General features: G+C 61.9%; 44 protein-coding genes and 1 pseudogene (2 of these 45 only partly in view). 23 read left to right on the forward strand and 22 right to left on the reverse strand.

Features of this window, described 5'->3' with window-relative positions; translation table 11 throughout:
• The 9 genes from hutH to C4J88_RS02200 form a co-directional block, all read right to left on the reverse strand.
• Positions 1-909 carry the 5' portion of a histidine ammonia-lyase gene (gene hutH / locus C4J88_RS02160; RefSeq protein ID WP_124406097.1) on the reverse strand. Its footprint begins 633 nt before the window's first position, so the window shows 909 of its 1,542 coding nt (coding positions 1-909); the start codon lies at positions 907-909; its stop codon lies beyond the left edge, outside the window.
• Positions 893-1,828, reverse strand: coding sequence for a glycosyl transferase (locus tag C4J88_RS02165; protein WP_124406098.1), 936 nt, complete (start codon positions 1,826-1,828; stop codon positions 893-895). Before C4J88_RS02165 ends, hutH begins: the two co-directional genes overlap by 17 nt.
• The gene (locus tag C4J88_RS02170; protein WP_124406099.1) at positions 1,825-2,559 is read right to left on the reverse strand and encodes a glycosyltransferase family 2 protein; all 735 of its coding nucleotides are present in this window, start codon (positions 2,557-2,559) and stop codon (positions 1,825-1,827) included. Before C4J88_RS02170 ends, C4J88_RS02165 begins: the two co-directional genes overlap by 4 nt.
• Positions 2,560-2,730: 171 nt before the next feature.
• The gene (locus C4J88_RS02175; RefSeq protein WP_124406100.1) at positions 2,731-4,398 is read right to left on the reverse strand and encodes an acyl-CoA synthetase family protein; all 1,668 of its coding nucleotides are present in this window, start codon (positions 4,396-4,398) and stop codon (positions 2,731-2,733) included.
• Positions 4,395-4,940 (reverse strand): hypothetical protein, encoded by a 546-nt coding sequence (locus C4J88_RS02180; RefSeq protein ID WP_124365556.1) that lies wholly within the window; start codon positions 4,938-4,940, stop codon positions 4,395-4,397. Before C4J88_RS02180 ends, C4J88_RS02175 begins: the two co-directional genes overlap by 4 nt.
• Entirely contained in the window at positions 4,937-5,191 is a 255-nt protein-coding gene (locus C4J88_RS02185) for an acyl carrier protein (RefSeq protein ID WP_003209389.1), read from the reverse strand. The genes C4J88_RS02180 and C4J88_RS02185 overlap by 4 nt, the downstream gene beginning before the upstream one ends.
• A gap of 9 nt (positions 5,192-5,200) precedes the next feature.
• Positions 5,201-5,470: a phosphopantetheine-binding protein gene (locus tag C4J88_RS02190; RefSeq protein ID WP_065886594.1), complete on the reverse strand. Its 270-nt coding sequence runs from the start codon at positions 5,468-5,470 to the stop codon at positions 5,201-5,203.
• Positions 5,448-6,260, reverse strand: coding sequence for a 1-acyl-sn-glycerol-3-phosphate acyltransferase (locus C4J88_RS02195; RefSeq protein WP_124365558.1), 813 nt, complete (start codon positions 6,258-6,260; stop codon positions 5,448-5,450). The genes C4J88_RS02190 and C4J88_RS02195 overlap by 23 nt, the downstream gene beginning before the upstream one ends.
• Positions 6,236-6,955 (reverse strand): beta-ketoacyl synthase chain length factor, encoded by a 720-nt coding sequence (locus C4J88_RS02200; protein ID WP_124406101.1) that lies wholly within the window; start codon positions 6,953-6,955, stop codon positions 6,236-6,238. The genes C4J88_RS02195 and C4J88_RS02200 overlap by 25 nt, the downstream gene beginning before the upstream one ends.
• A gap of 315 nt (positions 6,956-7,270) precedes the next feature.
• Between C4J88_RS02200 and C4J88_RS02205 the strand changes: the two genes are divergently transcribed.
• The gene (locus C4J88_RS02205) at positions 7,271-8,041 is read left to right on the forward strand and encodes a ParA family protein (protein ID WP_124406102.1); all 771 of its coding nucleotides are present in this window, start codon (positions 7,271-7,273) and stop codon (positions 8,039-8,041) included.
• A 483-nt stretch (positions 8,042-8,524) separates the two neighbouring features.
• The gene (locus tag C4J88_RS02210; protein ID WP_124406103.1) at positions 8,525-8,743 is read left to right on the forward strand and encodes a DUF6124 family protein; all 219 of its coding nucleotides are present in this window, start codon (positions 8,525-8,527) and stop codon (positions 8,741-8,743) included.
• A gap of 129 nt (positions 8,744-8,872) precedes the next feature.
• Here C4J88_RS02210 and trxC read toward each other — a convergent pair whose 3' ends face one another.
• Entirely contained in the window at positions 8,873-9,307 is a 435-nt protein-coding gene (gene trxC, locus C4J88_RS02215; RefSeq protein WP_124406104.1) for a thioredoxin TrxC, read from the reverse strand.
• Positions 9,308-9,530: 223 nt separating this feature from the next.
• Here trxC and C4J88_RS02220 point away from each other — a divergent pair, with 223 nt between their 5' ends.
• Positions 9,531-9,827 (forward strand): type II toxin-antitoxin system HigB family toxin, encoded by a 297-nt coding sequence (locus C4J88_RS02220; RefSeq protein WP_124406105.1) that lies wholly within the window; start codon positions 9,531-9,533, stop codon positions 9,825-9,827.
• The gene (locus tag C4J88_RS02225; protein ID WP_124406106.1) at positions 9,824-10,225 is read left to right on the forward strand and encodes a type II toxin-antitoxin system HigA family antitoxin; all 402 of its coding nucleotides are present in this window, start codon (positions 9,824-9,826) and stop codon (positions 10,223-10,225) included. The genes C4J88_RS02220 and C4J88_RS02225 overlap by 4 nt, the downstream gene beginning before the upstream one ends.
• 4 nt (positions 10,226-10,229) lie before the next feature.
• Here the strand turns inward: C4J88_RS02225 and selO are convergent, their stop codons facing one another.
• The 5 genes and pseudogenes from selO to C4J88_RS27980 form a co-directional block, all read right to left on the reverse strand.
• Positions 10,230-11,693 (reverse strand): protein adenylyltransferase SelO, encoded by a 1,464-nt coding sequence (gene selO, locus C4J88_RS02230; protein ID WP_124406107.1) that lies wholly within the window; start codon positions 11,691-11,693, stop codon positions 10,230-10,232.
• Between the two features lie 48 nt (positions 11,694-11,741).
• A complete protein-coding gene (gene mscK / locus C4J88_RS02235; protein ID WP_124406108.1) occupies positions 11,742-15,119 on the reverse strand; it encodes a mechanosensitive channel MscK in 3,378 nt (1,125 codons plus the stop codon).
• A gap of 49 nt (positions 15,120-15,168) precedes the next feature.
• On the reverse strand, positions 15,169-16,911 hold the full coding sequence (locus tag C4J88_RS02240; protein ID WP_124369340.1) for a potassium/proton antiporter: 1,743 nt from the start codon (positions 16,909-16,911) through the stop codon (positions 15,169-15,171).
• A 227-nt stretch (positions 16,912-17,138) separates the two neighbouring features.
• Positions 17,139-18,011, reverse strand: coding sequence for a methyl-accepting chemotaxis protein (locus C4J88_RS27975; protein ID WP_371850830.1), 873 nt, complete (start codon positions 18,009-18,011; stop codon positions 17,139-17,141).
• A pseudogene (locus C4J88_RS27980) lies at positions 17,994-18,818 on the reverse strand (MCP four helix bundle domain-containing protein); the annotation flags it as partial. The gene C4J88_RS27975 and the pseudogene C4J88_RS27980, both read right to left, overlap by 18 nt.
• A gap of 223 nt (positions 18,819-19,041) precedes the next feature.
• Here C4J88_RS27980 and C4J88_RS02250 point away from each other — a divergent pair.
• Positions 19,042-19,272: a hypothetical protein gene (locus C4J88_RS02250; protein ID WP_124360957.1), complete on the forward strand. Its 231-nt coding sequence runs from the start codon at positions 19,042-19,044 to the stop codon at positions 19,270-19,272.
• Positions 19,269-19,559 carry a cell division protein ZapA gene (locus C4J88_RS02255; protein ID WP_057724383.1) on the forward strand — a complete coding sequence of 97 codons (291 nt, stop codon included), beginning with the start codon at positions 19,269-19,271 and terminating at the stop codon, positions 19,557-19,559. Before C4J88_RS02250 ends, C4J88_RS02255 begins: the two co-directional genes overlap by 4 nt.
• Here the strand turns inward: C4J88_RS02255 and C4J88_RS02260 are convergent.
• Positions 19,556-21,358: an acyl-CoA dehydrogenase gene (locus C4J88_RS02260; protein ID WP_124406110.1), complete on the reverse strand. Its 1,803-nt coding sequence runs from the start codon at positions 21,356-21,358 to the stop codon at positions 19,556-19,558. The genes C4J88_RS02255 and C4J88_RS02260 overlap by 4 nt on opposite strands.
• A 274-nt stretch (positions 21,359-21,632) precedes the next feature.
• Positions 21,633-25,586, reverse strand: coding sequence for a trifunctional transcriptional regulator/proline dehydrogenase/L-glutamate gamma-semialdehyde dehydrogenase (gene putA, locus C4J88_RS02265; protein ID WP_124406111.1), 3,954 nt, complete (start codon positions 25,584-25,586; stop codon positions 21,633-21,635).
• A 460-nt stretch (positions 25,587-26,046) separates the two neighbouring features.
• Here putA and putP point away from each other — a divergent pair, with 460 nt between their 5' ends.
• From putP to C4J88_RS02290, 4 genes are all read left to right on the forward strand, one after another.
• The gene (gene putP, locus C4J88_RS02275) at positions 26,047-27,531 is read left to right on the forward strand and encodes a sodium/proline symporter PutP (RefSeq protein ID WP_124365571.1); all 1,485 of its coding nucleotides are present in this window, start codon (positions 26,047-26,049) and stop codon (positions 27,529-27,531) included.
• 202 nt (positions 27,532-27,733) lie between these two features.
• Positions 27,734-29,752: a type VI secretion system tip protein TssI/VgrG gene (gene tssI, locus C4J88_RS02280; RefSeq protein WP_124406113.1), complete on the forward strand. Its 2,019-nt coding sequence runs from the start codon at positions 27,734-27,736 to the stop codon at positions 29,750-29,752.
• Positions 29,752-30,477 (forward strand): DUF4123 domain-containing protein, encoded by a 726-nt coding sequence (locus C4J88_RS02285; RefSeq protein ID WP_124406114.1) that lies wholly within the window; start codon positions 29,752-29,754, stop codon positions 30,475-30,477. Before tssI ends, C4J88_RS02285 begins: the two co-directional genes overlap by 1 nt.
• Before the next feature lie 78 nt (positions 30,478-30,555).
• Positions 30,556-31,392 carry a 23S rRNA (adenine(2030)-N(6))-methyltransferase RlmJ gene (locus C4J88_RS02290; protein ID WP_124406115.1) on the forward strand — a complete coding sequence of 279 codons (837 nt, stop codon included), beginning with the start codon at positions 30,556-30,558 and terminating at the stop codon, positions 31,390-31,392.
• A 303-nt stretch (positions 31,393-31,695) separates the two neighbouring features.
• Here C4J88_RS02290 and msrA read toward each other — a convergent pair whose 3' ends face one another.
• From msrA to aceE, 4 genes are all read right to left on the reverse strand, one after another.
• On the reverse strand, positions 31,696-32,343 hold the full coding sequence (gene msrA, locus C4J88_RS02295; protein WP_124406116.1) for a peptide-methionine (S)-S-oxide reductase MsrA: 648 nt from the start codon (positions 32,341-32,343) through the stop codon (positions 31,696-31,698).
• A gap of 72 nt (positions 32,344-32,415) precedes the next feature.
• Positions 32,416-35,109, reverse strand: a complete 2,694-nt coding sequence (locus C4J88_RS02300; protein ID WP_124406117.1) for a bifunctional diguanylate cyclase/phosphodiesterase — start codon at positions 35,107-35,109, stop codon at positions 32,416-32,418.
• 303 nt (positions 35,110-35,412) lie between these two features.
• Positions 35,413-37,050, reverse strand: a complete 1,638-nt coding sequence (gene aceF, locus C4J88_RS02305; RefSeq protein ID WP_124406118.1) for a dihydrolipoyllysine-residue acetyltransferase — start codon at positions 37,048-37,050, stop codon at positions 35,413-35,415.
• Positions 37,051-37,061: 11 nt separating this feature from the next.
• The gene (gene aceE, locus C4J88_RS02310; RefSeq protein WP_124365578.1) at positions 37,062-39,707 is read right to left on the reverse strand and encodes a pyruvate dehydrogenase (acetyl-transferring), homodimeric type; all 2,646 of its coding nucleotides are present in this window, start codon (positions 39,705-39,707) and stop codon (positions 37,062-37,064) included.
• Between the two features lie 383 nt (positions 39,708-40,090).
• On the opposite strand from aceE, the gene glnE reads away from it, so the two are divergent.
• From glnE to C4J88_RS02350, 8 genes are read left to right on the forward strand one after another with little or no spacing between them, the layout of a single operon-like run.
• Complete coding sequence (glnE, locus tag C4J88_RS02315; protein WP_124406119.1) at positions 40,091-43,030, forward strand: bifunctional [glutamate--ammonia ligase]-adenylyl-L-tyrosine phosphorylase/[glutamate--ammonia-ligase] adenylyltransferase; 2,940 nt, start codon at positions 40,091-40,093, stop codon at positions 43,028-43,030.
• A gap of 54 nt (positions 43,031-43,084) precedes the next feature.
• Positions 43,085-44,119: a lipopolysaccharide heptosyltransferase II gene (gene waaF, locus C4J88_RS02320; RefSeq protein ID WP_124406120.1), complete on the forward strand. Its 1,035-nt coding sequence runs from the start codon at positions 43,085-43,087 to the stop codon at positions 44,117-44,119.
• 1 nt (position 44,120) lies between these two features.
• Positions 44,121-45,182: a lipopolysaccharide heptosyltransferase I gene (gene waaC, locus C4J88_RS02325; protein ID WP_124365581.1), complete on the forward strand. Its 1,062-nt coding sequence runs from the start codon at positions 44,121-44,123 to the stop codon at positions 45,180-45,182.
• Positions 45,182-46,306 (forward strand): glycosyltransferase family 4 protein, encoded by a 1,125-nt coding sequence (locus C4J88_RS02330; protein WP_124360971.1) that lies wholly within the window; start codon positions 45,182-45,184, stop codon positions 46,304-46,306. The genes waaC and C4J88_RS02330 overlap by 1 nt, the downstream gene beginning before the upstream one ends.
• Complete coding sequence (rfaP, locus tag C4J88_RS02335; protein WP_124406121.1) at positions 46,303-47,109, forward strand: lipopolysaccharide core heptose(I) kinase RfaP; 807 nt, start codon at positions 46,303-46,305, stop codon at positions 47,107-47,109. Before C4J88_RS02330 ends, rfaP begins: the two co-directional genes overlap by 4 nt.
• The gene (locus tag C4J88_RS02340; RefSeq protein WP_124360973.1) at positions 47,109-47,843 is read left to right on the forward strand and encodes a lipopolysaccharide kinase InaA family protein; all 735 of its coding nucleotides are present in this window, start codon (positions 47,109-47,111) and stop codon (positions 47,841-47,843) included. Before rfaP ends, C4J88_RS02340 begins: the two co-directional genes overlap by 1 nt.
• Entirely contained in the window at positions 47,840-48,592 is a 753-nt protein-coding gene (locus C4J88_RS02345) for a lipopolysaccharide kinase InaA family protein (protein WP_124402862.1), read from the forward strand. The genes C4J88_RS02340 and C4J88_RS02345 overlap by 4 nt, the downstream gene beginning before the upstream one ends.
• Positions 48,592-50,043, forward strand: coding sequence for a lipopolysaccharide kinase InaA family protein (locus C4J88_RS02350; RefSeq protein WP_124406122.1), 1,452 nt, complete (start codon positions 48,592-48,594; stop codon positions 50,041-50,043). The genes C4J88_RS02345 and C4J88_RS02350 overlap by 1 nt, the downstream gene beginning before the upstream one ends.
• A 127-nt stretch (positions 50,044-50,170) precedes the next feature.
• Here the strand turns inward: C4J88_RS02350 and C4J88_RS02355 are convergent, their stop codons facing one another.
• Positions 50,171-52,249, reverse strand: coding sequence for a TonB-dependent receptor (locus C4J88_RS02355; protein WP_124406123.1), 2,079 nt, complete (start codon positions 52,247-52,249; stop codon positions 50,171-50,173).
• Positions 52,250-52,456: 207 nt separating this feature from the next.
• Here C4J88_RS02355 and C4J88_RS02360 point away from each other — a divergent pair, with 207 nt between their 5' ends.
• The 5 genes from C4J88_RS02360 to C4J88_RS02380 form a co-directional block, all read left to right on the forward strand.
• On the forward strand, positions 52,457-52,792 hold the full coding sequence (locus C4J88_RS02360; protein ID WP_124406124.1) for a YceK/YidQ family lipoprotein: 336 nt from the start codon (positions 52,457-52,459) through the stop codon (positions 52,790-52,792).
• Positions 52,793-52,924: 132 nt separating this feature from the next.
• Positions 52,925-54,682: a carbamoyltransferase gene (locus tag C4J88_RS02365; RefSeq protein ID WP_124365589.1), complete on the forward strand. Its 1,758-nt coding sequence runs from the start codon at positions 52,925-52,927 to the stop codon at positions 54,680-54,682.
• Positions 54,683-55,579 (forward strand): GNAT family N-acetyltransferase, encoded by an 897-nt coding sequence (locus C4J88_RS02370; RefSeq protein ID WP_124365590.1) that lies wholly within the window; start codon positions 54,683-54,685, stop codon positions 55,577-55,579.
• Complete coding sequence (locus C4J88_RS02375) at positions 55,576-56,982, forward strand: PIG-L family deacetylase (RefSeq protein WP_124406125.1); 1,407 nt, start codon at positions 55,576-55,578, stop codon at positions 56,980-56,982. Before C4J88_RS02370 ends, C4J88_RS02375 begins: the two co-directional genes overlap by 4 nt.
• An 86-nt stretch (positions 56,983-57,068) precedes the next feature.
• Positions 57,069-57,671, forward strand: the 5' portion of a protein-coding gene (locus tag C4J88_RS02380) for a glycosyltransferase family 4 protein (RefSeq protein WP_124406126.1). It continues 546 nt past the right edge of the window; 603 of the gene's 1,149 nt are visible here — the first part of the coding sequence; the start codon lies at positions 57,069-57,071; its stop codon lies off the right edge, out of view.

Genomic DNA, 57,671 nt, shown 5'->3' on the forward strand with positions numbered 1-57,671 from the left:
GCGCAACCAATTCAGGCTGTCGGCCAGCACGCCGAGCACATGGGGCGCGCAGCGCAGCGAATAGCGATCCTGCAGGCGGTGCAGCGGTGCAGTCGGTGCATCGATAGCCAGGTCCTGGCGCAGCCAGGCGGCGACTTGCATCTGCCCGGGGTGAGGCTTGGCGGCGAACAGGCGTTCGTCGAAGTGTTCCGGGTTGCCTTGCAGCGCCACCACATTGAGCGCGGTGATGCGCGTGGCCAGGTGCAGCAGGTAGTCGGCACGGGCGAAGGCCAGGCAGGCAATACCCGTCATCACCGCCGTGCCGTTCATCAACGCCAGGGCTTCCTTGGGCCGCAGTACCAGCGGCTCCCAGCCCAGTTCGCGGTGCACGTCGGCGGCTTGGCGCCGTTCGCCACGAAACAGCACTTCACGCTCGCCGGACAAGGTCGCCGCCACATACGACAGCGGCGTCAAGTCGCCGCTGGCGCCCACGGAGCCTTCTTCTGGAATCAGCGGCAGCACATCGTGTTCGAGGAAACCCTGCAGGCGCTCCAGCAGTTCCACGCGCACGCCCGACACGCCATGGCACAGCGACTGCAAGCGCGCCGCCAGCACGGCGCGGGTGGCTTGGGCGTCGAGCAATTTGCCCAGGCCGCAACCGTGGAAGGTGTAGAGATGACGCGGCAGCGCTTCGACATGGTGCAACGGCACCGCGACCACGCACGAGTCGCCGTAACCGGTGGTCACGCCGTAGATCACGCCTTCCTTGTCCAGCAGCGAGTCAAGAAACTGCGCGCCCTTGGCGATACGCTGGCGATACGCGGCATCGTTCTGCAAGCGGGTAGGCACCTGACGGTTGGCCAGGGCCAGTACGTCTTCGATGCGCAGGGGGCGTTCGCCAAAGGTGATTGGCTCAAGAGGCGTCGTCATCGGTCTTCCAGAAAGGGTAAAAGTTGAACCACTGTTGAGGCGCCTGCAGGCAGAACTCGCCCAGGCGCGCGGCGTAGCGGGCGGTCCACAGGGCGATGACCTGCTCGCGGGTGCTGCGCTTCCATTCAATCGATTGCGCGAAGGGCTCGATGGTCAGGCGATAGCGGCCCTGGTGCTTGAGGCACATCAGCAGGTTGACCGGGGATTTGAGCAGGCCGGCCAGCAGCCACGGGCCTTGGGGGAACGCGGCTGCATGCCCGAGGAAATCCACGCGCACCGTGCGCCCGCCGTGCAGCGGGATGCGGTCGCCGGCAATCGCCAGCCATTCGCCGTCGTCCAGGCGCTGGCTGAGCAGCAGCATGGTGGCCGGGTCCAGCTCGCTGACCTGGATCAGGCGCAAATGGGTCGCGCCCGCTTCGCCCAGCAGGCGATTGAAACGCTCGGCATGCTTGGTGTGCACCAGCACATTCATGGTGACGCGTTCGCCGATTTCCGCCAGGGCGCGGCACACTTCCAGGTTGCCCAGGTGCGCGCCCACCAGCATCTGCCCGCGCTCGCCTCGCAATTGGCCGCGTAATTGCGCCGGGTCGTTGATGTCGATCTGCTCCAGGCGCAGCTTGCCGTTCCACACGTCCAGCTTGTCGAGCAGTGAGTCGGCGAAGGCCATGAACTGGGCAAAGACCGTCCTGTGGCTCGGCAGCAGGTCATCACGCCCGCTCCACTGCGCCAGGCGCTGCTGGTAGTGCCAGGCGCTCTGGCGCGCGGTGCGGCCGAACAGGAAAAAGTACAACACGATGCTGTAGAGCAACGGGCTCAACAGGCGCCGGCCGAGGACTTTTGCCGCGATCGCCGTGAGTTTCATCAACCAGAAGCTGCCGCGCTCCTCGCGATCGGCCCAGTGTTTGCCGCTGTCGCTCATGCCTGCCACCGACGCCACAAAATGGCCGGCACGCGCACCAGCATGCCGAAGAACAAGCGCGTATGCATGGCGCTGATGCGCACGTTGTCGCGGAACAGGCGGAAGTGCGACAGGCCGTCGGCGGGGTAATGCACCTGGGTCGGCAACCAGCGCATGGGCTGGTTGCGCCAGGCCAGGCGCACGAGGATGTCCGAGTCGAAATCCATGTGCGTGCCGATGTAGGCCGAGTCCATCAGCGCCAGCGTGAGGGCCAGCGGGTACACGCGAAAGCCGCACATCGAGTCGCGAATCTGCAGCGACAGGGTGTTGATCCACACCCACACGTGGGTCAGGTAGCGTGCATAAAGGCGGCCTTTGGGCACGCTGTCGTCGTATTCGGGGTAGCCGCAGATGACGGCGTCGGGGTGCCGGCGGGAGGTGTCGATAAAGGTCTCGACTTCGCGAAGATCATGCTGGCCGTCGGCATCCACCTGCAGGGCATGGGTGTACCCCAGCCGCGCGGCTTCGCGAAAGCCCGCCATGACCGCGCCGCCCTTGCCCTGGTTGCTCGGCAGGGTCAGCAGGGTGACATTCTCCAGCAGCGCCAATTGCGCGAGCACTGCCGCGCAGGCCGCGCTGCTGCCATCGTCCACCAGCAGGCAGGGCAGGCCGCTGTCCAGCAGGCTCTGGACCACAGCGGGCACGGCGGCTTCGTGGTTGTAGACCGGGATCAGGGCGCAGGGGTTATGCATGGTGGACCTTCTCAAGGTTGTCGCTCATCTTGTGGCGAGGGAGCTTGCTCCCGCTGGGCTGCGAAGCAGCCCCAATGCAGGCGAACGAATTCATCCGGGCAAATGGCGGTGCCTGAGTCGGGAGTGCTGCGCACTCCAGCGGGAGCAAGCTCCCTCGCCACAAAAGCCTATTCACTTGGCAGGCTCCAGCACGATTCGGCCACTGGAGCAGGCGGCGGCGCCATTGCGGTAGGCGAAGTACAACTTGCTGCGTTCGCGGTCAAAGCGCAGGTGCAATTCGATATGATCGCCGGGGCGCACCAGTTGCTGGAACTTGAGCACTTCCATACCCGCGAACGTCGCCGGCAGGTCGAGCAATTGCTGGCCCAGGTTGAAGGCCCATTCCACCTGCACCACCCCCGGCAGCACCGGCGTCACCGGGAAATGCCCGCTGAAATAGGCCAGGTCCGGCGGAACGCTCAGTTGCAACGTCCATTCGCCGTCGGTTTCCACCTGCGCCAGCACCTCCGGCGCCTTGGGGCGCGGCGCCAGCAACAGCGCCTCGGTATCGGCCTGGGGCAGCTTGCCCTGGCTGTTGAGCGGCAATTGGCGCAGCAAACGCCAGCGGCGCGGCAAGGCCAGGGCTTCGCAATGCTGGCTCAGGTGCTGGCGCAGGGTTTGGGTCAGCGTGCGCCGGCCCTGGTTGCGCAGGGCATGCAGGCCTTCGGCACTCAGCACCACCAGGGCGCCGAGTGAGGCGCGGTTTTCCTGCACCACGCCCAGGCGGGTTTCAGCGACCCATGGATGGTTCATCAAGGCCTGTTCGAGCATCGGCAAGGCGATGCGTTTTTCTTCCAGCTTGACGATGCGGTCCAGGCGCCCGAGCAGCTCAAAACGGCCATCGGCATGGATGCGCGCGGCGTCGGCGGTCTGTTCGATATGCCCCTCGGGCAAGTAAGGCGAGGCAATGCGCAGGGCACCATCGGCATCCTGGCTCAGTTGTACATCGGTAAACGGCTGCCACGGCTGGGCACCCTGGCGCCAGGCGATACCGCCGGTTTCCGAGCTGCCGAGGATTTCCGTCGGCCATTGCTGCAAGCGGTCGTAGAGGCTGGCGGCGGCGTCGACAGGTAAGGCACCGCCGGAGGAAAACACCCGTGAGACCTGGCTCAGCGCCGGCCAGTCGAGGTTATCGCCCATGCGCTTGAGCAATGCCGGGCTGGCCACCCAGGCGAAGTGCGGATGCTCGCGACTGGCACGCTGCATGTCTTCCGGGAATGCCAGCTGCCTGCGCCCAAAGGGGCGCCCGGCGCACAGCGGCCACAGCACACGGAACAGCAAGCCGTAGATATGTTGGGTGGCGACGCTGCCGATGATGCAGGCGTCTTTCAGGTCGGCGCCCCACAGCGCTTCCAGCGCCTGGACCTCATTGGCCAGCTGGCGCAGCGACTTGTCGATGCGTTTGGGTTCACCGCTGGAGCCGGAGGTGCACAGGCTCAGTTGGCAGCTATCCAGGTCGAGTGCGGCTGGGCTAAGTGGCGTGTGATACAGCGCCTCCAGCTCCGATGCCTGCGTCAGCCAGGCATCCACGGCGGCGGCCCAGCGTTGGCGGGTCTGGGGTTGCAGGTCGGCCGGCAGCAGCACGCTGACCCCGGCACGCCAGGCGCCGAGCAGGGCAGTCGCCAGCACGCCCGCGTCTTCCAGGTGCACCGCCAGGCGCTGTATGCCACGCGCTTGCAGGCCCGCCGCCAGGCGCAGGGATTGTTCCACCAGTTGTGCATGATTCAGCGCAGGCTCAATGGTGACCTGGCGGTTTTCCTGCGGCTCGAGCAGCAGATGCTCAAGTTTCAAACCTTTCATACGCGGCCTCGAACCCTTTGTCGTACCAGCCATTCCACGGCAAACAACAGCCCCATCAGCCCGTAGGCGATCAAGCCGTTGTACAACGTCCACCAGCTCAGCGGCGCCCACAGGGTGAGGGCGGCGGCGAGCAGGCCATTACCCAGGAAAAACACACTCCACACGACGGTGACCCGGCGCGTATACACAATCGCATGCGGCGGCAACTGCGGGTCGCTCATGCGCGCCAGGCGCTCGACCATCGGCGGCCCGTATTTAAGGCTCAGGCCGAACAGTGCCAGCATGAACGCGCTGACCAGGCTGGGGTACCAGCGCAGCCACTGCGGGTTATCGAACCAGGCCAGCGCCAGGCAAAACACAATCACCACCACCGCCATCCAGCGACTGCCGGGGCGGCGTGCAGCGGTGAGCGCGCGCAGCAGCCACAGGCTGCCCAGCAGCAGGCCGAATTGCCATGGCGCAAAATGCTCGGTGCCGTAATACACCGCAAAGGGGTACAGCAGCCCCGCCAGCAACAGGCCAAGGCCGATCAGCCGGCTCATGCGGCGGGCTGGACCAGACGGTACACCGCCTCAACCACGTCATTCACGGTGCGCACCGCCTTGAATTCTTCGGCGGCGATCTTCTTGCCGGTCTGGCGCTTGATATGGTCGATCAGGTCCACCGCATCGATGCTGTCGATTTCCAGGTCCTGGTACAGGTTGGCATCGAGGGTGACGCGTTCAGGTTCCAGTTCAAACAGTTCCACCAAGGCGTCGCGCAGGGTGTTGAAAATATCGTCACGAGTTTGCATGGTCCGGTCTCAAGCTGCCTGTCTGGCCGTGACGAATGCCGCAAGGCTGGCCACGTTGGTGAAGTGATTGCGCGTGTCCTTGGCGTCGGCGTCGATCTTGATGCCGTACGTTTTCTGGATGGCCAGGCCCAGTTCCAGGGCGTCGACCGAATCCAGGCCCAGGCCTTCGCCGAACAGCGTCTGGTCGCTGCCGATGTCGTCGGCACTGATGTCCTCCAGGCCCAGGGCCTCGATGATCAGCGTCTTTATGTCGTGCTCAAGGCGGTGTTGGTCGCTCATCTTCGGCGAGCTCCTTAATGAAATAGTGATGCAGGTAATCGTTGAGCTTGCGTGACGCCTGGGGCGCGGGGCCCAGTGCGGCGAACGCCTGTGGTTCTATATCGGCACCCACGCGCAAACTGAAGTGGAATCGGCATCTGGGAATGCGATACCAGGGCTCGGCCTTGGTCAGGGTGGTGGGGCTGACCTTGATCACCACCGGGGTGATGATTGTCGCACCGCGCAGCGCAATGGCCGCGCCGCCGCGATGAAAGGCAGGTGGCGCGCCGGGTGTGGTGCGGGTGCCTTCGGGAAAGATGATCAGGGTCTGGCCTGCGCGCAGGGCGTCGGCGGCCGCGTCCAGCATGTCGGCGCTGCCGTCGTTACTGATATAGCCGGCATCGCGCACCGGGCCGCGGGTGAACGGGTTCTGAAACAGGCTCTGCTTGACCACACAATTGGTCTGACGCATCAGGCCGATCAGGAACACGACGTCAATCAGCGACGGGTGGTTGGCGACGATCATCTGGCCGGGGCGGCCGAGTTTGTCCGCACCCTCGACGCTGTAGGTGAGGATGCCCAGAAACTTCATCATCCGGATAAAAAACCAGAACAGGCAACTGATGGTGTGACGTGCGCGTCGTTGATGCTGCCTGGCGTCGCCCGGCAGACAACTGAGCAGCGGGAATACCAGCAGGCGCAGGCACAGCCCGCCGACACCGAACATAAAGAAGCTGGTGGCCGTGGCGAACAGGCGCCAGTAATAGGCCTGCCGTGGTTTGTCGGTCAGGATTTGCGTCGCCAGTTCCATACTCGGTTCTTCCAGGCATGTTGGCAGGCGCCCTGTTCGGTCAGCAGGGTGCGCAGCAGGTTCAGGGCGTGGGGCCACTGGGTTTGAGTGAGTTGGACAGCGCTGCTGTTTAGTTCCAGTTGCCACTCGTCGCCGGGCGTGAGCAAAAGACCGAGGGCGTAGGGGAAGGGCACGTCGGCGATCCAGCTGGCATACGCCTCGGGCGGTTGTTCCTCGGTAATCACCAGCAATACCGCCGGGGCGCCTTCGTTGAGCAACGCGGCGGCTTCGAGCAGGCCGTGTTCGAGGCCATCGCCGGCGGCGGCGAGGGCGGTCATTTCGCTGGTTTCATTGCGCAGGATCGACCACAGGCCAATCACCGCATTGTGCACCGACAGGCTGAACTGGGTCGGCGACAGCGGCTGTTCGTTGGCCAGGTCACTGAGGATGTCGAGGGTGCGCGGGGTCTCGCCGTGGCGCGAAACAAACACCAGCGGCAGCGCTTCACGGCCTTCGGCCAGCGGCCAGCCCACACTGAATGCCATGCGCGCCAGACGGCTCAAGCGCCGGCGCTGCATGGCTGGCAAAAATGACACATCCGGAGAGGCATCGCTGGCGGGCAGCAACACCGGGTCCCGGCACCAGGCCAGCCAGTCGTCCGCACGCTCCAGGCCAGGGGCCCAGGCGCGCCATTGGGCGATGTTGAAGTTGATCACTGAGAAGTTATCCCGCCCCTGCGGGCTTCCATGTGCGGCCAATGGCCCCGGATTCCGGGACAGAGGGCAATGGCCGAATGGCGCGCATTATCCCGGTGCCGTGGGCTTCTAGCAAATATTGGTAAAAATTTGTTCACGACGGATCACAAATAAATTGGACGGATTCACAAATTGTGCGTGATAGAGGGCCGAACTGGATTGTCGGAGCGTTCCCATTCATTTGTGGGCCAGGCACAGCGAATGGATGAACGAGGTAGCTAACCGGCGCTTTTGCGCTCTACACTCGGTCATTCATTGATACACGGAGGTTTTCCCATGCGGCGCGTGGTGTTCAATCAGAAAGGCGGCGTGGGCAAGTCCAGCATCGCCTGCAACCTGGCGGCGGTCAGCGCCAGCGAAGGTTATCGAACCCTGTTGGTGGACCTCGATGCACAGGCCAACTCCACCCAGTACCTTACGGGGCTGACCGGCGCCGACATCCCTATGGGGATCGCCGACTTTTTCAAGCAAACCCTGTCTTCCGGGCCGTTTTCGAAGAAAAACAAGGTGGATATCTACGAAACGCCGTTCGACAATCTGCACGTCATCACCGCCACCCCCGAACTGGCGGACCTGCAGCCCAAGCTTGAGGCCAAGCACAAGATCAATAAGCTGCGAAAGCTGTTGGACGAGTTGAGCGAGGATTACGACCGTATTTACCTGGATACGCCGCCGGCGTTGAATTTCTACGCGGTGTCGGCGCTGATTGCCGCTGATCGTGTGCTCATTCCCTTTGATTGCGACAGCTTCTCGCGCCAGGCCTTGTATGGCCTGTTGGCTGAAATCGAAGAATTGAAGGAAGACCACAACGAAGGCCTGGAAGTCGAAGGCATTGTGGTCAACCAGTTCCAGGCCCGGGCGAGCCTGCCGCAGCAGATCCTCGACGAATTGATTGCCGAAGGCTTGCCGGTATTGCCGGTGTACCTGGCCAGCTCCGTGCGCATGCGCGAGTCGCACCAGGAGAACAAGCCGCTGATTCATCTGGACCCACGGCATAAGCTGACGCTGCAGTTTGTGGAACTGCACAACTTGCTGGAAAACAACTGATCTCAAGCACTACACAGACCCAATGTGGGAGGGGGCTTGCTCCCGATAGCGGTGTGCCAGCCAGCTTATCTGTAGCTGACCCACCGCCATCGGGGGCAAGCCCCCTCCCATTTGGATTGCATTCCAGTTGGGTTTCTGGGACTTATCCTACGAACGCTGTAGGAGCGGTCTGGCAGCAGGGGATGGGCCTTGTAACCTTGCCTACAGCTACGCCAGAATCCGCCGGCTTGTGCGTCTGGATGGGCATCTCTAAGGTTTGCCGGTCGCTGAATGTTCAGTGATCGGGTTTAGTAGCCCACTCAGACGAAAGCATGTGCACCGCTCCAAAAGCATGGCGTTTCTTGCCTGTCGATGGTAGCTGTGCGCAGGGCACCTTCGGGTGCGCCGGGTTTTGCTTTCGTTCTACCGGTCTACTAACCTGCGTACAGCTGCCGCCCCTTGTTTAGTAGCAAGCAGGCGATGGCCCTGGCAGAGAACGAAAATATGAATTTATTTACCGTCACACCCAACCTTCCTACCGAAGCGCTGGTCATCAACAGCTACGAAACCTTCGCCTCAGTCCGCACCTTATTGCTCAATCTATCCAACGACCTCACCGGCGAACAACGCGATGTGGCCTTGGCTATCCATCAATTGAGTGAGCTTGGCGTCATGCTGGTCAGCCAAATGATGGACCGCCAAGCCCCGCTGGCCCAAGGCTGAAACGCGGTCAAAATGTGGGAGGGGGCTTGCTCCCGATGGCGGTATGTCAGCCAGCTTATCTGTCACTGACCCACCGCTATCGGGAGCAAGCCCCCTCCCACACTGACCTGTGGTGCTTTCCTGATCGGGTTACACCCCCTGACTACGCAACCAACTCATCAACTGCGGCAACGGAAAGGCCCCACTCTGGCGCGCTATTTCGCGGCCATTCTTGAACAGAATCAAACTGGGAATCGAGCGAATCCCCAGCTGCGCCGACAACTGCTGATTGGCCTCGCTGTCCAGCTTGGCCAGCCGGCACTTGCCTTCCAACTGCCCGGCCGCCTGTTCAAACACCGGCGCAAACGACTTGCACGGCCCGCACCAATCCGCCCACACATCCACCAGCAACGGCAGGTCGCCCTTGATCTGGCTGGCGTAGTCGCCCTGTTTCAATTCAAAAGGTTTGTTCAGTAAAACCGGCTGCTTGCAGCGCCCACATTTCGGCGCATCACCCAGGCGTTCGCCGGGGATGCGGTTGAGGCCGTTGCAATGTGGGCAAGGGATTACGAGAGGTTCAGACATCGGAGGCTCCTGGGGACTGGCCAATAGGTTGTATCTGGTGCCGAGGCTGAGATTTATCAAGGCTGGGTGCAGAGACTCATTCGCTCACAGTTTTGCCCGCGCTGCGGTGAGTCGTCTGTCTAGGCTTTTTGGTGTGCGCCACCGGTCTGTTTTTGGTTATAGCAAATTGCGATAGTCCGGATTCAGGCTTAACCTTCATAGCAAGATGCGATAAGGACGTTGCATGCGAGTGATCAGTGAAAAAAGGATCTGGGAAGCCAAGGAAAAATGGCCGCGTTCAGCAACGGCTCTGGATCAGTGGTACCGCGTCATCAAGCGCAACAACCCCGCAGACTTCGCTGCAATGAAAGCCATGTTTCCCGCGACCGACAAGGTGGGCGAATTTCATGTGTTTGATATTGGCGGTAACAAGCTGAGGCTGATTGCGTCGGTGCAGTATCGGGCGCAACGCGTTTACATCAAGCATCTGCTTGACCATCGCGATTATGAGAAAGACAAATGGAAGGAAAAAATCAGATGAGCGCGCTTATGCGAGTAGCGGCAAAGCATTGGGAATACGTTGCGCCTGTGCTGCGCAAGCCGCAAAACGAGGCAGACTACGACGCACTGGTCTGCGGTTTGGATGAGCTGTTGAGCCTGGTGGGCGATGACGAAGACAGTCCGCTGATGAGCCTAGTCGATATTTTCAGCGACTGGATCGAAGCCTACGACCGTGAACATCGTCCAATGCCAGTGGCCAGCGGTGTTGATGTGCTGCGCTACATGATGCGCGAGCACAATCTCACTCAGAGCGACCTTCCGGGGGTTGGGACGCAATCAGTCGTCTCTGAGATATTGAGCGGAAAACGCCAGCTTAACGTGCGCCAAATTCGGTGGTTGGCCGAGCGCTTCGGGGTCTCCGTGGAGACCTTTATCTAAAGGCTCAAGACGAACAACTGATCTCCAGATGCTTGCCCCAATCCGGCGGCCGCTGTGCGTACTGTTCCATTCCCGCTTGTTCCTCAAACGGCTTGGTCAGTACCTCATGCAGCCGTCGCACTTCGCTGTAGTCCCCGGACTCGGCGGCGGTGATAGCGTTTTGTGCGAGGTAGTTGCGCAGAATGTACAGCGGGTTCACGGCATGCATGCGTTCACGGCGCTGTGTCTCGCTGTCGTCCCCGTCTCGGGCAACACGGGCCTTGTACAGCTCGGCCCAGGCATCGAAACCGGCCAGGTCGACAAAGTCATCGCGTAGCCGCGTGACTGCCAAGGCTGCCGACTCATCGCCAAGACGTCGGAAAAACAGCGTGTAATCCACGCCGCTGTTCTGCATCAGCTTGAGCAAGCGTTCCACCAGCTGCTGGTCGTCGTCTTCGGCGATGGTCAGGCCCAACCGGCGACGCATCAGGTCCAGGTAGTGCGCTTGATACAGCGGCAGGTACAGGCCGAGCGCTTCTTTGAGCGCGTCAACGCTGATGAACGGCGTCAGTGCCTGGGCCAGAGCGCTGAGGTTCCACTGCCCGATCGGCACCTGGTTGCTGAACGAGTAACGCCCTTCGTGATCCGAGTGGTTGCAGATGAAGTGCGCATCGAAATCGTCCAGAAACGCAAACGGCCCGAAGTCGAAGGTGATGCCCAGGATCGACATGTTGTCGGTGTTCATCACGCCATGGCAGAAGCCATAGGCCTGCCATTTGGCGATCATCTCGGCATTGCGCTCGACGATTTCACGGAACATCGCAAGATACGGCTCAGGCTGTTCCCGGCACTCGGGGTAATGCAGGTTCAAGACGTGTTCAGCCAGCTCGGCCTGCTGTTCGGGCTGCTTGGTGTAATAGAAATATTCGAAATGCCCGAAGCGGATATGGCTGGATGCCAGGCGCAACACCATCGCCCCGCGTTCCTGCTTCTCACGCCACACCGGCGTGCTGGAGCCGATCACGCACAAGGCGCGGCTGCTGGGAATGCCCAAAGCATGGAGCGCTTCGGAGGCGAGGAACTCACGGATCGAGGAGCGCAATACCGCACGCCCGTCGCCCATGCGCGAGTAGGGCGTCATGCCTGCGCCCTTGAGGTGCAGGTCCCAATGCTCACCGGCCTGGTTATACACCTCGCCCAGCAGCAGCCCTCGGCCATCACCCAGTTGCGGGGTGTAGCCGCCGAACTGGTGCCCGGAATAGACCATCGCCCGCGGTTCAGCTTCGGCCCATAGCTTGTGGCCACCAAACAGTTCGGCAAATACGGGGGTTTCGGCCACGGCCGGGTCAAGGTCGAGCAGGGCCATGGCGGCGTTGCTCGCCACCACCAGGCGCGGCTCGTCGAGGGGCTCGGGCAGCACGTGGGTTGAGAACGCGTCGCCCAGGCGTGCGAAGCGGTTGTCGAAGGTCAGTTCGTCGAGGGCTTTCACCGGCCATCTCCAGCAGGATGCCCCCAGCGTTTTGCTGGGGGTAATTCGTTAGTCGAGTTTGCTCGGCGGTGGTTCAGGCGCGTCTGCGACCTTTCCGGCGGGCGGCTCGGGGGTGTCCTGCTCGGGCGCGACGATGGTCTTGCGCTCGTCCTCGGCCGGCACCAATTTGTATTCCTGGCCCTGCATGTTTTTCAGGTAGATTTCCATCTGCCTGAACGAGATGTTGATGTGCTGTTTCTTGAACTCACGGTTGATAAAGCGGTTGACCTCGTCCAGCACAGGGTTGCGGTCGCCCAGGTCGCGCACATGCATGCGCAGCTCGTGGTCGAGGGTGCTTTCGCCGAAGTTGAGGAAATACACGTGGGGCTCGGGCTCTTTGAGTACCCGTGGGTTTTCCTTGGCGGCCTTGAGTAACAATTCCTTCACCAGATCCAGGTCGGAGCCGTAGTCCACGCCCAGTTTCAAGGTGACGCGAGTGATGGTGTCGGTCAGCGACCAGTTGATCAGTTGCCCGGTAATGAAGGTCTTGTTCGGGACAATGATGTCCTTGTTGTCGAAATCGGTGATGGTGGTGGCGCGAATGCGGATCTTGCTCACCGTGCCCGACAGGTTGCCGATGGTGATGGTGTCGCCGATGCGCACGGGGCGTTCGAACAGGATCATGATGCCGGAGATGAAGTTGGCGAAGATTTCCTGCATGCCGAAGCCCAGGCCGACCGACAGCGCGGCCACCAACCATTGCAACTTGTCCCAGCTCACGCCCAGGGTGGACAAGGTGGAGACAAAACCTACGCCGGCAATCACATAGGACAGCAATGTCGTGGTGGCATAGGCGCTGCCTTGTGCGAGCTCCAGTTTGGACAGCACCAATACTTCGAGTAGACCGGGCAGGTTGCGCGCCAGGGCGAAGGTGATACCGATGATGATCAGCGCGCCGAGCATGTCGCCGATGCTGATCGGCACCATGCTGATATTCGAGCCGGTGCCGCTGGTGTATTCGTACAGCGTGACGTTATCGAGGTAGGAAAATACCGAGATCAGGTCCGACCAGACCCAGTACAGGGCTGCGATAAAGCCCCCGAGCAAGGCCAGGCGGATCAGGCGCAAGGATTGTTCGTTGACCTTTTCGATGTCCAGGGTGGGCTCTTCCACCACCGCTTCGCCTTCACCGGCTTCCTTGGCGGCCTGGCGCTTGGCCAGGGCGCGCGCATAGGCCAGGCGTCGGGCGGCAACGCTCAGCCAGCGCACGAAGGTGGCTTCGATTACCAGCCAGAACATCAGCAGGTACAGGGTGTTGATCAAGCGGTCGCTGAGTTTCAGTGCGGTGTAGTAGTAGCCAAAGCACACGGCAATAAACAATGCGACGGGCAGGGCGGTGAAGACCAGCCCGATCGTCTTGCGAAACAGCGAGGCTTTTTCATGGGTGGGGCTGTTCAGCAGCAGGCGACTGAGCAACCACGCCATCAGCGCGTAGCAGGTGAGGACCACGGCGATGCCCAGCACGTCTTCGGCGAGCGCCGCCGGTTGGTGCTCGGCGATGGCCACCACGGCCACCAGGGCCAGTACCACCAGCCCGAGCTTGCGTACCCAGCCTTGCAGGAATTCGACCTGGGGTTTTTCCCAGCGAAAGTGCAGCTCGGCCACGCCGCCGGGCGCCAGGATGCGGTAAGCGGTGTAGAACACCAGCCACGCCTGGGCGATCTGCAGCAGGGCCGAGCCCAGGTTGGCGTTTTGCCCACGGGCGTCGATCTGCAACGCATAGCCGCACAGCGCCAGGCCCAGGGACACCGGCATCGCCAGCAGAATATTGATCAGGATCGCCTGGGGCGTGTGCCATTGGCTGTCGCGCTTGAAGTGGCCGATGTCCAGGTGAACTTTGTTGAGGCGCTGATACAGCGCCTTGCGCCGCCACAGCAGCGCGCCGATCAACAGCAGCAGCGGCAGGAACAGCCACGGGCGCTGAGTCAGGCCGTCATACAGTTCGCTGACGCTGGAGGCCCAGGGCAGGGTGGTGACTTGCTTGCTCAGGTGCGCCGGTACGGTTTCCAGCCACTCGGTGTCCAGCGGCTTGTTGCTCGGGATCCAGAACATCTGCTCATCGAGCGTGGCGCGCAGGGTGGTCGCGGTGCTCAGCAGTTGTTTCTGGTTCAGTTGCAGGGTGATGGATTCGTTGAGCAGCGCGCTCAATTCACGGCTCAGGCGCTCCAGCAGGTCGCTGCGGGTAATTGCCAGTTCCAGCAGGGTGCGGCGCAATTGCGGGGTGACGTCGTCCGGCGGCTGGTTGGCCAGCAGGTTATCCACATACGCGCTGGGCGAGCTGATCAGCTCGCGCTGCTGGTTAACCTCGAACTGGTACAGGCGAATGTTGGCGATGTCGTCGGCCAGGTCACGGTCGACGGTCAGGCGTGGCAGGGCCTGCTTCTGTTTATAGAGGATCTTGGACAGCAGCAGGCTGCCCTTGAGCACGTTGATCTGCTCGTCCAGCGCCGAATCACTTTGGGTGACGGTGTCCAGTTGCTGCTTGGTCTGCAGGTTTTTCTGGGTCAGGTCGTTGAGGCGGTCGGTGCTCTTGAGCAAGTAGTCGGAGAGCTTCAGGTTGGCCGCGCTTTCCGTGGCCAGCAGGCTGCTGCCGCCGGCTTTCTGTGCTTCGATGGACTGTTGGGTCACCGTCTGCTGGGACTGGGCCAGGCGTTTCTGGTTGATCAGGGTTTGCAGGTCCTGGATTTCCTGCTCCAGGCGCGCGGTTTTTTCCTGGATCAGGTCGTGCTGGCTGTTGCCCAGGTCTTGCAGCTGGCTGTTGCCGGCCAGTTCCTGGCGGCGCAGGGGGATCAGCGCATTCAGGGCGGCGAGTTCGGCGTTGAGCTGGTTGCGCTGGTCGGCGCTTAGGGCTTTGCCGTTGTCTTTGCCGGTCTTGAGGGTCGCATTGATCTGCTGGATGCGCGTCTGGCTGCTGCTGATTTCGGTTTGGGCGCGCTCGGGGCGGGTTTGGGCGGCGATGGTCAGGCTATTGGCGTCGGCCAGTTCTTTTTGCAGATCACCTTGCTGGGTGGTGCGTTGCACCAGCAATTGTTCAAGCTGCGGCACGGGCAGGCTGGCGTAGCGTTGGGCCACCGGGATGATTTTGGTGGCCTTGAGCCGAGTCAGCTCGCGCTGGTTGTCCGTCGTCTGGCGCGGGGCATCTTCCAGCTGGCGCTTCAGGTCTGCCAGGCGCTGCTCGTACTCCTGCTTGTTAGCCAGGTAAGTCAGGGTCTGTTGCAGGATGCTCTGCAACGCCTTCATGTCGGCGTCGGGTAGCTTGCGGTCGGGCAGTTTGTCCAGGGTTTGCTGGACGGCGTCGGCGCTGGGTGGGTCGGCCGCGTGAACGGTGCCAACACAAAGAGTCAGGCCCATCAGGGCAGTGGCGAGAAAAGTGCGCAGGGTTGGCATAGAGACCGGTCGAGCTAGATGAAGAATCGGGGCGTTGTCGCCCCGCAGTTTAGAGGAAGAGACCGGGGCCCGGGCGACTTCCTTCGGGGAATCTGACGCCGACTTTGCCAATCTTGTTCCCGTCCATGACCGCGACGGTCCAGATGGTGTTGTTCCACTCCACCTGGTCGCCCACCACCGGCGCGCCGCCGACTTTCTGGGTGATGAAGCGGCTCAACGGCATGTCCGGGTCGATACCCTCGAGCTTGAGCCCGTACAAGGCCGACACCGCGCCGAGCTGGGCGTCGCCTTCGAGTACGAAGTCGCCGAAGAAGCGCAGGTCCAGGCCTCGCTGCGGCGCCTGGCTGAACAGTTTGCCCAGGGCCGGCAGGTTATGTTCATGGCCGATGACGCAGAGCAAATCATCGACTTCCAGCACCGTACTACCCGACGGGTGGAGCAATTGCTGGCCACGGAACAGCGCCGCGATCCGCGTGCCCTCGGGCATTTTCAACTCGCGCAGGGCGGCGCCGATGCACCATTTCTCTGCGCCCAGGCGGTAGACGAACAGCTCCCACTCGCTGGTTACGTGCACTTCCAGGGCCGCGCGGGAAATTGGTGCCGGGTCTGGCGGTACGGTGACTTTCAGCAACTTGGCCACCCACGGCAGGCTGGTGCCCTGCACCAGCAGCGACACCAGTACGATAAAGAACGCCAGGTTGAAGTACAGCTGGGCATGGGGCAGGCCGGCCATCAGCGGGAACACCGCGAGGATGATCGGCACCGCGCCGCGCAGGCCGACCCAGGCGATAAAGGCTTTTTCCCGGCCGTGGAACGCCTTGAAGGGCAACAGGCCGACCATCACCGACAGCGGCCGTGCAAACAGGATCATCCACAGTGCCAGGCCCAGCGCCGGCAGGGCGATCGGCAGCAAGTCATGGGGCGTGACCAGCAGGCCCAGCACCAGGAACATGCCGATCTGCGCCAGCCAGGCCATGCCGTCGAGCATATGCAGGATGCCATGACGGCTGCGCACCGGACGGTTGCCGATCACCAGGCCGCACAGGTACACGGCGAGAAAGCCGCTGCCGTGCAAGGCGTTGGTCAGCGCAAAGACGAACAGGCCGCCGGCGATCACCAGGATCGGGTACAGGCCGGTGGCCAGGTTGATGCGGTTGACCATCTGCAGCATCAGCCAGCCGCCGCCCAGGCCGACCAGGCCGCCGATGCCGAACTCGCGGACCAGGTGGGTCAGCAGGCTCCAATGCAGGCCGGTCTGGCCGCTGGCGAGCATGTCGATCAAGGTCACGGTGAGGAACACCGCCATCGGGTCGTTGCTGCCGGATTCGATTTCCAGGCTGGCGGTCACCCGTTCGTTCAAGCCCTTGCCGCCCAGCAGCGAGAACACGGCGGCCGCGTCTGTGGAACCGACGATGGCGCCGATCAGCAAGCCCTGCACGATGTTGAGGTCGAACAGCCAGGCCGCGGCCATGCCAGTGAGGCCGGTGGTGATCAACACGCCCACCGTGGCCAGGGACAACGCAGGCCAGAGTGCCACGCGAAAACTCGCCACCCGCGTGCGCAAACCGCCGTCGAGCAGGATCACGGCCAGCGCCAGGTTGCCCACCAGGTAGGCGGTCGGGTAGTTATCGAAGATGATGCCGCCGCCATCGACGCCGGCGATCATGCCCACGGCCAGGATGATCACCAGGATCGGGATGCCCAGGCGCGACGACAGAGAACTCACCAGAATGCTCGCACTCACCAGCAACGCGCCGATCAAGAACAGGCTGTTGATGGTCGTCGCATTCAAAGGCAGTACTCCGGAGCAGGGAAAGACAGGGCGCAAACTGACCATGCAGTCTGCGTGCCAGGGATTCTAACCTGTTGAATTGCTGCGCTGTCAAAAGATCGTTCCCACGCTTTGCGTGGGAACGCCTCATTGGACGCTGCGCGTCCGCTCTTGACGTCGTGACGCAAAGCGTCACCTGAGGCATTCCCACGCGGAGCGTGGGAACGATCAAGCCCCCTCCCACATTTTTACAGGCGGAAGCGGCCAACCATCCCGTTCAAATCCACCGCCAGGCGCGACAACTCGCTGCTCGCCGCGCTGGTCTGGCTCGCACCTGTCGCCGATTGCACCGACAGATCGCGGATATTCACCAGGTTACGGTCGACTTCCCGCGCGACCTGCGCCTGTTCTTCCGCTGCACTGGCGATCACCAGGTTGCGCTCGTTGATCTCGACAATTGCCGTGTTGATGGTATCCAGCGACATTCCTGCGCCCTTGGCGATGTTCAGCGTGGATTCGGCGCGCTCAGTGCTGTTGCGCATCGAATCCACCGCATGCTCGGTGCCGGCCTGGATGCTGCCGATCATGCGCTCAATCTCGCTGGTGGACTGCTGGGTGCGATGGGCCAACGCGCGTACCTCGTCCGCCACTACCGCAAAACCACGCCCGGCCTCACCGGCCCGCGCCGCTTCGATGGCCGCGTTGAGGGCCAGCAGGTTGGTCTGGTCGGCCAAGCCACGGATCACGTCCAGCACTTTGCCGATATCGCGGGATTCATTGGCCAACTCACCGATCAAGGTCGCGGTGGCTTGCACGTCGCCGCTCATGCGTTCGATGGCGCTGACGGTTTCCTGCACCAGGTCGCGACCATCACCGGCCGAGGTAGTGGCGTTGCGCGAGGCTTCGGAGGTGCTCACGGCATTGCGTGCGACTTCCTCGACCGCGCTGGTCATTTCGTTCACCGCGGTGGCGGCCTGTTCGATCTCATTGTTCTGCTGGGTCAGGCCACGCGCGCTTTCGTCGGTGACGGCGTTGAGCTCTTCGGCCGCCGACGCCAGTTGCGTGGCGGAGCCGGCGATGCGTTGCAGGGTGTCGCGCAGTTTGTCCTGCATCTTGGCCATGGCGGCGAGCAGGCGGCCGGCCTCATCGTTGCCCTCGACTTTGATCGGGCGCGTGAGGTTGCCTTCGGCCACTTCCTCGGCCGCTTCCAGCGCCTGGGAGATCGGCACGGTGATGCTGCGGGTCAGCAGCCAGGCGAATAACAGGGTCAGCGCGGTGGCGATCACCAGCAGGCCCACGACCATGTTGAACGCCAGGTCGTACTGGTCTTTGGCTTGCTGGTTGGTGTCCAGGGCCATGCTGTTGTTGATTTCCAGCAGGCGGCTGAGCACCGCATTGACCTGCTCGGAGTTGTTCAGCAGTTCAGTGTTGAGCAGGGCGCGTAATTCGTCGACCTGGTTGGCCCGGGACAAGCTTTTCATGCGCTCTTCGATCTGATGGTACTGGGCCAGCAATCGCACGTATTCATCGTAGGTCGTGCGTTCTTCGCGGCTCTCGATCAGCTTTTCATACACGCCCTGGGCGGTGCGGATCTGCTGGTTGCGCACGTCGAAGGCTTCCAGGGTTTTTTGTTGTACCTCCGGCTCGCGGTTGGTGAGCAAGCGGTACGACAATACGCGCAGGCGCAAGGTCAGCTGAGTGAATTCGTCGAGGGCGCGGATGCTTGGCACGCTGGACAGGGTGATGTCTTCGGTGGCAGCACGGATCTTGCTCATCTGGTTCAGGGCGAACACGCCGAGAAACAACATCAACGCGCCGATAAACGCGAAGCCGAGGAAAGCCCTCGGGGCGATATTCATATTACGAAGAGACATGCTGGAATCCTGGGGAGAAGCGCGATCCATGCGGCCATGAGACGGGGTGTGCATCGCGTATCGGCCCTGCGACTAAAGTCTTAAGGGGGCGCGCGCTTTTGTCGCAGCTGACCGGGGGTTGTACGGATTCAGGAACCAGATCGGGTAATTACAGTCACTAAGGCTCGAAAGCGCGGCCCGGCCCTTGAACATCGGGCTGCGCGCCGGGGATAACCCTGGCATCCGAGGTGAATTTTCTTTATCGTCACCGCCCTTTTAAAAAGCCCGAGAAATCAAAATGTTAGAAGCATCCCTCAGCCAACTGGAACAACTGGTCAACGACCTGGTACAGCAGAACCAGGACCTGCTGAGCAGCAACGAATCCCTCAAGGCGCAGCTGGCCCAGGCCAAGGACGAAAACGACAGCCTGCAACTGAACCTGATGGAACAGGAAGAAAAGCATGGCGCCACCGCTGCCCGCATCCAGGCACTGGTTGAGCGTGTGAGCGCAGGGCCTGTCAGCGCATGAATGAAGGGATAAAGGTCGTTTCGATTCTCGGTGAGGATTACTCGATCAAGGCGCCGGCCGGGGAAGACCAAACCCTGATGCACGCCGTGACCATGCTCAAGGCTTCCCTGGCCACGACCAAGAAAAAGTACCCGACCCTCATTGGTGACAAATTACTGGTATTGGCCGCGCTGAACCTGTGCGCCGAGCAGATCGAAATGCAGCAGGCTCACCAACAGGAACTCGACCGTTACCAAGAGCAAGTCAGCGCCACGGTCGAGGTGATTTCCAAGGCGATCCAGCCTTAGAACCACGCATCCTGCATGCCCAGGCACGTATCGTCGCGTGCCTCCAGAATCGCCAGTTCATGATGGCAGCTTGGTACTTCCCAGGTCAGGAAGTACCGGGCGGCCTGGAGCTTGCCTTTATAGAAGGCCACATCGGCCGCATTGCCCTTGGCCAGACCTTCTTCGGCGCGAATCGCCTGTTCCAGCCAGCGCCAGCCAATCACCGTGTGCCCGAACACTTTCAGGTACAGCGCCGAGTTCGCCAGGCTGCTGTTGACCTTGCCCTGAGCGAGATCGCTGAGCAGGCCCAGGGTGACCTTTTGCAGGCGATTGACCAATTGCTCCAGCGGTTCCCTCAGCGCGGTGAGCGTTGGGTATGGCTGCGCCCGAGCACCTGTCTCGGCGATCAGTCGAATCAATTGCTTGAGCCCGGCCCCTCCGTTCTGCGCCAACTTACGCCCAAGCAGGTCCAGGGACTGGATGCCATGGGTGCCTTCGTGGATCGGATTCAGGCGGTTATCGCGGTAGTACTGCTCGACCGGGTACTCGCGGGTATAGCCATGGCCGCCGAGAATCTGGATCGCCAGTTCGTTGGCCTTGAGGCAGAACTCCGACGGCCAGGATTTGACGATGGGGGTCAGCAGGTCCAGCAACTCGTGGGCTTGTTTGCGTTCGGTTTCGCTTGGCAGGGTGGTGGTGTCGTCGAACAGGCGTGCGGCGTACAGGCCCAGGTCGAAGGCGCCTTCCACGTAGGCTTTTTGCGTGAGCAGCATACGTTTGATATCGGCGTGCTGGATGATCGACACCGGCGCGGTGCTCGGGTCCTTGCTGTCCGGCAGGCGGCCTTGCGGACGTTCGCGGGCATACTCCAACGAGTAGAGATAGCCCGCGTAACCGAGCATCACCGCGCCCATGCCGACGCCGATCCGTGCTTCGTTCATCATCTGGAACATGCAACTCAGGCCCTGGTGCGGTTTGCCCACCAGATAGCCGACACAGTTGCCGTTATCGCCAAAATTGAGTGCTGTGGACGTCGTGCCGCGCCAGCCCATCTTGTGAAACAGCCCGGCCAGCAGTACATCGTTGCGCTCGCCCAGGCTGCCGTCAGCGTTGACCAGGAATTTGGGCACGATAAACAGCGAAATGCCCTTCACCCCGGCCGGTGCATCGGGCAGCTTGGCCAGCACCATATGCACGATGTTTTCCGACAGCGGATGGTCGCCACCAGAGATGAAGATCTTGTTGCCCTTCAGGCGATAGCTGCCGTCAGCCGCAGGCTCCGCACGGGTACGAATATCCGACAGGGATGAGCCAGCATGTGGCTCGGTCAAGGCCATGGTGCCGAAGAAGCGGCCTTCGATCATCGGTTGCAGGAAGCGCTGTTTCTGCTCCTCGGTGCCGAAGCTTTCGATCAGGTTGGCGGCGCCCATGGTCAGGAACGGGTAGGACGTTGATGCCGCGTTGGCGGATTGGAAGTGAGCGAAGCAGGCCTGGGACAGCAGGGTCGGCAACTGCATGCCGCCGGCTTCGAAGCTGCGGGCGGCATTGAGGAAACCGGCTTCCAAGAAGGCATCCACCGCCGGTTTCACTTCCGGAATCAGAATCGCCTTACCGTCTTCGTAGCGCGGTTCGTTTTCATCGTTCTTGCGGTTGTGAGGCGCGAAGTACTTTTCGGCAATGTTGCGCGCTGTGCTGATGGCGGCGTCGAAGGTTTCGCGGTTGTGCTCGGCAAACCGCTCGCGCTGGGTCAGGCCTTCGGCATCGAGGACTTCATACAGCTCGAAAGCCAGATTGCGGGAACTGAGCAGCGTCTCGGACATGGCGGCTTACCTTTTAAGGAATTGCCGTGAGTCTAAGTGCGCGAATAGAGGCTGGATAGCAAGATTGATCTGGGTGATGGAGGAGCAAAACGCAGGCAGGGAATTGAACTGAGGCCAAATGTGGGAGGGGGCTTGCCCCCGATAGCAGTGTGTTTAAGATCGTTCCCACGCTCTGCGTGGAAACGCCTCTCTTGACGCTCCGCGTCACGCTTCTGGACGCAGAGCGTCCTTGAGCTGCGTTCCCACGCGGAGCGTGGGAACGATCAGCCCGCGTTTAACCGATGGTCATCAGGCTGGCATTGCCGCCGGCAGCAGCCGTGTTAACGCTCAACGCCCGCTCGATCACCAACCGCTCCAGGGCAATGGATGTCTCACCCTGGGACAAACCATGCACCCCAACAATCGCCCCACCGCGCTGCGCCACTTGCTGGCACACCGCACGCAGTTGGTCGGAATCACCGTGATGCAGGACAGCGTCGAACACCACGTCGTCCTTGGTCCAGTCGGCCACGCGCTTGATCTTCGCCTGAATATCTTTCGGCAGGCGTGGGAACACGGCCTTGGTCAGTTCGGTTTCCGGCCATACCGCCGAACCGCCTACCGCCAATACCGCAGCGAGTTGGGTCAGCAGGTCACCTTCCACTTCCGCCAGGCACAGCACGTGTTCACGCGGCAGGATCGCATAGCTGTTGCGCTCGCCGGTCGGGCCGGCCAGTTGGCGGGTGATACCGCTTTGCGACTGGGCGGCGAATTGGCTGCACAGGGCGCTCAGTTCGCTGAAGTTGTGGCTGTCGGCCCAGGTTTTCAACGCGGTCAGCGGTTGGCTCATGGCGTCGCGCAGGCGCAGGTCCGGTGCGGTCAATGCGTCGCCACGTACGAAGGATTGCTCGATCGCATCGGTAGGACGAGTCGACAGCAGGCGGTACAGGTACAGCGGGCCACCGGCTTTCGGGCCGGTACCCGACAGGCCTTCGCCGCCGAACGGCTGCACGCCCACCACGGCACCCACGATGTTTCGGTTGACGTAGACGTTACCGGCATTGACGTTGTCGATCACCTTGGCGATGGTCTCGTCGATGCGGGTGTGCACGCCCAGGGTCAGGCCGTAGCCGGAGGCATTGATCTGGCCGATGAGCTGGTCGATCTCTTTGCGCTTGTAGCGCACCACGTGCAGCACCGGGCCGAAGATTTCGCGTTGCAGCTCGTCGAAGCTTTCCAGCTCGATCAGGGTAGGCATCACGAAGGTGCCACGCTTGATCTCTTCGCCATCGGCGATCGCCACCTGATAAACGTTGCGGCCTTTGTCGCGCATGGCCTGGATGTGTTTCTCGATACCAGCCTTGGCTTCGGCGTCGATCACCGGGCCGATATCCACCGACAGGCGTTCCGGGTTACCCAGGCGGCATTCCGCCATGGCGCCCTTGAGCATTTCGATGACACGGTCTGCCGAATCTTCCTGCAGGCACAACACGCGCAGGGCCGAGCAACGTTGGCCGGCGCTGTCGAAGGCCGACGACACCACGTCAATCACCACTTGTTCGGTGAGCGCCGAGGAATCCACGATCATGGCGTTCTGGCCACCGGTTTCGGCGATCAGCGGAATCGGACGGCCCTGGGCATCCAGGCGACCGGCGACATTGCGTTGCAGCAAGCGCGCAACCTCGGTGGAGCCAGTGAACATCACGCCTTTGACACGATCATCACCGACCAGGCGGGCACCGACACTTTCGCCCTGGCCCGGCAGCAATTGCAGCACGCCTTGCGGAATACCGGCTTCGAGCAGGATGCGCACGGCCTGGGCTGCGACCAGCGGGGTTTGTTCGGCCGGTTTGGCCAGCACCGGGTTACCGGCAGCCAATGCCGCCGCGACCTGGCCGCTGAAGATCGCCAGCGGGAAGTTCCAGGGGCTGATGCACACCACCGGACCCAACGGGCGGTGGGCGTCGTTGGTGAAATCATTACGCGCCTGCACCGCGTAGTAGCGCAGGAAGTCCACGGCTTCGCGCACTTCAGCGATGGCATTGGCGAAGGTCTTGCCGGCTTCACGGGCCAGCAGGCCCATCAATGGCTGGATCTCGCCTTCCATCAGGTCGGCGGCGCGCTCCAGAATTGCGGCGCGTTCGGCGGGCGGGGTGGCCTGCCAGATCGGGGCGGCGCTGATGGCGCACTGGATGGCATTGTCGACGTCTTCGACGGTGGCCTCCTGAACGTGACCGACCACATCGCGCACGTCGGACGGGTTCAGCACCGCTGCAGCCGGTTGTTCGCTGGCGGCGCAACCGAGCATCGGCGCGGCTGTCCAGTTGTTGTGAGCAGTGGCCAGCAGGGCGCAGGACAACGATGCCAGGCGATGCTCGTTGGCCAGGTCGATACCGGCCGAGTTGGCGCGGTCGCTGCCATACAGGTCACGCGGCAGCGGGATACGCGGGTGCGGCAGGCCGAAGCCGCCTTCCGCTGTCGCCATCTGCTCGATGTTCGCCACTGGATCGGCTACCAGCTCCTGAATCGAGATGGAGTGGTCGGCGATGCGGTTGACGAACGAGGTGTTCGCACCGTTTTCCAGCAAGCGGCGCACCAGGTACGCCAGCAGTGTTTCGTGAGTGCCGACCGGTGCGTACACGCGGCACGGACGGTTCAGCTTGCCTTCGGAAACTTTGCCCACCACTTGTTCGTACAGCGGTTCACCCATGCCGTGCAGGCATTGGAACTCGTACTGGCCGGGGTAATAGTTCTGACCGGCAATGTGATAGATGGCCGACAGCGTATGGGCGTTGTGCGTGGCGAACTGCGGGTAGATGGCTTCCGGCACCGACAGCAGTTTGCGTGCGCAGGCAATGTAGGAAACGTCGGTGTACACCTTGCGGGTGTACACGGGGTAGCCTTCCAGGCCTTCAACCTGGGCGCGCTTGATTTCGCTGTCCCAGTACGCGCCTTTGACCAGACGGATCATCAGGCGGTGGCGGCTGCGGCGTGCCAGGTCGATCACGTAGTCGATCACGTAAGGGCAACGCTTCTGGTAGGCCTGGATCACGAAACCGATACCGTTCCAGCCAGTCAGTTGCGGCTCGAAGCACAGGCGCTCAAGCAGGTCCAGGGACAACTCGAGGCGGTCGGCTTCTTCGGCATCGATGTTCAGGCCGATGTCGTATTGCTTGGCCAACAGGGTCAGCGACAACAGGCGCGGGTACAGTTCGTCCATCACCCGCTCGTACTGCGCGCGGCTGTAACGCGGGTGCAGGGCGGAGAGCTTGATGGAGATGCCTGGGCCTTCATAGATCCCACGGCCGTGGGACGCTTTGCCGATGGAGTGAATGGCTTGTTCGTACGAAGCCAGGTACTTCTGGGCGTCGTGTTCGGTGAGGGCGGCTTCCCCGAGCATGTCGTAGGAATAGCGGAAGCCCTTGGCTTCGAACTTGCTCGCGTTGGCCAGGGCTTCGGCGATGGTCTCGCCGGTGACGAACTGTTCACCCATCAGGCGCATGGCCATGTCGACGCCCTTGCGGATCATCGGCTCGCCGCTTTTGCCGATGATGCGGCTCAGGGACGAGGTCAAGCCTGCTTCGTTATGGGTCGCGACCAGTTTGCCGGTCAACAGCAGGCCCCAGGTAGCAGCATTGACGAACAGCGACGGGCTGTTGCCCAGGTGGGGGTGCCAGTTGCCGGTGCTGATCTTGTCGCGAATCAGCGCATCGCGCGTGCCTTTGTCGGGGATGCGCAGCAGCGCTTCGGCCAGGCACATCAGCGCCACGCCTTCCTGGGACGACAGGGAAAATTCCTGCAGCAGGCCCTGAACGATACCGGCACGGCCGCCAGCGCTTTTCTGGTTGCGCAATTTTTCCGCAATCGTGGCGGCCAGCTTGTTGGTGGCTTCGGCCATCTCTACCGGCAGGCGCGCCTGCTCGATCAGCATCGGCACCACTTCCGGCTCGGGGCGACGGTAAGCGGCGGTGATCGAGGCGCGCAGTACCGATTGCGGCAGGATGCTCTCGGCGAACTCAAGGAAGCACTGGTGGGCGTGGTCATGCTGGACTTCGCCAGCGTCGTCGGCATCCTTGCTGCCCGAGCCGTTGAGCTCGGAAAGGGTTGCACCACCCTCGAGTTTCTCCAGGTAATTGAAAATTGCCTGTTTGATCAGCCAGTGCGGCGTGCGATCAATGGAGGACGCGGCAGCCTTCAGGCGCTCGCGGGTCGGGTCGTCGAGTTTGACCCCAAGGGTGGTCGTAGCCATTTTCTTATCCTCATGGGTGCCACTACCGAGTGGCATCTGCTGGCGGCAAGATTAGCCTCGCCCATGAAGAGGTGCAACCGGTGCAACCCTTTTTATTCAGGAAATTTCCGACGGTTGATCGGAAAAATTCCGGCCTTCTCTCGAATTGACTTCTTGTTGGTGCATTTGCTTCTGAGATGGATTGTTCTTGCTCCGAAAAGGAGCAAAAAACCGGTGTTTGTCCTGAAATCCGCGTAGGTGCAACTTATTCGCGAGAAACTGGTTGCACCTTATTTGCTTTGTTGAATAGCATTCGCGCACCAAGGTGCAACCACTTCCACAGGTCGGTTCATCGGCTGGCGGCTTTCCTGGGGAAACGCCAGTCATAAATGCGCGGCAGGCAGCATCGTTTACCGGTTAACCACCGGTAGCGGGCTGACAGACCGTCGCTACATAAAAACAAAGCCAGGGCGTCACTTCTATGAGCGTTAGTAATCCCACCCTGATCACGTTCGTGATCTACATCGCAGCAATGGTACTGATCGGCTTGATGGCCTATCGCTCCACCAATAACCTTTCCGATTACATCCTGGGCGGTCGCAGCCTCGGTAGCGTGGTGACCGCTTTGTCCGCCGGCGCTTCCGATATGAGCGGCTGGTTGTTGATGGGCCTGCCGGGCGCGATCTACATGTCGGGCTTGTCAGAAAGCTGGATTGCTATCGGCCTGATCGTCGGTGCCTACCTCAACTGGCTGTTCGTGGCCGGCCGCCTGCGCGTGCAGACCGAACACAACGGCGACGCCCTGACCCTGCCGGATTACTTCTCCAGCCGCTTCGAAGATAAAAGCGGGCTGCTGCGGATCATCTCCGCTGTGGTGATCCTGGTGTTCTTCACCATTTACTGCGCCTCCGGCATCGTGGCCGGTGCCCGCCTGTTCGAAAGCACCTTCGGCATGTCCTACGAGACTGCCCTGTGGGCCGGTGCCGCAGCGACCATTGCCTACACCTTTGTTGGCGGTTTCCTGGCGGTCAGCTGGACCGATACCGTGCAAGCCACACTGATGATCTTCGCGTTGATCCTGACGCCGATCATCGTACTGCTGGCGACCGGCGGCGTGGACACCACCTTCCTGGCCATCGAAGCCAAGGACCCGACCAGCTTCGACATGCTGAAAAACACCACCTTCATCGGCGTTATCTCGCTGATGGGCTGGGGGCTGGGTTATTTCGGCCAGCCGCATATCCTCGCGCGGTTCATGGCGGCGGATTCGGTGAAGTCGATCGCCAACGCGCGTCGCATCTCCATGACCTGGATGATCCTGTGCCTGGGCGGCACCGTGGCGGTGGGCTTCTTCGGCATCGCTTACTTCTCGGCGCATCCTGAGGTGGCCGGTCCCGTGACCGAAAACCCTGAGCGCGTGTTTATCGAACTGGCTAAGATCCTGTTCAACCCATGGATTGCCGGTGTATTGCTGTCGGCCATCCTGGCGGCTGTCATGAGTACCCTGAGCTGCCAATTGCTGGTGTGCTCCAGCGCCCTGACCGAAGATTTCTACAAGGCATTCCTGCGCAAGGGCGCGTCCCAGCTTGAACTGGTATGGGTCGGTCGGATCATGGTGCTGGTGGTGGCCTTGATCGCCATCGCCATGGCCGCCAACCCGGAAAACCGCGTACTGGGCCTGGTCAGCTACGCCTGGGCCGGTTTCGGCGCAGCCTTCGGGCCTGTGGTGCTGATCTCGGTGATCTGGAAAAACATGACCCGCAACGGCGCACTGGCCGGCATCCTGGTCGGCGCGATCACCGTGATCGTGTGGAAACACTTCGAAGTGCTGGGCCTGTACGAAATCATCCCAGGCTTCATCTTCGCCAGTCTGGCGATCTACTTCGTGAGCAAGATGGGTGCCCCGACTGCCGGTATGGTCGAGCGCTTTGATGCCGCGGAAAAAGACTACAACCTCAACAAGTAATACAGCCGGGCGTTGATCGCCTGGTATTCGAAAAGAAGGCCCACGTCCTATGGATGCTGGGCCTTTTTTTATGAAGAAAAAAAGCCCTGCGCAGGATTTCGGCACTGTCGATGTAGGACGTTACTTATTTGCCGGCACAGCGCTCGACTCGGCAAACGGCTGAGGCAGAATCGCTCACCCACCCTTCGCAGAGAAACACCGGATGTTCGCTCCTGCCAATCAAAGTGCCTTTAACCTGACCCTGGACGGGGAGCCTTATGATCTCAAGGTTCATGGGTTCATGGGCGACGAATTTATCAGCCTGCCCTTTCGCTTTGACCTTGAGTTGGTGAGCGAGCGACCCGATCTGGACCTCGATGGCCTGCTGCACCGTCAGGCGTTCCTCGGGTTTGACGCTCAGGGCCACGGTATCCATGGCCGAGTTTACCGGGTCGCGCAAGGCGATTCGGGCAAGCGGCTTACCCGTTACCAGATCACCCTGGTGCCGCAGTTGGCCTATCTGGAGCACAGCACTCACCAGAGGATCTTTCAGCAGAAAACCGTGCCGCAGATCATTACTCGGGTGTTGGAGGCCCAGGACATTCAGGGTGATACCTTCGTGTTCCGCCTGAGCGGAAAATATCCCGAGCGTGAGTACTGTGTTCAGTTCGACGAAACCGATCTGCAGTTCATTCAGCGCTTGTGCGTTGAGTCGGGCATTCACTATCACTTTCAGCACAGTCCCGAGCGTCACCTGTTGGTGTTTGGCGATGACCAGAGTGTGTTTGGCCAGCCGGACCAGGTCACCCCCTACCTGGCCGGTTCCGGGATGGTGGCCGAGGCCCCTGCGATAAAGCGCTTCATCCTGCGGCTGAAAACCCGTACCGCCGGCGTGAACCTGCGGGCCTACGACTTCAAAAAGCCCAGCCTGGTGTTGGAAAGCACGGCCTCCAGCGGGCAGCACCTGCCCCTGGACGAGCAACGTTACCCTGGAAACTTTACCGATCGTGCGCATGGCAAGTACCTGGCACAGCGTGTGTTGGAGCGTCATCGCAGCGACTTTCGCCAAGCCAGCGGCATCAGCGATCAGCCGGCCTTGGGCACTGGGCGGTTTCTGAAGATGGCTGGCCACCCGCGTCAGGAGTGGAATGACCTGTGGCTGGTTACCCAATTGCACCACACGGGGCAACAATCGCAAGTGTTGGAAGAGTCTGCGCCTGACACCTATAGGGATGACTTGCCTGCGGGTTATAGCAACGATTTTGTAGTGACGCCCTGGGATGTGCCGTTTCGAACGCCTCTGATCACGCCCCGGCCGCACCTATCCAGCTACCAGAACGCGGTGGTCACCGGGCCTGTCGACAGTGAAATCCATTGCGACGAGTACGGTCGTGTCAAAGTGCAGATGGCCTGGGACCGCGACGGTGAGCACAACGATCATTCCAGCTGTTGGCTGCGCGTGGCGAGCGGCTGGGCCCATGACCGTTATGGGGCGGTGCTGATCCCGCGAGTCGGCATGGAGGTACTGGTGGGTTTCGTCGATGGCGACATGGACATGCCGCTGGTCATGGGTTGCCTGCCCAACGCGGCGAATCGTTTGCCCCTCGACCTGCCGGCGGACAAAACCCGCAGTATTTTTCGCAGCCAGAGCAGCCCTGGTGGCGGAGGCTACAACGAACTGCGCATCGAGGACCGCAAGGGCGCCGAGGAAATCTACCTGCGCGCTCAGCGCGACTGGACCCAGCATGTATTGCATGACCAACAGGTGCAGGTCGATAACCAGCGCCGGGTGAGGGTGGGCGGCGAATCGCACCATGAGTTGCAGGGCGAAGAGCAGCGCATCACCCATGGCAACCGCCTGACGGAACTCAAGCAGGATGACCACCTGGTAGTCGGCGGTTCTCAGCACATGCGTGCCGGTCGCACCCTTCAGTTGGCGGCCGGGCAAAGCATTGTTATCGACGCGGGAGCCAGCGTTACGATTCAGGCGGGAGGGCAGTCGATCACGCTGTCGGCGGGCGGTATTTTCAGCAGCGTGCCGATCCAGCTTGGCGGGGCGCCAGCCCCTGCGGCGGCGCCGTTGAGGCCGGGCTTGGAGGAGGCAGCACTGGCGGCGGTCCCGCTCGCCCTGAGCCCTGTGCAAATCGCCAGCCTGAAACGCAGCGCGCCTTTTTGTGAAGAGTGCGAACGCTGCCGTGACGGGCAGTGCAGTATCCCCGAGCATGCACGGAGTGTTTCTTGATGCAGACGCCCATGGACCCCAGCACCTGGCTGGCGCAGTTCCCGCTGCTTGCCGGTGAGCGAATCTTTGTCGTGCTAGGCACTACCAGCGACGCCAAGCCACTTGCCGCCTGGCAAGCCATGACGGCAGGGCCGGCGCCGCACGCGATCTGGGCCGGCACGGCCTACGACGCTTGGGATGAGGTGATGCCTTACGTGGGCATCGTCGAGTCGGGCAGCGCATTTCTCGATTGGGTCGCCACTGTGCAAGCCGTGGATTGGGGTTGGCTGGCGGTGTCCTCCAGCCCGTTGGAAACCGTAGTTGCCCATCTGCAAAGCTTGACCAAGGTGTTTATGCCCAATGACCAGGCGGTGTTCCTACGCTTCTGGGATGGCGCTCAGTTTCAGCCGATGTGGCAGCAATTGGGTGACGAGGCAGGGACGGTCTTGCCGGTGTTTGGACGTTATCTGATCAATGGCCAGCCGCTGACAGTGGCGACTGGCCCGGTGACACCCGCGAAAACCTGGCCCTGGTGGCGAGTGCCTGAGCCGTTGCTCAGGCACCTGGCTGAGCAGTCGCCGCAGGTACTCGTCGACAATCTGTTGCAATGGTTGCAAGAGCAGCGTCCCGATCTGTATGCCGCCTTCACGCCGAGCACGTTGCGGCACAAACTCACCTGGCTCGCGCGCACGCCGGGGGTCAACCATGCAGCGCTGGCCGATTACCTCGCTGCGCAGTTGAGTTGACAAAAACACTAGCCGCCATGCGGCCCTGCACCTTTGCGCCGGTAGAAGGTAAACTTCGCCCCCTGCGCAGGAGCAACCATGAATTATCGTCACGCCTTTCACGCCGGCAACCACGCCGATGTCTTCAAACACCTGACCTTGACCCGCCTCATCGCCTTGATGTCGCGCAAGGAGCAGCCGTTCGCCTACCTCGATACCCACGCCGGCATCGGCCTGTACGACCTGCAGGGTGACCAGGCCAACCGCACCGGTGAATACCTGGAAGGCATCGCCCGCCTGTGGGGCGCAAGCGACCTGCCGCCGCTCACCGCCGATTACATGCGCGTGCTCCACGAGATGAACCCGGATGGTCAGTTGCGCTACTACCCAGGTTCGCCGGAGCTGGCGCGGCGCCTGACGCGCCCCCAGGACCGCGTACTGCTCAACGAAAAGCACCCGGAAGACGGCGTGTTGCTCAAGGACAACATGAAGGGTGATCGTCGGGTCAAGGTGCACCTTGGCGAAGGCTGGCACGTGCCGCGCGCCCTGTTGCCGGTGCCGGAAAAACGCGCGCTGATGCTGATCGATCCACCGTTTGAAAAGCTCGATGAAATGCAGCGTTGCGCGGCGTCCCTCAAGGAAGCCGTCAGCCGCATGCGCCAGACGGTCGCGGCGATCTGGTATCCGGTGAAAGACCCGCGCATGTTGCGCCGCTTCTACCAGGACCTGGCCGGCACCGGTGCGCCGAAACTGTTGCGCGTAGAGCTGCTGGTGCATCCGCTGGACACGCCCAACACCCTGACCGGCTCAGGCCTGGCAATTGCCAACCCGCCGTGGGGCCTGGAAGAGGAGCTGCGTGAATTGCTGCCGTGGCTGTCCAGGCAACTGGGCCAGACCCAGGGCGGCTGGCAGATGGATTGGCTCATCGCTGAATAGCTTTATCTCGAGCCAAACACAAAACCAGTGTGGGAGGGGGCTTGCTCCCGATAGCGGGGTGTCAGTCAGTACATCTGTCACTGATACACCGCTATCGGGAGCAAGCCCTAATGCCAGTCAGTTAAGCGTACACCACCGTCTGTAGGAGCGAGCTTGCTCGCGAAAAACTCACAGGCACCGCGTTTATTCAGGAAGCACGCGTTATCGTTGACGTTTTTCGCGAGCAAGCTCGCTCCTACAAAAAGCCTTAACTGACTGGCTTTAGGGCAAGCCCCCTCCCACATTTTGAGCTGTGTTGCCCCTTTATATCGGGCAGGTCACGCCGGTGCCGCCGATGCCGCAATAACCCTGGGGATTCTTCGCCAGGTACTGCTGGTGATACGCCTCGGCGAAGTAAACCGTCGGCGCTTCGTCGATTTCGGTGGTGATCTCGCCCAGGCCAGCCTTGGTCAGCTCTTGCTGATACGCCTGGGCACTGGCTTTGGCCGCCGCCAGTTGCTCCGGTGTGGTGGCATAGATCACCGAGCGGTATTGGCTGCCGATATCGTTGCCCTGGCGCATGCCCTGGGTCGGGTTGTGCAGTTCCCAGAACATCTTCAGCAAGTCTTCGTATTTCACTTTGGCCTGGTCATACACCACCAGCACCACTTCGCTGTGGCCGGTCAGGCCTGAGCAGACTTCTTCGTAGGTCGGGTTCGGCGTGAAGCCGCCGGCGTAGCCGACCACGGTGCTGACCACGCCATCGCGCTGCCAGAATTTGCGTTCCGCGCCCCAGAAGCAGCCGAGGCCGAAGATCGCAAAACCGACGTCGTCGGTAAACGGGCCCAGCAGCGGGTTGCCGTTGACGAAATGCGTCTGCGGCAGGTTCATCGGGGTTTCACGGCCAGGCAGAGCTTGTTCTTGAGTAGGCAGCACGTTTTTGTTCACCAGAATTTCCGAGCGCAAGACCATGATCAGTCCTCTCGTCAGGTTGATTAGCAGTAAATTGTCAGACAGCCAGTGTGCCCGAGTGTTACAGCGCTGTCAGGCGATTGGCCCGCGTGGGTAGCGTTTAAGCTTCTCCAGCAGCTCTGCGCCGGGGATTGGCCGGTCGAACAGGTAGCCCTGGCCCACGTCGCACCGATGCCGGCGCAGGAACGCCAATTGCGCGGCGGTCTCGATGCCTTCGGCTACCACCTTGAGCTTGAGGTTGTGGGCCATGGCGATGACCGCCGAGGTGATTTCCATGTCGTCCTGGTTATCCGGGATTTCGTGGATAAAGCTCCGGTCGATCTTAATGATGTCGATGGGGAATTTTTTCAAGTAGCTCAGCGACGAATAACCGGTGCCGAAGTCGTCCATGGCCAGGGTCAGGCCAAAGCTCTTCAGTTGGTCCAGTTGCAGGCGCGTGTCTTCGGTGGCTTCCAGCAGCAGGCCTTCGGTCAGCTCCAACTCCAGCAGATTGGCCGGCAACTGTTCTTCCTTGAGAATCGAGGCGATCGAGGCCACCAGGTCCGGGTCGGAAAACTGCTTGGGCGACAGGTTGATTGCCACCTGCAGATTCCCCAGCCCCGCTGCCGTCAACTGCCGACTCATGCGGCACGCCTGGCGCGCGATCCATTTGCCGATGGGGATGATCAAGCCGGTCTCTTCGGCCACGCTGATGAACTGATCGGGGCGGATCATGCCCTTTTCCGGATGGTTCCAGCGCAACAGCGCTTCCATACCCAACAGGCGGCCACTGCGCAGGCACAGCTTGGGCTGGTAGAACACGTCCAGCTCGTTCTGGGTCAGGGCGCGGCGCAGGTTGTTTTCCACGAACAGTTTGTAGCTCGCTTCGGCATTCAGGGCTTCGGTAAACACCTGCACCTGGTGTTTGCCGTTGGCCTTGGCCTTGTGCAGGGCCAAACCGGCGTTGCGCATCAGGGTCTGCGGGTCGCGGCCGTGCAGCGGTGCGCAGGCCAGGCCTACGGAGCCGGTCACGCTGATCAATTGGTTGTCGACGAACATCGGCTTGTCGAGGGTGGCCAGCAACTGGCTGGCGACCTGCTGGCCGGTCTCCAGGTCGGCATCATCGAGCAGCACCGCAAACTCGTTACTGGCAAAGCGCGCCAGGCTGCCGCCGCTGCTCAGGCTGTTGCGTAGACGACGGGCCAGGCTGATCAGCAGCTTGTCCCCGGTCTGGTGCCCGAGGCTGTCGTTGATGCGCTTGAAGTTGTCGATGTCCACCAGCAGCAGGCTGATCGGGCTGTCGCTGTCGCGGGCAAAGCGCTCGTCGAGGTTGCGGATGAAGGCCGGGCGGTTGCCCAGGTTGGTCAGGTTGTCGGTATAGGCCAGGCGTTCGATGCGCTGTTGCGCCAGCTTGGTCTGGGTGATGTCTTCGTAGATGCCGATGTAGTGGGTCAACTCGCGGTTGTCGCCATACACCTTGGAGATCGACAGCTGGCCCCAGTAGGGTTCGAGGTTTTTGCGTCGGCTTTTGAATTCACCTTGCCAGCTGTTGCTCTTGGCCAGGCTCGACGGCGCATCGAACAGCAACTCGCTGAGGTTCTCGAGGGCCGGCAACTGCGCCAGGCGGTGGCCGTGCACCTCTTCGGCGCTGTATTGGGTGATCGCGGTAAAACTTGGGTTGACGTACTCCACCACGCCATCGCAATTGACCAGCAGAAAGGCGTTGGCACTTTGTTCCACGGCACGCTGGAACAGGTGCAGGGCGCTGGTGGCGGTGCGGCGGTTGTGGTTGTTGATGACCTGGGCGAACTGGTCCGCCAGCTCGCCGGCAAAGGCGATTTCATCGGACTGCCAGGCACGCGAACTGCCGCTTTGCTCCAGGCACAGCACGCCGACGACCTGGCCATCCACCCGGATGCTCGCGTCGAGCATGGCGTGGATATCCTTGGCGAACAGGCTTTCGGCCATTTCCCGGGTGCGCGGGTCGCGCAGGGCATTGGTGGCATCGATCGCGCGGCTGCTGTGCAGGGCTTCGAGGTAATCGGGGAAGCAACTGGCGTCAATCGCTTCAGGCACATGGTATTGCTGATCGGCGCGGTGATAGGCCGAAATCGGCACCAGGCGCTGGCCTTCCAGGTTCCAGATACTGGCGCAATCGATCTGGTAGATGTCGCAGGCGCTGCGGGTGATCAGTTCGGCGGCTTCTTGCAGCGAATTGGGCGTTGTGTAGCGTTGGCGGGCCAGCAGCAGGATCAACTCCTGCTGGGCGCGTACCCGCTCCAGGTGCTGCAGCTGTTCCTGTTGCGCGCGCTGGTTGAGTTCCAGGGCGATTTGCAGGCGGCTGTTCTGGTTCTCCAGGTCGGCGGTCGGCACCGTGGCGGGAATTTCGCTGAACAGGCCATCAACCACCATCAGGTAGCCGCGCAGCAGGTGGCGATTGTGTTGTTTGTAGGCCTCGCCCATTTCCAGCAGGCTCAGCGGGCCATCGTTGGTGTGCAGGGTGTAGCGCACCAGGTAGTGGGGGCTGAGGCTCAGTTGCTGCTGGATCGCGTCGTGCAGTTGATAGCGTGCCTGGGGCTCCATCAGGCTGGCGTACGGCGTGCCGATCAGGGCACAGAGCTCGACCGCCGACAGGCCGAATTGGCGCTCGCAATTGGGGTCGAGGTAGAGCAGCGCCCAGCTTGCCTCATTAAGCCGCTCGAAACGCAGCATACCGAGGCGCGAAGGCACCGGTAATTGCGTCACTACCTCGGCCGCCGTTCGGGCGACATCGGGTTGGCTTTTCATGGGGGAAACTCGCTTGGAAAAATGCGCACGGCGCCGGGCTCACGCCCTCTTTACTGTTGCCTGCGGCAAGGTTGCATCATGCGGCACGCACTGACAAGAGAGGATGAAGGCTAAGTGCTATAACCCTGTTATCGGCCGCCCAGGGGGTTTCTGCAGTCGAAGTGACGGAAGGTGTACAAGCCTGTCCTATGTATACAACAAACGGGCAAAAAAAGCCCCGCCAAGTGGCGGGGTTGAGGTACGAGCGTGGCGCTCGGAAATCGGTGCGGCAAAGGCCTCCCGCCGACGGGAGGCCGCTGCGGCTTACAGCAGGATGGTGCGGATGTCGTTCAGCAGTTGGCTCAGGCGCTGGGTGAAGCGCGCCGCCGCGGCGCCGTTGATCACGCGGTGATCGTAGGACAGCGACAGTGGCAGCATCAGCTTGGGCTGGAACGCTTTACCGTCCCAGACTGGCTGGATAGTTGCCTTGGACACACCCAGGATCGCCACTTCCGGCGCGTTGACGATTGGCGTGAAGCCAGTACCGCCAATGTGCCCGAGGCTGGAGATGGTGAAGCACGCGCCCTGCATGTCGTCCGGGGTGAGCTTCTTGTCGCGGGCCTTGGCGGCCAACGCAGCAGCCTCGGCAGCCAGTTGCAGCAGGCTCTTCTGGTCGACGTTTTTGATGACCGGTACCAGCAGGCCGTCAGGCGTGTCTACCGCAAAGCCGATGTGCACGTACTTCTTGCGAATGATCGCCTTGCCGCTTGGCGCCAGCGAGCTGTTGAAGTCCGGCAGTTCCTTGAGCAGGTGCGCACAGGCCTTGAGCAGCAGAGGCAACACGGTCAGTTTCACGCCGGCCTTCTCGGCCACGGCTTTCTGCGCAACGCGGAAGGCTTCCAGGTCGGTGATATCGGCCTGGTCGAACTGAGTCACGTGCGGGATGTTCAGCCAGCTCGCGTGCAGACCTGCCGCGCCGATTTGCATCAGGCGGGTCATCGGCACTTCTTCGATTTCGCCGAAACGGCTGAAATCCACGGTGCGGATCGGCGGAATGCCCGAGCCACCGGTAGCGCCGCCGGCAGCTGGCGCTTCCTTGGCTTTCTGCATCATGGCTTTGACGTAAGCTTGCACGTCTTCCTTCAGCACACGGCCGTGAGGGCCGCTGGCCGAGACGGCGCCCAGCTCGACACCAAACTCACGGGCCAGCTGACGCACGGCAGGGCCGGCATGAACCTTGGCACCGCTTGGCGCAGGCGCGGCGGCAGCAGGAGCCGGTGCAGCTTCGGCTTTTGCAGCCGGAGCAGGAGCAGCCGGAGCAGCTTCAGCCTTGGCCGCAGCCGGAGCGGCGGCAGGTGCTGGAGCAGCAGGCGCTGCGCCTTGTACTTTCAGCTTGAGGATGAAATCGCCAGTGCCGACTTCGTCTTCCAGCTTGACCCCGATGCTTTCCACCACGCCAGCGGCCGGCGATGGGATTTCCATGGAGGCCTTATCGGACTCCAGGGTGATCAGCGACTGGTCGGCTTCGACGGTGTCGCCGACCTTGACCAGCAGCTCAATGATCTTGGCCTTGCCCGACGAGCCGATGTCCGGAACGTGGATGTCCTGGACGCTGGCGGCGGCAGGTGCGGCGGCCGGGGCTGGAGCAGCCTCGGCAGCAGCAGGCTTTTCAGCAGCCGGCGCAGGTGCAGCGGCAGCAGGAGCCGCCGCAGGGGCCGCATCAGCGGCACCTTCGATTTCCAGCTCCAGCAGTTCGTCGCCTTCTTTCAGGCGGTCGCCCAGCTTCACTTTCAGGCTTTTGACCACGCCGGCCTTGGGAGCAGGGATTTCCATGCTCGCCTTGTCCGACTCCAGGGTCAGGATGCTCTGGTCGGCTTCGACGGTGTCGCCAACCTTCACAAACAGCTCGATTACTTCACCTTCACCGCTGCCGATGTCAGGTACGCGAATGAGTTCGCTCACAAAAAATCTCCTCAGCAGTCCAGTGGGTTGCGTTTTTCCGGGTTGATCCCGAACTTGACGATGGCGTCAGCCACCACCTTGGGTTCGATCTCACCACGGTCAGCCAAGGCTTCCAGGGCTGCCAACACCACGAAGTGACGGTCGACTTCGAAGAAGTGACGCAGCTTCTTGCGGCTGTCACTGCGGCCGAAACCGTCGGTGCCCAGGACTTTGAATTCCTTGGACGGGACCCACTGGCGAATTTGTTCAGCAAACAGTTTCATGTAGTCGGTAGAGGCGATGACTGGACCCTTACGGCCGGCCAGGCACTCTTCGACGTAGCTCAGTGCAGGCTTCTGGCCCGGGTGCAGGCGGTTGCTGCGTTCCACGGCCAGGCCGTCGCGACGCAGTTCGTTGAAGCTGGTAACGCTCCACACGTCGGCGCCGACGTTGAACTCGTCACGCAGGATCTTCGCCGCTTCACGCACTTCGCGCAGGATGGTGCCGGAGCCCATCAGCTGTACGTGGTGCGCCGCTTCCTTGGTGTCTTCTTCGAGCAGGTACATGCCCTTGATGATGCCTTCTTCCACGCCAGCCGGCATGGCTGGCTGCTGGTAGGACTCGTTCATCACGGTGATGTAGTAGAAAACGTCCTGCTGCTCTTCGGTCATCTTCTTCATGCCGTCCTGGATGATCACCGCCAGCTCATAGCCGTAGGTTGGATCAAAGGTGCGGCAGTTCGGGATGGTGGCAGCCAGGATGTGGCTGTGACCGTCTTCGTGTTGCAAGCCTTCGCCGTTGAGCGTGGTACGGCCGGCGGTACCGCCGATCAGGAAGCCACGGGTACGGCTGTCGCCTGCGGCCCAAGCCAGGTCGCCAATGCGCTGGAAGCCGAACATCGAGTAGAAGATGTAGAACGGCAGCATCGGCTGGTTGTGGCTGGAGTACGAAGTACCGGCAGCGATGAAGGAGCTCATGGCGCCCGCTTCGTTGATGCCTTCTTCGAGGATCTGGCCCTTCTTGTCTTCCTTGTAGAACATCACCTGGTCTTTATCGACTGGCTCGTAGAGCTGGCCGACGGAGGAGTAGATGCCCAACTGACGGAACATGCCTTCCATACCGAAGGTACGGGCCTCGTCCGGGATAATCGGCACGATACGCGAGCCGATTTCCTTGTCCTTGACCAGTTGCGCGAGGATCCGCACGAAGGCCATGGTAGTGGAGATTTCGCGGTCGCCCGAGCCGTCCAGGATAGCCTTGAGGGTATCGAGTGGCGGCGTCGGGATGCTCATGCTCTTGGCGCGGCGTTGCGGCACGAAACCGCCCAGTGCAGTGCGACGCTCGCTGAGGTAGCGGGCTTCGGCGCTGTTCGGCTCAGGCTTGAAGAACGGCAGGTTCTCCAGCTCTTCGTCCTTGACCGGGATGTCGAAGCGGTCGCGGAACAGCTTCAGGCTGTCAACGTCGACTTTCTTGGTGTTGTGCGCTGTGTTCTTCGCTTCGCCGGCACCGGTGCCATAACCCTTGATGGTCTTGGCCAGGATGACGGTCGGTTGCTCTTTGTGGTTGACCGCTTCGTGGTACGCCGCGTAGACCTTGTACGGGTCGTGGCCGCCACGGTTGAGTTTCCAGATCTCGTCGTCGGACAGGTCGGCAACCATCGCCTTGAGTTCAGGCGTGTTGAAGAAGTGCTCACGCACGAACGCGCCGTCTTTGGCCTTGTAGTTCTGGTACTCGCCGTCGATGACTTCGTCCATGCGACGTTGCAGGATACCGTCGACGTCCTTGGCCAGCAGTGGGTCCCAGAAACGGCCCCAGATGACTTTGGTCACGTTCCAATGTGCACCGCGGAACACGCCTTCGAGTTCCTGGATGATCTTGCCGTTGCCGCGAACCGGGCCGTCGAGGCGCTGCAGGTTGCAGTTGATGACGAAGATCAGGTTGTCCAGCTTCTCGCGGCCGGCCAGGGAGATGGCGCCCAGGGATTCCGGCTCGTCGCACTCGCCGTCGCCCAGGAAGCACCAGACTTTCTGCTTGCCTTCGGGAATGAAGCCACGGGCTTCCAGGTACTTCATGAAACGTGCCTGGTAGATCGCCTGGATCGGGCCCAGGCCCATGGATACCGTCGGGAACTGCCAGAAATCAGGCATCAGCCAAGGGTGCGGGTAGGACGACAGGCCCTGACCGTCGACTTCCTGGCGGAAGTTGTTCATTTGCTCTTCGGTGATGCGACCTTCCATGAACGCACGGGCGTAGACGCCTGGCGAGGTGTGGCCCTGGAAGTAGATCAGGTCGCCGCCGTGTTCGTCGGTCGGGGCCTGGAAGAAGTAGTTGAAGCCGATGTCATACAGGGTTGCGCTGGAGGCGAAGCTGGAGATGTGACCGCCCAGGTCCGAATCCTTCAAGTTCGTGCGCATTACCATCGCCATGGCGTTCCAACGTACCAGCGAGCGAATGCGGCGTTCCATGAACAGGTCGCCAGGCATGCGTGCTTCGTGGGTAACGGGGATGGTGTTGCGGTATGGCGTGGTGATGGCGTAAGGCAATTGCGAGCCGCTGCGGGTCGCGAGTTCGCCCATACGGGTCATCAGGTAGTGAGCACGGTCTTCGCCTTCTTTGTCGAGAACCGATTCCAGGGCGTCCAGCCATTCCTGGGTTTCGACGGGATCGAGGTCTTGCATGGCTTGCTCCAGGGCGGAAAGGCTACCAGAATCGGTTGCCTGAAGTTTGCGACTGGCCTTGTGGGCAGACGACATAAATTCTTGGATGGCCGAAGGTTGCTTCGGCGTCCTGTAGTTTTACTACAAATCGTCGGCCATTTCAGCCTTTCGAATGTATATACGAGTAGTAAAACTACACAAGACTGAGCGTATGACTCGGTCTGGCTGGTGAGCATAATCGTTATTGTTGGTCTATTGCGAACAAGAAAAGGTGAAAGTTTGATGTTGCCTGCCAAGATTAATTTAATTTCAGCTATTTCTAACTTTTGTTCGACAGTCCTTCATCGAGCATGGCTCCTGCGTTCACAACTACACGCCATTTACACGCCGATCAAGGATAGACCATGAGCCTTCCAACGCTGGCCGAACTGCCGGCCATTCTCTTGCCTTACGCCAGCCGGGCCGAGCAGTCATTTCGTGACGCGGTAGCCGCGCTGGATGACGATCATGGCCTTTCTGGCTGGACGCCGCAACGGTGGGCCGACTTCGCGCGGGTGTGCGCCGCCAGTGATTTTGTCATTGAACAGAGCGTGCGTGACCCTTTGATGTTGCTCGAGCTGGTGGCCTGGGGCGAGCTGGACCGAGGGTTTGCGCCGGGTGAGCTGTGCGGGCAGATTGCCGGAGCCGTGCAACAGGCCGAAACAGAAGACGAACTCGGCCGTGTGCTGCGCCGCCAGCGTACGCGCCAGCAGGTGCGCATCATCTGGCGCGACCTGACCCGCCAGGCGGATTTGGTGCAAACCTGCCGCGACCTCTCCGACATGGCCGACGCCTGCATCGACCAGGCCTACCAATGGCTGTACCAGCGCCATTGTGTGCAGTTCGGCACGCCAACCGGGCGGCGCAGCGGCGAGGCGCAGCACATGGTCATCCTTGGCATGGGCAAGCTCGGGGCGGTGGAGCTTAACCTGTCGTCGGATATCGACCTGATCTTCGCCTACCCAGAAGGCGGCGAGACGGTGGGGGTCAAGCGCTCCCTGGATAACCAGGAGTTTTTCATTCGACTTGGTCAGAAATTGATCAAGGCCCTCGACCCGATGACGGTCGACGGTTTCGTGTTCCGCGTCGACATGCGCCTGCGTCCCTACGGTTCGGCCGGCGCGCTGGTACTGAGCTTCAACGCGCTGGAGCAGTACTACCAGGACCAGGGCCGTGATTGGGAGCGTTACGCCATGATCAAGGCCCGCGTCGTCGCCGGTGACCAACTGGCCGGCGCGCAGTTGCTCGACATGCTGCGCCCGTTCGTCTATCGCCGTTACCTGGACTTCTCGGCCATCGAAGCGCTGCGCACCATGAAGCAGCTGATCCAGCAGGAAGTAAGGCGCAAGGGCATGGCCGAGAATATCAAGCTGGGTTCGGGCGGTATTCGTGAGGTGGAATTTATCGCCCAGGCGTTCCAGCTGATCCACGGTGGCCGCGATCTCAGCCTGCAGCAACGTCCGCTATTGAATGTGCTGGGCACCCTGGAGGGCCAGGGTTACTTGCCGGCCGCCGTGATCAGTGAGTTGCGCAATGGCTACGAGTTTTTGCGCTACACCGAACACGCGATCCAGGCGATCGCCGACCGCCAGACCCAGATGCTCCCGGACAGCCCGGAAGACCAGGCGCGTATTGCCTTCATGCTCGGTTTTGCCGACTGGGCCGCGTTCCACGAACGCCTGATGTATTGGCGTGGGCGGGTGGATTGGCACTTCCGCCAGGTGATTGCCGACCCTGATGAAGAAGAGGGCGCAGAAAGCGAACTTGTTGTCGGCGGGGAATGGTTGCCGCTGTGGGAAGAATCCCAGGATGACGACGCCGCCTGCCGCCAGTTGAGCGAAGGCGGCTTCACCGATGCGCCCAAGGCCCTCAAGGCCCTGGCTGGCTTGCGCGGTAGCCCCCAATTGCGCGCCATGCAGCGCCTCGGCCGCGAGCGGCTGGACGCGTTTATTCCGCGCCTGCTGGCCCAGGCTGTCGAGCACGCCAACCCGGACCTGGTATTGGAGCGCGTATTGCCGCTGGTCGAGGCGGTCGCCCGGCGTTCCGCTTACCTGGTGCTGCTCACTGAAAACCCCGACGCCCTGCGCCGTCTGCTGACGCTGTGCGCTGCGAGCCCGTGGATCGCCGAGCAGATCACCCGTTTCCCGCTGTTGCTCGATGAACTGCTCAACGAAGGGCGACTGTTCAAGCCGCCGTTGGCGCCGGAGCTGGCCGCCGAATTGCGCGAGCGCCTTACGCGTATCCCTGAAGACGACCTCGAGCAGCAGATGGAAGCCCTGCGCCATTTCAAGCTGGCGCACCGCCTGCGCGTGGCCGCGTCGGAAATCGCCGGCAGCCTGCCATTGATGAAGGTCAGCGACTACCTCACCTGGCTGGCTGAAGCCATCCTCGAACAAGTGCTGGCGCTGGCCTGGCGCCAGACCGTTGCCCGTCACGGCTCGCCGCAACGGCTGGACGGCAGCCTGTGCGATCCTGGGTTCATCATTGTCGGTTATGGGAAAGTCGGCGGGATCGAACTGGGGCATGGTTCGGACCTGGACCTGGTGTTTATCCACGACGGCGACCCCCAGGCCGAGACCGACGGCGCCAAGCCGATCGACGGGGCGCAGTTCTTCACGCGCCTGGGCCAGCGCATCATTCACTTGCTGACCACCCAGACCAACTCCGGCCAACTGTATGAGGTGGACATGCGCCTGCGGCCTTCAGGTGCGTCCGGGTTGCTGGTGAGTTCGTTGGGGGCGTTCGACCGCTATCAACAAAATGAAGCCTGGACCTGGGAGCATCAGGCGCTGATACGCGCGCGGGTGTTGGTCGGCAGCCAGGATGTGGGCCAGGCCTTCGAGCAGGTCCGCGCCAAGGTATTGGGGCGTGAACGGGACTTGGCGAAGCTGCGCCAGGAGGTCAGCGAGATGCGCGCCAAGATGCGTGACAACCTGGGGACGCGGAGCACAGCGGCCGGTATGGGCGCCAATGCCTTCGAAGCCACGGCGCTGTTCGACCTCAAGCAGGACGCCGGAGGTATCGTCGATATTGAATTTATGGTGCAATACGCCGCTTTGGCGTGGTCTGCGCAACATCCATCGTTGCTGCGCTACACCGACAATATCCGCATTCTGGAAGGCCTGGAGCAGGTCGGGCTGATGCCCGCCGCCGATGCCCATTTGTTGCGCGAGGTGTATAAGGCGTACCGCTCCGCCGCGCACCGCCAAGCCTTGCAGAACGAGGCGGGCACGGTGGCCGGGGACCAATTTGCAGACGAGCGGCGCCAGGTGATGCGAATCTGGCAGGCGCTCGGTTTGAGCTGAAACACTATTAGGGCGGGGAGGCATAAGCCTCCCCGCATCGTTTGTGGAAACTACATGAATATTCTGATCGTTGGGCCCAGTTGGGTCGGTGACATGGTGATGGCACAGACACTGTTCCAGTGCCTGCGGCTGCGCTATCCGGACTGCCAGATCGACGTGCTCGCCCCTGAGTGGAGCCGGCCGATCCTCGAGCGCATGCCCCAGGTGCGCAAGGCCTTGAGCTTTCCGCTCGGCCATGGCGCGCTGGAATTGGCGACCCGTCGGCGCATCGGCAAAGCCATGGGCGGCCAGTACGACCAGGCGATCCTGTTGCCCAACTCGCTGAAGTCGGCGCTGGTGCCTTTTTTTGCCGGCATTCCCAAGCGTACCGGCTGGCGCGGCGAGTTTCGCTATGTGCTGCTTAACGATGTACGCACCCTGGACAAAGCGCGCTACCCGTTGATGATCGAGCGTTTCATGGCCCTGGCCTACGAACCCGGCGCCGAGCTGCCCACGCCGTATCCGCGCCCCAGCTTGCAGATCGACCCGCTGACCCGCGATGCGGCGCTGGCCAAGTTCGGCCTGGCGCTGGACCGCCCGGTATTGGCCTTGTGCCCGGGCGCCGAGTTCGGCGAGTCCAAGCGCTGGCCGTCGGAACACTACGCCAAGGTCGCCGAGACCAAGATCCGCGAAGGCTGGCAGGTGTGGCTGTTTGGCTCGAAAAACGATCACTCGGTGGGTGAAGATATTCGCCAGCGCCTGATTCCAGGCCTGCGCGAAGAGGCGGTGAACCTCAGTGGCGAGACGTCCCTGGCCGAGGCCATCGACTTGCTGTCGTGCGCCGACGCGGTGGTGTCCAACGACTCCGGCCTGATGCACGTCGCCGCTGCGCTGAATCGCCCGTTGGTGGCGGTGTACGGCTCTACGTCCCCTGGGTTCACTCCGCCCTTGGCCGACCAGGTCGAAGTGGTGCGCCTGGGCCTGGATTGCAGCCCCTGTTTTGATCGCACCTGCCGTTTCGGCCACTACAACTGCCTGCGCCAATTGCTGCCGCAGCCGGTAACCGATGCCTTGCAGCGGTTGCAGGGCGACGTGGTCGAGGTTCACTGAGTTGCGGGTACTGGTAATCAAGACCTCATCCCTGGGCGACGTGATCCACGCCTTGCCGGCACTCACCGACGCGGCGCGGGCGATCCCCGGCATCCGCTTCGATTGGGTGGTGGAAGAAGGCTTCGCCGAAATTCCGACCTGGCACCCGGCGGTGGACAAGGTGATCCCGGTGGCGATTCGTCGCTGGCGCAAGAACCTCTGGCAAACCATCAAGAGCGGCGAATGGCGGCGTTTCAAACAGGCCGTGCAGTCGACCAAGTACGACCTGGTGATCGATGCCCAGGGCCTGCTCAAAAGCGCCTGGCTGACCCGCTACGTGCGGGCGCCGGTCGCCGGCTTCGATAAAACCTCGGCCCGCGAGCCCCTGGCGGCGCGTTTTTATTCCCGACGCCTGGCCGTGGCCCGTGGGCAACATGCGGTGGAGCGGTTGCGCCAATTGTTTGCCGTGGCGCTGGGCTATGACCTGCCCAAGGGCCTGGGCGACTATGGGCTGAGCGTCGAAAAACTGCTTGGCCTGCCGCCGAAGAAACCCTTCGTGCTGCTGCTGCACGGCACCACCTGGGACACCAAGCACTGGCCCGAAGCCTACTGGCGCGAACTGGCCGAACGCATGGCCCGCCTGGGCGTGGACGTGAAGTTGCCGTGGGGCAACGCCGCCGAAAAAGCCCGCGCCGAGCGCCTGGCCCAGGGCTTGCCCAACGCCGAAGTGCTGCCAAAACTCAACCTGGCGGGCGTGGCCCGTGTATTGGCCAGTGCCCGCGCCTGTGTGGCGGTAGATACCGGCCTCGGCCACTTGGCGGCGGCGTTGGATGTGCCGACCATTTCGCTGTTCGGGCCGACCAACCCGGGCCTCACCGGCGCCTACGGCAAAGGCCAGGTCCACTTGGCCAGCGACTGGCCGTGTGCGCCGTGCCTGCAAAAGCACTGCACCTACCAACCCACCGCCGATGACCTGCGGCGGTTCGACATCACGCGCGAGTCGCCCCTGTGCTTCACGCGCCTGAATCCTGAGCGCGTAGCAAGCCGACTGAGCGCGTTGTTACTGGCTGAGGAGCAGCACTGATGCAACTGGCTTTCGTACTGTACAAATACTTTCCCTTCGGTGGCCTGCAGCGCGACTTCATGCGCATCGCCCTGGAGTGCCAGCAGCGCGGCCATCAGATTCGTGTCTATACGCTGATCTGGGAAGGCGATATCCCGCCCGGCTTCGAAGTGCTGGTGGCGCCGGTCAAGGCGCTGGTCAACCATCGCCGCAACGAAAAGCTCTACGCCTGGATCCAGGCCGACCTGGCCAGGCGCCCGGTGGACCGCGTGGTGGGCTTCAACAAGATGCCGGGGCTGGACCTGTACTTCGCCGCCGACGGCGTGTTCGAAGACAAGGCCCAGACACTGCGCAACCCGATGTACCGCTGGTTCGGGCGCTACAAGCATTTTGCCGAATACGAGCGTGCGGTTTTCGATAAAAATGCCAAGACCCAGATCATGGTGCTGTCCGAGCATCAACAGCAACTGTTCAGCCAGTATTACGGCACCCAGCCCGAGCGGTTCCACCTGCTGCCGCCGGGTATCGCCCGTGACCGGCGCGCGCCGCCGAACGCTGCCGACATCCGCGCTGAGTTTCGCCGTGAGTTCGGCTTGGCCGAGGATGATTTGCTGCTGGTGCAGATCGGTTCGGGCTTCAAGACCAAGGGCGTCGACCGCAGCCTCAAGGCCGTCGCCGCATTGCCGTCCAAACTGAAGAAACGCACCCGCCTGTTTGTAATCGGCCAGGACGACCCCAAAGTCTTCCAATTGCAGAGCGCCACGCTGGGCCTGGGCGACCAGGTGCAGTTCTTCAAGGGCCGCAACGATATCCCGCGCTTCCTGCTCGGGGCGGACCTGTTGATTCACCCTGCCTATAACGAGGCGGCCGGCATGGTGCTGGTCGAAGCGGTGGTCGCCGGCCTCCCGGTACTGGTGAGCCGAGTCTGCGGCTACGCGTTCTACATCGACAAGGCCCAGAGCGGCCGGGTGTTGGACGAGCCGTTCGAACAGGCCCAGCTCAACCAGTACCTGGTGGATATGCTCGAAGATCCACACGCGCGCGCGACCTGGAGTCGCAATGGTCTGGCCTTCGCCGAGACGGCCGACCTGTTTAGCATGCCGCAGTACGCTGCGGACCTGATTCTGGCGGAGCCAAACCGATGAAGTTGATTCTTGCCGAACCCTTCAACACCCTCTGGGCCGGACGCGATGCGTTCGCCGAGGTCGAGAAACTGCAAGGCCAGGTGTTCCGCGAGCTGGCCGCTCGCCGTACGTTGCGTACGGTGGTGCAGGGCCAACCCTATTTCGTGAAGATCCACCGTGGCATCGGCTGGGGCGAAATCCTCAAGAACCTGGTCACCGCCAAATTGCCGGTGCTGGGCGCAGGCCAGGAGTGGCTGGCGATCCAGCGCTTGCAGGAACTGGGCGTGCCGACCATGACGGCGGTGGCCTTTGGCGAAAAAGGCAGCAACCCGGCCGACCAGCATTCGTTCATCATCACGCAAGAGTTGACGCCGATCATCAGCCTGGAAGACCTGACCCTCGATTGGGTCAAGCAGCCGCCCGTGCCGGCGATCAAGCACGCTTTGACCGTCGAGTTGGCGAACACCGTCGGGGCGATGCACCGGGGCGGCGTCAATCATCGCGATTGCTATCTCTGCCATTTCTTGCTGCACACCGACCGGCCGATTGCGGTCGACACCCTCAAGCTGTCGGTGATCGACCTGCACCGCGCCCAGGTGCGTGCGACGATCCCCGTGCGCTGGCGCAACAAAGACCTGGCCGGGCTGTATTACTCTGCCCTGGAAATCGGCCTGACCCAGCGCGACAAGCTGCGCTTTCTCAAGCATTACTTTCAGCAGCCGTTGCGCCAGATCTTCGCCGAGCAAACCGCGTTGTTACGCGAACTGGAGCGCATGGCCGCCAAGCTCTATGCGCGCAAGCAGCGCTACGGGGATGCGCTCTGATGGCGGGTTGGAATCTGGAGCCTGCCTACGCCGCCCTCGCGGACGACTTCGGAAGCCTGGAAGCGGTGTTTGCCCTGCAAGGCGAGCGCCTGACCCGCGATCCACTGTCGGAAGTGATTCGGGTGGAGCGCGGCGGGGTCAATTATTACGTCAAGCGCTATGTCGGGGCTGGCAAAGGCCTGCGCCGCTATTTGGGCAAGCCGCGGGTGAAGTCCGAGTGGCAGAACCTCAAGCGCTTTGCCAAGTGGGGCATTCCCACCGCCGAGGTCATTGCCTGGGGCCTGCAACGCAGCGGATTGGCCTACGACCGTGGCGCGATGATCACCCGTGAGCTGCCCAAGACTGAAGACCTGTCGGCGTTGGCAGAGCGCAACGATCCGCGCCTCAAAGACCCCACGTGGGTCGATGCGATCAGCCGCCAGCTCGCCGAATACACGCGCACCATGCACGATCACCGCTTTACTCATAACGACTTGAAGTGGCGCAACCTGCTGGTCGACGACCAGCGCACCCTGTACCTGATCGACTGCCCCAACGGCGATTTCTGGCGCGGCTTCTGGCTCAAGTACCGCATTACCAAAGACCTGGCCTGCCTGGACAAGGTCGCCAAGTATCATCTGTCGGCCACCCAGCGCCTGCGTTTCTACATGCAATACCGCCAACGCACGCACCTGAAGACGTCGGACAAACAACGAATTCGCCATGTGGTGAAGTTTTTCGAGGGACGTGAATGAGTGACTTCCTGGCGGCCGAAGACCGCGCTCTGCTTGAGCGCAACGGCCTGGCTAGCTTCGACGCGCTGTGGGCCCGGCAACTGGACGCGGTGGACGAGCCGAACACCAGCGGCGACGGCTGGAGCAGCGTGTATCGCCTGGAGCTTGAAGGTCAGGGTTACTACCTCAAGCGCCAGAGCAACTACCTGACGCGCACCTTGCACCGGCCGTTTGGCGAACCGAGTTTCGCCCGCGAGTTTCGCAATATCAGCCTGTACCGAAAGCTGGGTATCCCGGCCTTGCAGGCAGCCTTTTTTGGCGAGCGCAAGGTTGCAGGCGAGCGCCGTGCGATGCTGCTCACCCGCGCGCTGGACGGCTGGAACGACCTGGACTCGTTGCTGGAACAATGGACGCAACTGAGCGACGCCCAGCAGCACGCGATCCTGCTGGCCTGCGGCAAGCTTGCGCGGCATTTGCACAGCGTGGGCCAGGTGCACGGCTGCTTTTACCCCAAGCATATTTTCCTGCAGGCGCGTGGCGACAGCTATGCCGCGCAACTGATCGACCTGGAAAAAACCCGCCCGCTGCTGTTCGGCTGGCGTGACCGGGTCAAGGACCTGGAACCGCTGCTGCGCCGTGCACCGCAGTGGACAGACGCCCAGGTGCGACAGCTGTTGGCGGCTTACCTTGAGCAGCCCGAAGACAGCGCATTGGTGTCTACCTGGCACCAGCGCCTGACGGCGCGCCGCAGCCACAAGGAGAACCGCTGATGCGTTTGTCCGAGCTGAAAAGTGTCGGCCGTACACCCCGCCTGCCGCTGACCCTCGATCTGGCGGATGCGGCAGGTCCGGGGCAACTGCAACTGCTCAGCCTGTTGCGGGTATTGCCGGGGCAGCGCTACGTCGGCGCCGCCGTGTGGCGCGGTCGCCCGGTGCTGGCCAAGTTATTGGTGGGCAGCAAGGCGGCGCGACATTTTCAACGTGAGCTCAGCGGTGTGCGACTGTTGGCCGAGCAAGGCTTGACCACGCCGCTGTTGCTCGCCGACGGCTTGCAGGAAGGCGAGGGGGGCTGGCTGCTGTTCGAGTTTCTCGAAGGCGCCCACAGCCTGGCCGACGCCTGGCTCGCTGTCGAAGGCTTGCCGCCCTTGGCCGACGAACAAACCGCCGTGCTCGCCGAAGCGCTGGGCGCGATTGCGCAGATGCATGCCCAAGGGCTGTGGCAGGAAGACCTGCACCTGGACAACCTGCTGCGCCACGACGGTAAACTGTATTTGATCGATGGTGCCGGCATTCGTGTCGAAGAGGCGGGCAAGCCGCTGTCGCGCAATCGGGTGCTGGAAAATCTCGGGGTGTTCTTTGCCCAGTTGCCGAAAAACCTCGAGCCGTTTACCGAAGAATTGCTGGTGTACTACCTGCTGGCAAACGGCGAACATGCCTTGCCCCTGGAAGCGCTCGAAAAGCAGGTGCGCAAAGTCAGCGCCTGGCGCTTGAGGGACTACCTGAACAAGGTCGGTCGCGACTGCACGCTGTTCAGCGTGGTGCGTGGCGCCTTCGGCCTGCGCGCGATTCGGCGTGAAGAAGAGGCGGCCATGCTGCCCGTGCTGGAGCAGGCCGATGCGCTGCTCGACCAGGGCCATCTGTACAAGACCGGTGGCGCGGCGAGCGTGGCCAAGGTCGAAGTGGCCGGCCGGCCCCTGGTGATCAAACGCTACAACATCAAGGGTTTCGCCCACTGGCTCAAACGCTTCTGGCGCCCCAGCCGTGCCTGGCATTCCTGGCGCGAAGGCAATCGCCTGGCATTCCTTGGCATCGCCACGCCCAAGCCGCTGGCGGTGTTGGAGAAGCGCTTTTTCTGGTTGCGCAGCCGTGCGTATCTGGTCACTGAATACCTGCCTGGACCCGACATTATCGAGCGTTTTGCGCCCTATGTTGAAAACGGCGATGCGCCTGAAGATGAGCTGTTGGCGCTGGACCGGTTGTTCGCCGAGTTGATCCGCGAACGCATCAGCCATGGAGACTTCAAAGGCCACAACCTGTTCTGGAGCGAAGGCCGCTGGGCGATGATCGATCTCGACGCCATGTGCCAGCACCACTCCGCTGCCAGCTTCGCTGGGGCGTATGCCAAGGATCGTGCGCGGTTCATGCGTAATTGGCCGCAGGGCAGTGCGTTGTATCAGGTGATTGATCAGCGTTTGCCTAAAGAGGTCAGCGCCGCCGGTTGAAGCGGGCCTTCGGCCCTATCGGGGGCAAGCCCCCTCCCACATTTTACTGTATTTACACATTTGAAGAGGTGAGCACAGTCAGTGTGGGAGGGGGCTTGCCCCCGATAGGCCCGCCCAGGCGCTGCGTTCAGAACTGATACTCCGCCCCCGCCCCCGCATACCATGACCGCCCCGGCGCCGCTTCGTAGTAGCGACCATTGCCGTCCCCCACGATCACCGATCCCACGTACTGACGATCCAGCAAATTATCCAGGCGCAAGGTCTGGTGAAAGGTCCAGTGCTCTGCCTTTTGCTCGAACCGCGCGCGCCAGTTGAATACGTTGTAGCCCGGTGCGGCGTGTTGGCGGTTGGTGTCTTCGACGTAGACTTTGCTGCGGTACATGCCTTCGAGGGCGGTACTGACCCAGTCGCGCGGTTTCCAGTTCAGTTCGGTGAACAGCGTGCTTTGCGGTACGCCGGGCAGGTAGTTGCCTTTGTCGATAGTATTCGCGCCGCTGACAAAGTCGCTGTCGTAGGTCGCTTGCAGGCGTGTATAGGCGAGGCTGGTGCTCCAGTGTTCGCTGAGCTGGCTCTCCACGCTCAGTTCGAAGCCGCGACGCAAGGTTCGGCCAGCGTTCTGGTAGCTGGTGCGGCCACCGATGGATTGCTGCACGACCAGTTCGTCTTCAGTGGTGATCTGGAACACGGCGGCGTTGACGCGGGTGTTGGCCAGTTGAGCCTTCAGGCCTATTTCGTATTGCGTGCTTTCAGACGGCTTCAAGCCAAAGTTGAAGCCTTCGACATTGCCTGGTGCATAGGCCAGCTCGGCCTGGGTGGGGGTTTCGAAGCCTTTGCCTGCGCTGATGTAACCGTGCAGGTCGGGCGTGAACGCGTACATCACGCTCATCGATGGGGTGTTCTTCTGGTAGGTCTTGTTGCCGCTGGCGTCGCCATTGCTCAGGAACTGATCGTCGACGTCCATCTGCATGGTGCTATGGCGGATGCCGGCTTGCAGGGTCCAGCGGTCGAGGGCCCAGTTGGCCTGGATATAGGGATCGAGGCTGCGAGCGGTGTCGATTTCGTCGCGGCGTAGCTGGCCTTTCACGCCCAGGGTGTTGCCGCTGTAGTTCTGATAGCCGTGGCGGCTGTCTTCGCTCTGGTCGAAGTCCAGGCCGGTGATGATCATCAACTCGCCCGGCGCGCGTTCGATGGGCTGCATCCAGCGCACGCTGCCACCGTAGAACTTGCGGTCGAATTGCACGACGCCACCGCCACGCTCGTTCGCGGGCGTGCCCTTGGGGATCGACAGGTATTGAATCACGCTGCGCCGCCCGGTGTAGGCGTTGACCTGCAAGGTCGCCTCGCCAAAGTACCGTTCGTAATTCATGCCCAATTGCTGATGATCGATACTTTTACGTGTGTTGTAGGTCAGCGCATTGGCACTCACCGAACGTGGATCAGCCTTGTATGCCGCCAAGGTCTGCCCCAGCGGATCTTGGGTGCCATTCTGTTCCAGGCTGCTGTAGATCAACGCCAGCTTGCTGTCGTCATCCGGTTGGAAATTGAGCTTGGCGAACGTCTGGTCGCGGCGCGCACTGCTGTGGTCGCGATAGCCGTCGGTGTCCATGCGCGAGGCGTCGAGCACGAAGCCGGCGCCGTTGGCCGCACCTTCGGCGGTGAGATGGTTTTTGTTCAGCCCGTCGCTGCCGACCAGGGTTTCGGCACCGATGCGCGGTGGGCCCTCGCCGTCGCGGGAGAACATCTGGATCACCCCGCCGGCGTTGCTGCCATACAGCGTCGCGGCGGGGCCGCGCAGTACTTCAACGCGTTCGGCGGTGTCGAGGTTGAAGGTTGCCGCCTGGCCCTGGCCGTCCGGGGTGCTGGCGGGAATCCCGTCGGCCAGCAGCTTGATGCCGCGCACGCCGAAGGCTGAACGGGCGCCAAAGCCACGGGAGGAGATTTGCAGGTCCTGCGCGTAGTTCTGGCGGTTCTGCACCACCAGGCCGGGCACACGGGACAAGGCTTCGGAGGCGTTGATGCCGAGTTGGCCGTCGCTGATCTGTTCGCGGCTGATGCCGTCGACCGAGTAGGGCAGGTCAAAGGTGGGGCTGGCGCTGCGCGCACCGGTGACCACGCTGGGGTCGAGGATCAGCGGCGCATCGTCGGCCTGGGCGGTATTGACCAGGCCCAGGAGCAGGGCCAGGCAAGCGGGGGTAGATGAGTTCATGAACAGGTCGGGTCCGTGGCGCCACCCGACTCAGGTGCGCGGGTGCAAATATCGCAAGTTTAACGATTCAGCCTGGGAATTGCCGAGTTCCTTGCCGTTGGGCCGAATGAGAGGTTTCCTACACCATGCAGCGGCTATGGAAACCTGAGTCGGCGGGCTCTAGGGTGCTAGATTTTCGGTCCTCTCAATAAGAAAGAAGAAGCAAATATGTGGAGCCTTATCGTGCGGTTATCGGTGCTGCTGGGAATATCGTTGCTGATGGGCGGCTGCGGTACCGCGACCACTGTGCTGCGAGGTGATGACGTCACTGTTCGCGATCTCAGGGGCAAGAAAACCTATTGCCAGTCTGTTTCACGCATCTACAGCGGCGTGGCGTATGACCTGTGTGTCCTGCACGGGCCGCCCAATTCCGCAGGCGGACTCTCGCTGAACGGTATTCCGTGGGCCATTCTCGATGTGCCCGTCTCCGGAGTGCTGGATACGCTCGTCCTGCCCTATACCCTCTACCGGCAAAACGCCGACGGTAACCTTGAGCTTCGCTAGCCCTTGGCGCTAACAGCTTCCTAGTGCTTTTAAGCTATAATCCCGCCCTTTAGCTGTTTCCCGCCCGTGCGGGAGGCACACTTTTTTCAGGCGCGACCCGCCTGCATGCAGACTAAAAGAGGCTAGACCCCAGTGGCATTGACGATTCTTGGCCTGTCCGGCGCCCTTAGCCATGATCCTTCCGCGGCCCTGTATATCGATGGCAAGCTGATCGCGGCCGCCGAAGAAGAGCGCTTCGTACGCGACAAACATGCAAAGAACCGCATGCCCTACGAGTCGGCGAAGTTCTGCCTGGAGCAAGCGGGCATCAAGCCTTCCGACGTTGACGTGGTGGCTATTCCGTTCGCTCCGATCAGCTTGTTCGGCGAAGCGCGCTGGCACTATGCCAAGCGTTACTGGTACGCCCCGGACCGCGCGCTCGACGCGATCCTGATGGGCAACCGCCGCTACAAGCGCTATCGCAACAAGATCGTCTGGTGCCTGGAGCAACTGGGCTTTGATCCGAAGAAAATCAAGATCGAACCGGTTGAACACCACCTGGCCCACGCCTCCAGTGCCTACCACTGCTCCGGCTTCCAGGAAAAAACCGCGATCCTGGGCATCGACGGCAAAGGTGAATACGCCACCACGTTCTTTGGTTACGGCGAAAACGGCAAGATCCACAAGATCAAGGAATTCTACGATCCGGACTCCCTGGGCGGCCTCTATGGCGCGATCACCGAGTTCCTCGGTTTCGAGATGCTCGACGGTGAGTTCAAGGTCATGGGCATGGCGCCTTATGGCGATGCCAGCAAATACGATTTCTCGCGCCTGGCCTCCTTTGAAAATGGCGAGTTGGTGATCAACACCGATTACGCCAACGTCATCGGCCTGCGTCGCTATAAAGAGAAGGGCAAGGGGTTCTACTTCTCGCCAAAACTGATCGAGTGGCTGGGGCCCAAGCGCGAAGGCGATATTGCCGACGAGCCGTACATCCACTACGCGGCCAGCATGCAGGCACTGTTCGAGAAACTGGCCTTGCAGATGATCGACCATTACCTGGGCGACATCCTCAAGGACACCGGCAAGCTGGCCTTTGCCGGCGGCTGTGCGCTGAACGTGAAGCTGAACCAGAAAATCATTGCCCGCGATGACGTCAAAGAGCTGTTTGTGCAGCCGGCGTCCGGCGATGCCGGCACTGCCGTGGGTGCGGCCGCCTATGTCTCCCACGCCCGTGGTGTGCCGGTGGAGAAGATGGAGCATGTCTATCTCGGCCCGTCCTATAGCAACGAAGACGTCATCGCGGCGTGCGCCAAGCACGCGAGCAAGCCGAACTGGCGCAAGATCGAAAACATGCCCAAGCGTATCGCCAAAATCATGGTCGATGGCAACCCGGTGGCCTGGTTCCAGGGCCGCATGGAGTTCGGCCCGCGTGCCTTGGGCGGTCGTTCGATCATCGGTTGCCCCAGCGCCACCGGCGTGGCCGACCGTATCAACCACCAGATCAAGTTCCGCGAGCGCTGGAGGCCTTTCTGCCCGTCGATGCTCGACACCGTGGCCCCGCAGATGATCAAGGTCGATCACCCGGCGCCGTTCATGACCTTCACCTTTGAAGTCTCGGAAGAATGGAAAACCCGCGTGCCGGAGGTGGTGCATGAAGACGGCACCTCCCGTGCCCAGGTGCTCAAGCGCGAATACAACCCGCGCTACTACGACATGATGAAAGAGCTGGAAGTCCTGACCGGCAATGGCGTGTCCCTGAACACTTCGCTCAACCGTCGTGGCGAAGCGATGATCTGCTCGCCAACCGACGCACTGAACATGTTCTTCGGCTCCGACCTGCAGTACCTGATCATGGAAGACATCCTGGTGGTCAAGGATGGCGTGGACCCCTATGACGCCGTGGTTTAAATGCTGAACCGCTTGCGGGGCTGGCGTGAACGTGGCTGGACGCCTGTCGAGGCCGAGGTTTACGCCCAGGCCTGGCAGCGTTACGGCGGCAGTGTGGCGACCCATCCGCAGGTCATCGAACGCTTGGCCGGCCTGGCGCAGCTTCCGGTGCGCTACCTGGGTTGGGAGCAGGACGGCGAACTCAAGGGGGCGATTGCCACCTGGGGGCGCGACCTGGCCCTGTCCAAGGACGTACTCAAGCGCACCGGCAGGAAGGGCCTGTTTGACCTGGGCAATGCCGAGCTCATCCTGCCGATTGCCGCCGATGCGCAGGTACCGTTGCGCCACCGTGGGCGTTACTTGTCAGCGCTGAACGAAGGGCGCATCAGCACCCTCAAGCCCCAGGCCGAGCAATTGGCCATGGCGCGCACCCCTGAAGAACTCTCGAAAAAGTTTCGCTACAACCAGCGGCGTGAGTTGCGTTTGCTGGAAGAAGCGGGTGGCGTGGTGCGGGCGGTCAACGAGTTTTCCAGCGTGGAACTGGCGGCGATCTATTGCGACCTGTTCCAGCGCCGCTGGGGGTTCCCGGCGGCCGGCGCGGCGCGCTTGGCCGAGGTGCTGGAGCTGCTCAAGGAGTTTCTGTTCGGTTCGGTGCTGTTTCTCAACGACGCCGCAATCGCTGTGCAGTTGGTGTATCAGGTGCAGTCCCGCGAATGGTTCAGCGCCGAATACGTCAACGGCGGTGTCGACCCTGAAACTCGCGCGTTCAGCCCCGGCAGCGTGTTGAGTTTCCTTAATACCCAAAGTGCCTGGGAGCAGGCGCGTGCGGCCGACAAGTCGCTGCGTTTTTCCTTCGGGCGCGCCGACCGCGAATACAAGGAGCGCTGGTGCAACCCGGTGCCGGTGTTCAGCGTATGAGCCGCAAACAGCAACTGCTCAAGCGCCATCGGCGCAACAAGCGCATTGCGCTGTTGATAGGCTTGCTGGTGCTGATCGCGACCGGTGTGCTGGTGGCCTGGTGGCTGCCGCCGATCCTCGCGGTGCTGCTGTGGGCGGCCCATGAAGCCTGGTTTGCCGACCACCTGTTCTACTCGCCAAAAGACCCTTATGCGTACGCCTTCCCGGCCGGCAGCGAACAGCCCGGTTTGCGTCTAGAGGCAGGACGGCTATTGCTGGAAGCGCCGTTGGCGGCCGATGAAACCCTGATCGTTGGGGTTGAGTTGAAAAGCTCATGGCTAGGGCGCTTCCTCGACCCGGCGTTGGACGTGCTGGGCCTGGACACACCGGACCGGCAAGTCTTCGAACGGGGTGTCGCCGGGCGGCGTTATCTCAACCTGACCGGCGCCACTGAAGCACTTGCGGCGGGCAATATCGTCTTGCGCGGACGTTTTTGCCGGGTCGAGGGCCAGCCGACGCTATGGCGTTTTCGCCAACCCGACTATCGCCAGCAACGCGTAATGGTGATCGCCCCCCACGCCGACGATGCCGAGCTGGCCGCGTTCAGCCTTTACAGCCAGGCGACACAAAGCTGGATCGTGACCCTGACCGCCGGCGAAATCGAAGCCGAGCATTACCAGCACATGGGGTTGCCCAAAGCTGAGGCGGCGCGGCTCAAGGGTCGCCTGCGCGCCTGGGACAGCGTTGCCGTGCCGCGTTGGGCCGGTGTGCCCGAGGCGCAGTGCGTGCAACTGGGTTATTTCTGCATGCAATTGCAGGCCATGCAGGCCGCGCCGGATCAGCCTCAGGCCTCGCGCGAAGCCGACTTGGCCGATACGCGACTGTTCCGTCAATTCAATAGCTTTGCTTTGCCCGGGGATGTGGACGGCGCGCCGACCTGGCACAACCTGATCGGCGACCTGCGCGCACTGCTGCTCAAGGCGCAGCCCCAGGTGATCGTGTTGCCCACGCCGTTGCTCGACCCGCACGCCGATCATATCTGCGCCCATGCGGCGGTGCTTGAAGCGTTGCAGGGCCTGGCGTGGCAGCCCGACACATTGCTCGGCTACGCCAATCACCTGCATGATAACGACCGCTGGCCAATGGGCGATTCCGGGGCCGGGGTGGCGCTGCCGCCGCATTTCGATGCCGCCGTAGCGCTGGTCCCGTGCAGTTTCACCCTGACCTTGCGCCAGCAGCAGGACAAGGCCATGGCCCTGGGCATGATGCATGACCTGCAGCCGCGAGCGCCGTTCAAGCGTCGCGTGCGCAAGTGGTTGCAGCAGGTGCTGGCGGGCCGTAGTCCATCGCCTTATGGCGAGAACGAATTCTTTCGCAAGGCCGTGCGTCGTCACGAGCTGTTGTGGGTCCTTAAGCAGGACTGAGACCCTATCGAAGGCAGGCCGGCATGGGCCTGTCGCTGTTTTTTACCGGGCCGTGCGCCCGTAGCCAGATCGCTGCATGGAGAGTTATGAAGCCGCGTTTCAAGGTTTTGCAGTTACAGCCGGACTACAACGTCAAGACCCATGATTTCGCCGACCTGGGTGAGCAGATCGTCAAATCCCTGCCGGTTGAGCGTTTCGAGGTGACCTCCGGTTTTCTCAGTGGGCGTCCGCAGCCAGGCCAGCCCTTGAGCGTGGCCGAGCACTCCCACTATTTCGAGTTGCCGGAGAAGTCCCTCAAGGGCATCCGCTTTGGCGCCATGTGGCAGATCTACAAGTATTGCCGCGAGCAGAAATTCGACGTGGTCATCTGTAACCGCTTCAAATCGGTGAACATGATGCTGTCGCTCAACCGTTGGCTGAAGATCCCGTTGTGCATCGGCATCTCCCACGGTTTCGGCGAGTATGCCCGTGGCTATCGCCGGCGCCAGACCCGGCGTTGGGTCAGCCCGGCCTGGCGGTTCGTCGGTGTGTCGGAGGCGGTGAAGGACTACCTGGTGGACCTCAACTGCGGGTTCACCCGCGAGAACACCACCTATGTGACCAACGCGATCGATATTCCCCAGGCAGAAGCTTTGCAACTGTCCCGCGAGGACGCCCGCCAAGCCCTGGGCCTGCCGATGGACGCGCGC

Source organism: Pseudomonas sp. R4-39-08, from assembly GCF_003852275.1.
GTDB lineage: Bacteria > Pseudomonadota > Gammaproteobacteria > Pseudomonadales > Pseudomonadaceae > Aquipseudomonas.

Coding starts and splice junctions, on each gene's coding strand:
- C4J88_RS02375 (WP_124406125.1), top strand. CDS start 55,576: ATGAGCCGCAAACAGCAACTGCTCAAGCGCCATCGGCGCAACAAGCGC.
- C4J88_RS02205 (WP_124406102.1), top strand. CDS start 7,271: ATGCGGCGCGTGGTGTTCAATCAGAAAGGCGGCGTGGGCAAGTCCAGC.
- trxC (WP_124406104.1), bottom strand. CDS start 9,307: ATGTCTGAACCTCTCGTAATCCCTTGCCCACATTGCAACGGCCTCAAC.
- rfaP (WP_124406121.1), top strand. CDS start 46,303: ATGAAGTTGATTCTTGCCGAACCCTTCAACACCCTCTGGGCCGGACGC.
- C4J88_RS02285 (WP_124406114.1), top strand. CDS start 29,752: ATGCAGACGCCCATGGACCCCAGCACCTGGCTGGCGCAGTTCCCGCTG.
- C4J88_RS02300 (WP_124406117.1), bottom strand. CDS start 35,109: ATGAAAAGCCAACCCGATGTCGCCCGAACGGCGGCCGAGGTAGTGACG.
- C4J88_RS02350 (WP_124406122.1), top strand. CDS start 48,592: ATGCGTTTGTCCGAGCTGAAAAGTGTCGGCCGTACACCCCGCCTGCCG.
- C4J88_RS02165 (WP_124406098.1), bottom strand. CDS start 1,828: ATGAGCGACAGCGGCAAACACTGGGCCGATCGCGAGGAGCGCGGCAGC.
- putP (WP_124365571.1), top strand. CDS start 26,047: ATGAGCGTTAGTAATCCCACCCTGATCACGTTCGTGATCTACATCGCA.
- putA (WP_124406111.1), bottom strand. CDS start 25,586: ATGGCTACGACCACCCTTGGGGTCAAACTCGACGACCCGACCCGCGAG.
- C4J88_RS02170 (WP_124406099.1), bottom strand. CDS start 2,559: ATGCATAACCCCTGCGCCCTGATCCCGGTCTACAACCACGAAGCCGCC.
- C4J88_RS02175 (WP_124406100.1), bottom strand. CDS start 4,398: ATGAAAGGTTTGAAACTTGAGCATCTGCTGCTCGAGCCGCAGGAAAAC.
- C4J88_RS02225 (WP_124406106.1), top strand. CDS start 9,824: ATGAGCGCGCTTATGCGAGTAGCGGCAAAGCATTGGGAATACGTTGCG.
- aceE (WP_124365578.1), bottom strand. CDS start 39,707: ATGCAAGACCTCGATCCCGTCGAAACCCAGGAATGGCTGGACGCCCTG.
- C4J88_RS02255 (WP_057724383.1), top strand. CDS start 19,269: ATGAATGAAGGGATAAAGGTCGTTTCGATTCTCGGTGAGGATTACTCG.
- C4J88_RS02355 (WP_124406123.1), bottom strand. CDS start 52,249: ATGAACTCATCTACCCCCGCTTGCCTGGCCCTGCTCCTGGGCCTGGTC.
- C4J88_RS02195 (WP_124365558.1), bottom strand. CDS start 6,260: ATGGAACTGGCGACGCAAATCCTGACCGACAAACCACGGCAGGCCTAT.
- mscK (WP_124406108.1), bottom strand. CDS start 15,119: ATGCCAACCCTGCGCACTTTTCTCGCCACTGCCCTGATGGGCCTGACT.
- C4J88_RS02260 (WP_124406110.1), bottom strand. CDS start 21,358: ATGTCCGAGACGCTGCTCAGTTCCCGCAATCTGGCTTTCGAGCTGTAT.
- C4J88_RS02360 (WP_124406124.1), top strand. CDS start 52,457: ATGTGGAGCCTTATCGTGCGGTTATCGGTGCTGCTGGGAATATCGTTG.
- C4J88_RS02210 (WP_124406103.1), top strand. CDS start 8,525: ATGAATTTATTTACCGTCACACCCAACCTTCCTACCGAAGCGCTGGTC.
- C4J88_RS02190 (WP_065886594.1), bottom strand. CDS start 5,470: ATGAGCGACCAACACCGCCTTGAGCACGACATAAAGACGCTGATCATC.
- C4J88_RS27975 (WP_371850830.1), bottom strand. CDS start 18,011: ATGGCCAAGATGCAGGACAAACTGCGCGACACCCTGCAACGCATCGCC.
- C4J88_RS02330 (WP_124360971.1), top strand. CDS start 45,182: ATGCAACTGGCTTTCGTACTGTACAAATACTTTCCCTTCGGTGGCCTG.
- msrA (WP_124406116.1), bottom strand. CDS start 32,343: ATGGTCTTGCGCTCGGAAATTCTGGTGAACAAAAACGTGCTGCCTACT.
- C4J88_RS02185 (WP_003209389.1), bottom strand. CDS start 5,191: ATGCAAACTCGTGACGATATTTTCAACACCCTGCGCGACGCCTTGGTG.
- C4J88_RS02290 (WP_124406115.1), top strand. CDS start 30,556: ATGAATTATCGTCACGCCTTTCACGCCGGCAACCACGCCGATGTCTTC.
- C4J88_RS02250 (WP_124360957.1), top strand. CDS start 19,042: ATGTTAGAAGCATCCCTCAGCCAACTGGAACAACTGGTCAACGACCTG.
- glnE (WP_124406119.1), top strand. CDS start 40,091: ATGAGCCTTCCAACGCTGGCCGAACTGCCGGCCATTCTCTTGCCTTAC.
- C4J88_RS02370 (WP_124365590.1), top strand. CDS start 54,683: ATGCTGAACCGCTTGCGGGGCTGGCGTGAACGTGGCTGGACGCCTGTC.
- C4J88_RS02180 (WP_124365556.1), bottom strand. CDS start 4,940: ATGAGCCGGCTGATCGGCCTTGGCCTGTTGCTGGCGGGGCTGCTGTAC.
- C4J88_RS02345 (WP_124402862.1), top strand. CDS start 47,840: ATGAGTGACTTCCTGGCGGCCGAAGACCGCGCTCTGCTTGAGCGCAAC.
- waaF (WP_124406120.1), top strand. CDS start 43,085: ATGAATATTCTGATCGTTGGGCCCAGTTGGGTCGGTGACATGGTGATG.
- C4J88_RS02220 (WP_124406105.1), top strand. CDS start 9,531: ATGCGAGTGATCAGTGAAAAAAGGATCTGGGAAGCCAAGGAAAAATGG.
- tssI (WP_124406113.1), top strand. CDS start 27,734: ATGTTCGCTCCTGCCAATCAAAGTGCCTTTAACCTGACCCTGGACGGG.
- C4J88_RS02340 (WP_124360973.1), top strand. CDS start 47,109: ATGGCGGGTTGGAATCTGGAGCCTGCCTACGCCGCCCTCGCGGACGAC.